Here is a 55004-nt window from a genome sequence, read left to right as displayed (position 1 = left end):
CAAGTTTGGCGTGCCGTTCTCGGAAACCGATACCGTCTTCTTCGGCATTGGCTACGAGCGCACGACTATCGACGTGACAACCAACACGCCGCTGGCCTACCAGAACTACGTCGCGAAGAACGGCCGTATCACCAACAACTTCCCGATCACTATTGGCTGGTCGAAGGATCAGCGTGACAGTGCGCTGGTGCCGACGCGTGGCCGCTATCAGCAGGCCAACCTGGAGTTCGGTATTCCGGGCGGCGATCTGCAGTACTTCCGCGCGTACTATCAGCACCAGTATTTCTACCCGCTGTCGAAGTCGTTCACGATGGCGTTCAACAACGAAATCGGGTACGGCCACGGTTACGGCGGCAAGGACTTCCCGGTGTTCAAGAACTACTACGCCGGCGGTATTGGCTCGGTGCGCGGTTACGAAACCAGCACGCTGGGCCCGCGCGACGCCAACGGCGTGGCCATCGGTGGCGCCAGCAAGTTCGTCGGCAACGTGGAATTCATTTTCCCGCTGCCGGGTTCGGGCGTGGACCGCACCGTCCGCCTGTTCACGTTCTTTGACTACGGTAACGTGTTCGCCGAAGGTCAGCCATACAAGCTCGGCGACATGCGCTACTCGACTGGTTTCGGTCTGTCGTGGCTGTCGCCGATCGGTCCGCTCAAGATCAGCATGGGCTTCCCGATCAAGCGCAAGACCGAAGATCAAACGCAACGCTTCCAGTTCCAGATCGGGACTGCATTCTAATGACTGCATTCATCATGAAATCCACGCGCATCACGTTGTCCCGCATGGGCGCGTCCGCTGCTTTCGCCGCACTTGCCGCCGCCAGCTTTGCGCTGCCGGCGATGGCGCAGGAAGCGCGCATCGCCGCTGTCAATTCCGAGCGCATCCTGCGCGACTCGCAGCCTGCCAAGGCCGCCCAGGCCAAGCTGGAAACCGAGTTCGCCAAGCGCGACCGCGAGCTGCAGGACATGGCCGCCAAGCTCAAGGGCATGTCGGACAAGCTGGACAAGGATTCGGCCGTGCTGGCCGATTCCGATCGCACCCGCCGTCAGCGTGAACTGTCGGACCTGGATCGCGACTTCCAGCGCAAGCAGCGTGAATTCCGTGAAGACCTGAACCAACGCCGCAACGAAGAGCTGGCCCAGGTGCTCGAGCGCGCCAACCGTGTGATCCGTTCGATTGCAGAGCAGCGCAAGTACGACCTGATCGTGCAGGAAGCCGTGTACGTGAACCCGCGCATCGACATCACAGACGAAGTGCTCAAGTCGCTGAATTCACAATCGGCCAAATGAGGTTGTTCGCATGTCGTTTTCGCTTGGTGAACTTGCTGCGTCGCTCGGCGCGACCGTCCAGGGTGACGCAGGCCTGATCGTCAAGTCGATCGCGCCGCTGGATCAAGCGGGCGCCGATCAGCTCGCTTTTCTCTCCAATCCGCTGTACCTCAATCAGGCAGTGAGTTCCGGTGCGGGGGCGATCATCGTGTCGCCCCGTGATCTGGAAACACTTGAAAGCCAAGGCCACGCTGCTGGCCGGAACTGGCTCATCGCTGCCAACCCGTATGCTGCGTTTGCTCGTGTCGCCCAGCGCTTTGTTGCGCTGGCGGCGCGCCCCGTTGTGCCTGGCATTCACCGGACTGCCAGCGTGGAAGAGGGCGCCACGGTGCCAGCGTCGTGCTCCATTGGCCCGAACGTAACCATCGAAGCTGGCGCGGTGCTCGGCGAGCGTGTGCGCATCGTGGGCAACAGTTTCGTTGGCGCCGGTGCCCGCATTGGCGATGACACGCTGCTCTACGCGAACGTTTCGATTTACCACGGCTGCGTGGTCGGTGCGCGCTGCATTGTGCATAGCGGCGTCGTGATCGGCGCGGATGGCTTCGGCTTTGCACCCGACTTCGGTCCGCAGGGCGGCGAATGGGTGAAGATTCCGCAGGTCGGCCGGGCCGTGATTGGCGACGACGTAGAGATCGGCGCGAACACTGCCATCGACCGAGGTGCGATGGCCGATACGGTGGTCGAGCAGGGCTGCAAGATCGACAACCAGGTGCAGATCGCCCACAACGTGCATGTGGGCGCCTATACCGTTATCGCCGGCTGCGCTGCCATTTCGGGCAGCACAAAGATCGGGCGCTACTGCATCATCGGCGGGGCCGCCAATTTTGCCGGCCATCTGACGATCGCGGACCGCGTGACCGTCTCGGGCGGCACCTCCATTACCAAATCCATCACCAAGCCCGGTGGCCATTTCACCAGCGTTTTCCCATTCATGCCGCACGGCGACTGGGAGCGTAACGCAGCCATCGTCCGAGGCCTGACGCGCATGCGCGAACGGTTGCAACAACTGGAACAGCGGGTCAAAGACCTGCAGCAACAATCATGACCGAAGCAACGAATGCGACGAGCGCGACCCCCAGCGTCGTCTGCGATTTCAACATCAAGAAGATTCTCGACCTGCTGCCGCATCGCTACCCGATGCTGCTGGTTGACCGCGTGATTTCGCTGGAGCCGCGCAAGTCGATTACGGCCATCAAGAACGTGACGTTCAACGAGCCGTTCTTCAACGGGCACTTCCCTGGCCATCCGGTGATGCCGGGCGTGTTGATGCTCGAGGCGCTCGCGCAAACCGCAGCGCTGCTGACTTTCGGCGAGGCGGACCACGAGCGCAAGGAAAACCAGCTCTACCTGTTCGTGAGCATCGATGGTGCACGCTTCAAGCGGCAGGTGATCCCGGGCGACCAGCTTGTGATGACGGCTGAGCTGCTGCGCTCGAAGAGCGGTATGTGGAAGTTCAAGGTGTACGGCAAGGTTGACGGCGAAGTCGCCGTGGAAGCCGAAATCATGTGTGCCGTGCGCGAAGACAAGTCCAAGGGCGAGGCATGACGCAAGCACAGAAGATCCACCCGACCGCGCAGATTGATCCGAAGGCCGAACTCGATTCGAGCGTCGAGATCGGCGCGTTTACGGTCGTGGGCCCGAACGTGCGCATGGGTGCGGGCACGCGCGTCGGCCACCACACGGTGGTCGAGGGCTACACGACGCTGGGTCGCGACAACAGCATCGGCCACTTTGCATCGGTGGGCGGCCGCCCGCAGGATATGAAGTATCGCGACGAGCCGACGCAGCTGATCGTCGGCGATCGCAATACCATCCGCGAATTCACCACGATCCATACCGGCACTGCCCAGGATGCCGGTATCACGTCCATCGGCGACGATAACTGGATCATGGCCTACGTGCATATCGCGCACGATTGCCGCGTGGGCAACCACACGGTGTTCTCGAGCAACGCGCAGATCGCGGGTCACGTGGAAGTCGGTGACTGGGCGATCCTCGGCGGCATGTCGGGCGTGCACCAGTTCGTGCGTATCGGCGCGCATGCCATGCTCGGTGGCGCATCGGCGCTAGTGCAGGATGTGCCGCCGTTCGTGATTGCTGCAAGCGACAAGGGCGGCAACAAGGCCGCACCGCACGGCATCAACGTGGAAGGCTTGCGCCGCCGTGGCTTTACCGCCGAGCAGATCACTGGTCTGCGCCAAGCGTACAAGCTGCTTTACAAGAGCGATCTGAGTTTTGATCAGGCCAAGGCGGAAATCGCCGCCCAGATCGCTCAGACGGATGACGCCCCCACGCGCGAGGTGTTGACCGCGTTTGCTGATTTCATCGCCGCTACCAAGCGCGGCATCGTGCGTTGAGCGAGTCGCTTCAGAACACCGCGCCGGTGCGCCGCATCGGCATGGTGGCCGGCGAGGCTTCCGGCGATTTGTTGGCCTCGCTGCTGCTCAAGGGGTTGCACGCACAACTGCCCGCCGATATCGCCTACAACGGAATCGGCGGGACCCGCATGACGGAGCAGGGTTTCCAGTCGAACTGGCCGATGCACAAGCTGTCGGTCAACGGCTACGTGGAAGTGCTCGGCCAGCTGCGCGAGATTCTTACGATCCGCAAGGAACTCAAGCAAGACCTGCTGGAGAGGCCGCCGCTAGCCTTCATCGGCGTCGATGCGCCGGACTTCAATTTCAACGTCGAGATCGCCATGCGGCAGGCGGGTGTGCCGGTGGTGCATTTCGTGAGCCCGTCGATCTGGGCGTGGCGTGCCGGCCGTATCAAGACGATCGCCCGCGCCGTCGACCATATCCTCTGCTTGTTCCCGTTCGAGCCCGAGATTTACGCCAAGGCCGGCATTCCGGCCACTTACGTCGGGCATCCGCTGGCGGACGAGATTCCGCTGATGCCGGACGTGGAGGGCGCTCGCACGCGCCTGGGGCTGCCGTTGGGCCGCAAGGTGGTTGCGGTGCTGCCGGGTAGCCGGAATTCCGAAGTGAAGCATCTCGGGCCGACGCTGTTTGCGGCGATGTCGCGCATGCAGGCGGTCGAGCCGGATCTGGCGTTTGTGCTGCCCGCGGCCAATGCGACGCTGCGCGAGCGTATCGATGCGATGTGCGCCGAGCACCCAGGACTGCATCTGTGGGTCGTTGATGGCCAGTCGCACGCAGCCATGGAAGCGGCTGACGTCATCCTGCTGGCCAGCGGTACGGCCACGCTGGAAGCGGCGTTGTACAAGAAGCCGATGGTCATCACGTACAAGGTGCCCTGGCTGACGGCGCAGATCATGAAGCGCAAGGGTTATCTGCCGTACGTGGGGCTGCCGAACATCCTGTCCGGCCGCTTTGTCGTACCGGAATTGCTGCAGGATGACGCAACGCCCGAGGCACTCGCGCGTGAAACGTTGCTGCAGTTGAGCGACCATGGCAACGCGACGTTCCTGCGGGAACACTTCACGCAGATGCACCTCACGCTCAAGCAGAACATGGCGGAGATCGGCGCGAAAGTCGTGGTCGATCTGCTGCGCAGTCGCGGTAAGCTTTGAGCCCATGGCGTCCCGCAAACCCAATCCCGACCAGCTTGGCCTGCTGCTCTCGCAAGAGCCGGCGGCCAAGCGTGCGCGTCGCATCCTTTGTGGTGTGGACGAGGCTGGACGCGGGCCATTGGCAGGACCGGTGACGGCTGCGGCGGTCGTTCTCAATCCGCGCAAGCCGATCAAGGGCTTGGCCGACTCCAAAGTCCTGACCGCCAAGAAGCGCGAGGCGCTGTACGACGAGATCGTCGAAAAGGCGCTCGCCTGGCACGTGGCCGAAGCCACCGTCGAGGAAATCGATCGCATCAACATCCTGCACGCGACCATGCTGGCCATGCAGCGTGCGGTGCAGGGCGTGGCCGCGTTGGGCACGCTGCCCGACCTCGTGCAGGTGGATGGCAATCGCTGCCCACAGATCGCGTTTGCGGTGGAGGCCATCGTCAAGGGCGATGCGCTGGTGCCGGCCATTTCAGCGGCATCCATCCTGGCGAAGGTGACGCGCGATCGCCAACTGGCGGCGCTGCATATCGAGTTTCCGCTCTACGGTTTTGACGTCCATGCCGGCTATGGCACGCCGCAGCATCTGGCGGCGATCGACCTGCATGGTGTGACACCCCATCATCGCCGCTCGTTCGCGCCCGTGCGTCGTGCGCTGGAAGGGATGAGCGCTATCAGTATCGAAACCACCGCTGCGGGCAGCGCTTGGGACGACTGACCTTTTTCTGCTGGGCCCATTCGTGAAGCACATCACTTCCCGCGACAACGCGGTGTTCAAGCATCTCAAGGCGCTTTCGGGCTCGACGCAGCATCGTCGGCGCGCGGGGCAATCCATGCTCGATGGCGTGCATCTGGTCACGGCGTATCTGGATGCGGGCCACATGCCGGCACAATGCCTAGTTTCCGAGCGCCACATCCGGCACCCGGAAGTGGCCGCGGTGCTCGAGCGCGTTGATCCGGATACCGTCATTCTGCTGGCGGACAACCTGTTTGCTCAGCTCACCACCGTCGTCAACGGCGTCGATCTGATGGCCCTGGTCGAGACGCCGGAAGGCAAGTTGCCGCAAACCATTGATGTGGATTGCGTGATTCTTGATGGCATTCAGGATGCCGGCAACGTCGGTTCAATCTTGCGCTGTGCGGCTGCTGCCGGTGTGCGTGATGTGTTCATGACGCAGGGCTGCGCGTTCGCGTGGTCGGCCAAGACATTGCGCGCCGCCATGGGCGCGCATTTCCACCTGAACATCGTTGAACACTGCACGTTCGAGAGCGTGCATTCGCGGCTTCAAGTGCCGCTGTTGGCGACGTCGTCGCACGCCAAGCAGGCTGTATTTGATGTGCCGCTCAAGGCGCCCGTCGGCTGGGTGTTCGGAAACGAGGGCGCGGGCGTGTCAGAAGAATGGCTTTCTGCCGTGACGACGCCTGTGACGATTCCGCAACCGGGCGGCATGGAATCGCTCAATGTGGCTGCCGCAGCAGCCATCTGTCTGTTTGAGGCCGTGCGACAACGCCGCGCGGGCTAATCCCTCTTTTTCTCTGTCGATTACCGGTCACACGGCGTTTTCAAACGCCAGAAAAGTCCCGCATTGACTTTGCCATTGAGTAATGGAACATTGGGCGCGGCGCCAATGAGCGCCCCCGATAACCACACTCAAGGAGGCCGGCATGCCGAACCCCACCCTGGCGCGCGTCCCTGTCGACGAACTCGCCCAGTTCCGCGAAATCCAGCAACTCGCCTACGCGTGCGTCGAGGCCGTCGGCGGGATGCTGCGCCCCGGCATGACCGAGAAGGACGCGGCCAAGCTGCTCACTGAGTGGCTCTGCGATCGTGGCGTCCAGGACTGGCTGCACAAGCCGTTCGCCTGGTTTGGCGATCGCACGGCGTTCCAGGGCTTTTCGGGCTTGACGCACATGGCCGGCTTTAACCTGGCGTTCTTTCCGTCGTCGCGGCGGCTGGAGGAGAACATGCCGGTCATCCTGGACGTGGCGCCCGTGCGCAATGGCGTGATCGCCGATGTGGGCTATGCCATGTGCCTTGGCGAGAACGCCATCCTCGAACAACTGCAGGACGATCTGATGGCGCATCGCGAACTGATCGTGTGCCTGATTCGCGAGCGTCGGTCGATGGCCGACGTGGCACGTGCGGTGGACCAGCTCTGCATGAAGCAGGGCGTGGAGCCGCGTCACAAGGCGTATCCGTTCAAAGTGCTGGCGCATCGCGTGGCCAAGCTGGACAGCCCATCCAAGCCGCGTTTCGTTGCGCGGTTCGGGTTGAATGCCACGCGCAATCTGATCCTCGACCAGGTACGCAGTGGCAAGCAGGAAGGGTGGTCGCCGCTGTGGTCGATTGACCGTCGATCCGAACACGCGCCGGTGCCGGGCCTGTGGGCTGTCGAACCGCACCTGGGCTTCCACGGCGTCGGGGCCAAGTTCGAAGAGCTGCTCGTCGTCACCGAAGACGACGCCTACTGGCTCGACGACGATCTGCCGCACGTGCGCCGCTGGCAGCAACGCCAGCTTGCGCAGCAGCGTGCCGCTTGACGTGCGAGGAGGCTCACATGAAAACGCTGCTTGAAGAGGCTCCGCTGGCGTTGTTCGAATCGACCGCAGCGGTTTCAACCAAAGACTATTCGGCGCGGACGGTGCAGTCCGGCAGCGTCGCGCTCGCCGTCAAGACCTGGGGCGACCCGGCGCATCCGACCGTCGTACTCGTGCACGGCTACCCTGACAACAGCGAGGTCTGGCACGAGATGGCACCGCTGCTCGCGCGCGACTACTACGTCATTGCCTACGACGTGCGTGGTGCCGGCAAGTCAAGTTCGCCCAAAGGGATGCGCAATTACACCTTCGCGCGATTGACCGACGACTTCATCGCCGTGATCGATACGCTGAGCCCAGGCAAGCCCGTGCACCTGATCGCGCACGACTGGGGTTCGATCCAGTCATGGGAATTCCTGACGGAGGAGCGCCTGCGCGGGCGCATTGCGTCATACACATCGTGCTCAGGGCCTTGCCTGGACCACGTGGGCTACTGGATGCGCGCGCGGCTGCTGCGGCCGACGCCGTCGTCGCTGGGCAAGATGTTGGGGCAGCTCGTGCGCTCGTGGTACGTGTTGCTGTTTCATTTGCCGATCGTGCCGGAACTGAGCTGGCGCCTGTGGCTCGGGCGCGCGTGGCCGCATGTGCTGCGTCGCGTGGAGAAGACCGCCATCGTGCCGCGCGCCACGCAGACGGCCGATGGCGTGCGCGGTGTGTCGCTGTATCGCGCCAACTTCATCCGCAGCTTGTTCACGCCGCGCAAGCGTGTCGCCCACGCGCCGGTGCAGGTGATCGTGCCTACGCTGGACAAGTACGTCAGCCCCGCGTTGTCCGAAGACCTCTCGCGCTGGGTGCCGCAGTATTGGCGCCGTGAAGTGGTAGCGCGGCATTGGCTGCCCGTCACGCATGCCGCACGCATGGCGGAAATGGCGCGCGAGCTGATCGAGCATGCCGAGGGCAAGCCGGAATCCGAAGCACTGCAACGCGCGCGTCAGCATGGCGAGCGCAAACCGCTCTCCGGCAAGCTCGCCGTCATCACGGGGGCCGGTAGCGGCATTGGCCGTTGCGCGGCGCTGGAATTCGCGGAGCAAGGCGCAGCCATTGTCGCCGTCGACATACGAGCCGAAGACGCAGAGCGCACCGCCAAGCTCATTCGCCTCACCGGCGGCAAGGCGTGGGCGCGTACCGCCGACGTCGGGAATGCCGAGCAGATGGAAGCGTTGGTCGATTGGGTCGGCAAGGACCTCGGCGGCGCCGACATCGTCGTCAACAACGCGGGCATCGGCATGGCGGGCGGCATTGTCGACACGTCCGAGCGCGATTGGCAACGCATATTGCACGTGAACGTGTGGGGCGTGATCCATGGCGCCCGGCTGTTCGCCAAACAGATGGTCGCGCGCGGGCAGGGCGGGCACATCCTGAACACCGCATCGGCGGCCGCCTTTGCGCCATCGCGCGATCTTGCCGCCTATGCGACGACGAAGGCCGCGGTGCTGATGCTGTCCGAATGCATGCGCGGCGAGCTGGCCGGGCAGGGCATCGGCGTGTCGGCCATCTGCCCCGGTTTTGCCGAGACCGGAATCATGGCCTCTACCGTCTACGCCGGCACGACCGAGGCGCAACAGGCCCAGCTGCGCGCCCGCGCAACCAAGCTCTACCAGCTGCGCGGCCTCAAGCCCGAGACCGTGGCGAAAGCCATGTTCAGGGCGGTTCAGCGCAACAAGCCCGTTGTCACGATTGGCATCGAGGCGCACTCGTCGCGCTTCATCTCGCGCTATGCACAGTGGCTCAGCCGGCTGATCGCGCGCGTAAGCATGGCGGGGCATTGAGCCCGCGCAGGCAAGAACATCAGGAGACCACCATGACCGCGCCCGATTACTTCATCAAGGCCCGCCACGTTCGTTTCGACTGGAAGGACACGCCCATCCAATGGATTCCGGGCGACCCGTCCAGCACACACATCATCAACATCCTGAACCTGCTGTTTCCCGCCGGTGAGCTGTGGTTTTGCCGCGTCTACAACAAGGCGCTGCCGCTGATTACCGACACCAAGCTGCGCGCCGACGCCGAGGGATTCCTGCGCCAGGAGGCCGTCCACTCGCGCTCGCATGGCGGCGTGCTGACGCACTACTACAAAGACCACGGCATCGATACCCAGCCTTTCACCAAGCGCCTCGACTGGCTGTTCTCCCAGGTGCTTGGCGAACAGCCGCTGGGTCTGAGGATCGGCCACACGCGCTTCTGGCTGCGGCAGCAGCTCGGCATCATCGCTGCGCTTGAGCACTTTTTCGGCTATCTGGGCAACTGGGTGCTCAATGCAAAGGGGCTGGATGCCGCCCACGCCGATCCTGTCATGCTGGACTTGCTGCGCTGGCACGGTGCAGAAGAGGTTGAGCACCGCACCGTCGCGTTCGACATCTTTCGGCACATGGGCGGCTCGTATCTTGAGCGCTGCTTCCACATGCTGACCACGATCCTGTTGCTGCTGTACTTCCTGGTGACGGGCTTCCGCTTCATGTTCAAGCGCGATCCGGGGGCGGGCAAGTTCCCTGGCTTTATCCGCGGCTGGTGGCATGGCTCGCGGCGTCACTGCCTGCCATCGTTCTGGAAAATGCTCGGGGCCGCGCTGCGCTACTTCCGGCCCAGTTATACGCCGCATCACGAAGGCTCGACCGAGCAGGCGCTGGCCTATCTGGAAACGTCGCCAGCAGCGCAAGCCGCGGCGCATGGCGGCAACTGGGTGCGCGATCGCGCCTGACTGGGCAGCAGAAAAGCAAAACGGCCGGTGCAATGCCGGCCGTTGCGTTTGAGGCTTGGGAGTACCGCGCGCTCAGTAGTTGTTGTGGTCCATCTTGACGTCCTGCAGGATCGTCGTGGCAATCTCTTCGATCGACTTGTGCGTTGACGACAGCCACTTGATGCCCTCGCGCCGCATCATCGATTCGGCTTCATTGATCTCGTAGCGGCAATTTTCCAGGGCGGCATATTTGCTGCCTGGGCGACGTTCATTGCGGATTTCCGACAGGCGCTGAGGATCGATCGACAGCCCGAAAATCTTGCTCTTGTAGTCGTACAGCACCGTGGGCAGCTTGCCGCGCTCGAAATCGTCTGGAATGAGCGGGTAATTGGCCGATTTCACGCCATATTGCATCGCAAGGTACAGGCTGGTCGGCGTCTTGCCGCTGCGCGATACCCCCACCAGGATCACATCCGCCTCGGCCAAGTTCTTGTGTGACTGCCCGTCATCGTGCGCAAGTGAAAAGTTGATCGCTTCGATGCGGTTTTTGTACGCCTCGGTGTCGGCGTTCTGGTGAAAGCGGCCGATGGCGTGGGTCGACTTGAGGTTCAGCTCCTTCTCGAGCGGCTCGATGAAGGTCTGGAACATGTCCAGGATGGTGGCCTTGGCCCGATGGACGATCTCGTTTGCCTCGGCATCCACCAATGTGGTGAAGACGATCGGCCTGACCCCTTCGGCGTGAAACGCTTCGTTGATCTTTGCGACGGCAACATGCGCCTTGTCGATCGTGTCGACAAAGGGAATCCGCACCTGGCGGAATTTCATCTCAAACTGCGCCAGGATCGAGTGGCTGAACGTTTCTGCGGTGATCCCGGTGCCATCCGACACAATGAAAACGGTGCGGAACGGTGTGCGGTTGGGAGATGCGGTGGCGAAGTCGGTCATCGAAAACGAGGGGTTTTTACAGCACGCCAGCAGGAAATCGTGCTGCGGCACGGTAGAATAGCGGCGATCGTTTAGCTAAGCAATTCGGGCCTATCGCCTGCTGGGCAACGCCACGGCGGCAATCCTGGCAGGGCATCCGGATGGTTTAGCCAAGCGATTCGCGCGGCCAGACGACAAGAAGAAAGCCCCGTGCGCATCCGACCGGTTTTTCACTTAGTTTAGGGGCTTGTATGACTAACCTGTCGCAAGACGGCGCCTATGTGCTGCCGTTCGAGCAATTGCGGATGACCGATGTTGAGGTCGTCGGCGGTAAAAACGCTTCGCTGGGCGAGATGATTTCCCAGCTGGATGGCGCCGGCGTGCGCGTTCCGGGCGGTTTTGCCACCACGGCACTGGCGTTCCGCGATTTCCTTGCACATAACAACCTGACCGAGCGCATCTCGCAGCGCCTGGCCAGCCTGGATGTCGACGACGTCAAGGCGCTGGCTGCCGCCGGCAAGGAGATCCGCGAGTGGGTCGCCACCGCACCGTTCCAGCCTCGACTGGAGCAAGAGATTCGCGAGTCGTACGCTCGCGTGTCGGCCCGCGAAGGCGCCGAGGCATCGTTCGCGGTGCGCTCGTCGGCCACCGCCGAAGACCTGCCTGACGCTTCGTTCGCCGGCCAGCAAGAGAGCTATCTCAACGTTCTCGGCATCGATGACGTGCTCGACAAGATCAAGCACGTGTTTGCTTCGCTGTACAACGACCGTGCGATTTCCTACCGCGTGCACAAGGGCTTCGCCCATGACGTGGTGGCCCTGTCGGCCGGCATCCAGCGCATGGTGCGCTCGGACTGCGGCGCCTCGGGCGTGATGTTCACGATCGACACCGAATCGGGCTTCCAGGAGGTCGTCTTCATCACCTCCAGCTACGGCCTGGGCGAAACGGTGGTGCAGGGTGCCGTGAACCCGGACGAGTTCTACGTCTTCAAGCCGACGCTGGCCGCGGGCAAATACCCGATCATCCGCCGCTCGATCGGCTCCAAGCTGATCAAGATGGAATTCACCGCGCCGGGCGAAGAAGGCCGCGTGAAGACCGTCGACGTGCCGGGCGAACTCCGCAACCGTTACTCCATCAGCGATGCGGATGTGACGGAGCTGGCCAAGTACGCCGTCATCATCGAGAAGCATTACGGTCGCCCGATGGATATCGAGTGGGGCCGCGACGGCAAGGACGGCAAGATCTACATCCTTCAGGCACGCCCGGAGACGGTGAAGAGCCAGTCGCACGGCAAGGTTGAGCAGCGCTTCCGCCTGAAGGGCTCGGCACCGGTGCTGACCACCGGCCGCGCCATCGGCCAGAAGATCGGCACGGGTCCGGTGCGCGTGATCAACGATCCGGCTGAAATGGAGCGTGTGCAGCCCGGCGACGTGCTGGTTGCCGACATGACCGACCCGAACTGGGAGCCGGTGATGAAGCGCGCCTCGGCCATCGTCACCAACCGTGGCGGCCGTACCTGCCACGCGGCCATCATCGCGCGTGAGCTGGGTGTGCCGGCGGTGGTCGGCTGCGGCGATGCAACCGATCTGCTGAAGGACGGCACGCTCGTGACGGTCTCGTGCGCCGAAGGCGACGAAGGCAAGATCTACGACGGCTTGCTGGAAACCGAAATCACGGAAGTCCAGCGCGGCGAAATGCCGACGATCAGCACCAAGATCATGATGAACGTCGGCAACCCGCAACTGGCGTTCGACTTCTGCCAAATCCCGAACGGCGGCGTGGGCCTGGCCCGTCTGGAATTCATCATCAATAACAACATCGGCGTTCACCCGAAGGCGATCCTCGACTACCCGCAGGTTGACAGCGACCTGAAGAAGGCCGTGGAAAGCGTGGCTCGCGGCCATGCCAGCCCGCGTGCGTTCTACGTTGACAAGCTGGCCGAGGGCATTGCCACGATCGCCGCGGCGTTTTATCCGAAGCCCGTGATCGTGCGTCTGTCCGACTTCAAGTCCAACGAGTACAAGAAGCTGATCGGTGGTTCGCGCTACGAGCCGGACGAAGAAAATCCGATGCTGGGCTTCCGTGGCGCCTCGCGCTACATCGCCGAAGACTTCGCTGAAGCCTTCGAGATGGAGTGCCGTGCCATGAAGCGCGTGCGCGACGAGATGGGCCTGACCAACGTCGAAGTGATGGTGCCGTTCGTGCGCACGCTCGGCCAGGCTGAGAAGGTTGTCGAGCTGCTGGCCAAGTACGGTCTGAAGCGTGGCGAGAACGGCCTGCGCCTGATCATGATGTGCGAAGTGCCGTCCAACGCGATCCTGGCTGAGCAATTCCTGCAGCATTTCGACGGCTTCTCGATCGGCTCGAACGACTTGACGCAGCTTACGCTGGGTCTGGATCGCGATTCCGGCATGGAGCTGCTGGCCAAGGACTTCGACGAGCGCGATCCGGCGGTCAAGTTCATGCTGCAGCGTGCCATTTCCACGGCGCTGTCGATGGACAAGTACGTCGGCATCTGCGGCCAGGGCCCGTCTGACCATCCGGACTTTGCCGAGTGGCTGGCCAAGGAAGGTATCTCGTCGATCTCGCTGAACCCGGATTCGGTGATCGACACGTGGCAGAAGCTGGGTTCGGCTTAATTCCGACCTAGAGCGTCGTAAGACAAGGCGCGTATCCTGACGGGTACGCGCCAACAAGAACGCGAAGTGCCCGAGAGCGTCCAACGCTGACGGGGGCCGAGCGACATGCCCCCGCAGACGTGCAGCGTCGCGGGGGTTTTTTCATGGGATTCCGGGAGAGGGAGTATGTCGGCTCAGACCGTCTGGTTTTCTCTGGCCGTGCTTCTCGTCATCGGCGAGCTGATGACGGGGACGTTCTATCTGCTGATGGTGGCAATCGGGCTGGTTGCTGGCGGTCTCGCCGCGCTGATCGGCCTTGCGTTTCCTGCTCAGACCATCGTGGCCGCCATCGTGGCGGTGTTCGGCATCGTCGGGCTGCGGCGCACGCGCTACGGACGGACCACACGTGAGAGTGCCGCGCGCAATCGCAACGTCAATCTGGACATCGGCGAGACGTTGCGTGTCGATGCCTGGTCGCCAGAGCGCCGCGCGCGCGTGCAATATCGCGGCGCCGCATGGGATGTCGAACTTGCACCGCACGCATCGGCCGCCGCTGGCGAATTCCGGATCGTCGAAGTGCGTGGCAACGTGCTTGTCGTCGCGCCCAGGTAGCCGCCAACAACAACCAACAAGCCCAACCACGGAGGTTCTATGTTCGAGCTGGGGACTCTCGCGATCATCGTCCTGTTTGCCGCCATCGTGCTCATCGCGCAAGGCATCAAGATCGTGCCGCAACAGCACGCCTGGATTCTGGAGCGACTGGGCAAGTATCACGCGACGCTCTCGCCGGGGCTCAACATCGTGCTGCCCTTTGTTGATCGTGTGGCCTACAAGCACGTGCTCAAGGAAATCCCGCTCGACGTGCCGAGCCAGATCTGTATCACCAAGGACAACACGCAACTGCAGGTGGACGGCATCCTGTATTTCCAGGTGACCGACCCGATGCGGGCCTCATATGGCTCGAGCAATTTCGTGATCGCCATCACCCAGCTGGCGCAGACGACGCTGCGTTCGGTCGTCGGCAAGCTGGAACTGGACAAGACGTTTGAGGAGCGCGACTTCATTAACCACAGCGTGGTCAATGCGCTGGATGAGGCCGCATCGAATTGGGGCGTGAAGGTGCTGCGCTACGAAATCAAGGATCTGACGCCGCCGAAGGAAATCCTGCACGCCATGCAGGCGCAGATCACGGCCGAGCGTGAAAAGCGTGCGCTGATCGCCGCATCCGAAGGCAAACGCCAGGAGCAGATCAACCTGGCATCTGGTGCGCGCGAGGCCGCCATCCAAAAATCAGAAGGGGAACGGCAGGCCGCGATCAACAAGGCGCAGGGCGAAGCGGCGGCGATTCTGGCGGTGGCTGAAGCCAACGCGCAGGCAATCCAGAAGATCGGTCAGGCCATTCGTACCGAGGGCGGCGTCGATGCCGTCAACCTGAAGGTGGCGGAAGAGTATGTCAGCGCGTTCGGCAACCTGGCCAAGCAGGGCAACACGCTCATCGTGCCGGGCAACATGGGCGACCTGAGCACGATGATTGCGTCAGCGTTGACGATTGTGAAGCAGCAACGGCCGAGCGCGTAAAAGTCGGGAAGCGAGAGGGCTCAGGCCTTCTCGCGCATGAGGCGCGCCTTTTCGCGCTGCCAGTCGCGGTCCTTCTCGGTTTCGCGCTTGTCGAACTGTTTCTTGCCTTTAGCGAGGCCGATTTCGCACTTTACGCGGCCGCGCGTGTAGTGCAGGTTGAGCGGCACGAGCGTGTAGCCGCGCTGCTCCACCTTGCCGATGAGCTTCTTGATCTCTTCGGCGTGCAGCAGCAGCTTGCGGGTGCGCACGGGGTCTGGATTGACATGCGTGGAGGCCGATTGCAGCGGGCTGATATGGGCCCCGATCAGAAACAGTTCGGCGTTGCGGATGACAACGTAGCCTTCCTTGATCTGCGCACGGTTGGCCCGGATGGCTTTCACCTCCCAGCCCTCAAGAGCCATGCCTGCTTCGTAGCGCTCTTCGATGAAGTAATCGAAAAAGGCCTTTTTGTTGTCGGCGATGGTCATATTTTTGAATATGCGGTGCGCGCTTGGGGTGACGATCCCTGCATGCGCTGCGATAAAATGGCGAGTTTAACAAATCCGCCGCAATCCCAGCCGGGACGCGGCACGCAAAGCTTTCGGATCACGCATGGCAGACGTTGAAAAAACCGTGTTGATAGGCTACTCGGCCGAACAGATGTTCGACCTGGTCACCGACGTCAAGGACTATCCGAACTTCCTGCCATGGTGCGGCGGCGTTGAAATCTACGAACAGACGGAAACGTCACTCGACGCGCGTGTGGACATCGCCTTCAAGGGCATTCATCAGTTCTTTCGCACGCGTAACGTGCAAATACGGCCCACTCGCATTGATATGACGTTCGCAGATGGGCCTTTCAAGTCGTTCACCGGTTTCTGGATCTTCACGCCGCTGCGCGCGGATGCCTGCAAGATCAACTTCCACCTGCATTACGAGTTTTCGAGCGTGATTCTGGAAAAGCTGATCGGTCCGGTGTTCAGCATGATTGCCAACACCTTTGTCGATTCGTTCGTCAAACGCGCTGAGACGGTGTATGGCGAATCCTGATTCCAACGTCGTGATCGACGTGATGGTCTGCCTGGCGACGGTCACGCCGCCGCGGCTCGTCAGTGTGCAAGTGCCGGCGCAGGCGACGGTGGCTGACGCCGTGCATGCGACCGGCTTGCTCAACGGCCTGGATCTGACCATCGATACCTGCCGGCTGGGCGTCTACGGCAAGCGCAAGACGCCGGATGCCGCATTGCATGCGCGCGATCGGGTGGAAATCCTGGGTCCGCTGATCGCCGATCCGAAAACGGCTCGCCGGCGGCGTGTGCAGAAGGTGCGGGCCACCGGCACGCGCGAAGGGCTGAAGTGGCTGCGCAACGAGGCGCCCCCCAAAGACGACGTCCTCGAGTAAGTCTTAGCCGCAGTTCTGGTCCAGCACAGCTTGGTTACGCTGAATGGCTTGGGCGCGCTGGTTGTCATCCATATACGAAAGCGACCCATCCGGCTGCGGCGTGGCATAGCGGCGACCGCCTTGCAGGTAGGCGGTGTCGGCGCGAAGGCGCTGGCATTCTGCCTGCTTGCGCTGGGCCTGCTCCGCCTGCTTGGCTTCGTCCTGTTCCTTCTTGGCGCGGTCGGCCATGCGCTTGCGCAGCTCTTCGTCCGGGTTGGACGCGGCGACGCCGGAGGCCGCCTGGCCGGGTTTCGCGGCGGCGTTCGGGTCTGTTGCCTTGACGCCCGAGGCCGGCGCGGAAAGCGCCTCGTAGGCCGTGGCCGTGCGGCTGTTCGGGTTGCGGATGATGCGGCTGGGTGGCACCGACGGCGGCGGTGCGGCGTCGCTGTAGACCATGTGGCCCTTGTCATCGCGCCATTGCCAAGCCCATTGCGCCTGGGCAACCGGGCAAGCAACGGCGATCAGGGTGGCGGTGGCAGGCAACAGGACGTGCAGTCGTTTCATGAAGTTCTCGTTCGTGGACTGCCGACGGCGCGCTGGCCGACCCGACGACGGCCCCTCGACGCGCACGGGAGCCCGGTGGCGTGATCGCCACTCGCCAATTTAGGCCGACGGCCTAGCTTGGCCTGTCGACTCGCCCCCCGGCAAGGCGCCCAGTTTATGCAGACTTGTCGTTGGCGTGCAAGCGCACCGACCAGCCGACACCCGCAATCAGCAAGGCGATTGCGGCCATCTCAAGCAGACGCGGCCAGCGGCCGTCATACACGAAGCCATATGCCAGCGCGAACAGCGTCTCGAACACGATCATCTGGCCCGACAGCGTAAGCGGCAGCCGTCGGGAGGCGATGTTCCACAAGTTGTTGCCGATCAGCGACGCGCCGAGTGCTACGGCGGCATTGACCGCCCAGAACGTGCTCCAGTCACGTCCGCCGGTATTCATCCAGCTTGTACCAACCGGGAGCAGGGCCATCAAGGTCAAAGCGGCCGACAGAATGCCGCTCGAAATGCCGTACAACGCAGACCATTCGTTGCTGGAGAAATGCGGATTGCGCTGCAGGTAGCGGGCATTGTCTACGGCATACCAGGTCCAGCTGCAAAGCGCGCCCACTGCGCAAGCGATGCCGGCAATGCGTTGCCAGACCGGCCGGACGTTCGTGGCTGCCGTTTCTGCTTGATGGCCAAATAGATCGACGTTGATGCAGACGATGCCAGCAGCGACAACCAATAGCGGCCAGATCAGCCGGCAGAGCGGCACGGCGCCGTAATCGCGCCGGCCAAGCATGGTCACCGTGATGGGCAGGATGCCAACGATGAGTGAGGTGGGTGCAACGCCAGCCAGTTGCACGCCAAACGCCACGAGAACGAAGTAAACAAGATTGCCGCTGCAGGATTGCATCACCAGCGCCAGGCAATCGGCGCGGGTAATCTTACGGGCAATGCGGGGAAGGATTGGAGCAGCGGCAATGACTGCGATGGCGCCGTAGGCGAGGTAGCGGCCGAGGGTCAGTTCCCACGGTGAAAACGCAGGTAGCGCGCGGGGTGCAATAAAGACCATGCCCCACATCGCCCCAGCCAGCAGGGCGCACAATACGCCAATTCCCATTCGAACACTCGCGAGGCTGATTCGGCGCGGCCGCTGGTGGCGCAGGGCGCTGGAGGTGCGTGCGCGAAGAAAAATTTATCGAGCATAGCACGGGTCTCTACAACCGTGGGGCGAATTCCCGTATAATCCGATTTTGCGCCTAGAGGAAATTGCTATGCGTCTTGTCCAGAAAGCACTCACGTTCGATGATGTGCTGCTCGTCCCGGCCTATTCGGCCGTCCTGCCCCGCGATACGTCCCTTCGCACCAAGCTCAGCCGTTCGATCGAACTTGCCATTCCGCTCGTCTCCGCCGCCATGGATACGGTTACGGAAGCGCGGCTCGCCATCGCCATGGCGCAGCAAGGTGGCATCGGTATCGTCCACAAGAATCTGAAGCCCGAAGAACAGGCGCGCGAAGTCGCCAAGGTCAAGCGCTTTGAATCGGGCGTGCTGCGCGACCCGATCACCATCGGTCCGGACATGAAGGTCCGCGACGTGATGGCGCTGTCGGCACAGCATGGCATTTCGGGTTTCCCGGTGCTGGAAGGCAAGAAGGTGGTGGGCATCATCACCAACCGCGATCTGCGTTTCGAAGAGGAGCTGGACGCCCCGGTGCGCGCCAAGATGACGCCGAGCGAGAAGCTCGTCACCGTCAAGGAAGGCGCTTCGCTGGAAGAGGCCAAGCGCCTGATGAACAAGCACCGCCTGGAGCGTGTGCTGGTGGTGGGCGAGGCTTTCGAGCTGCGTGGCCTGATCACCGTCAAGGACATCCAGAAGGCCACCGAATATCCGCTGGCGTCGAAGGACGAACGCGGTTCGCTGCGCGTGGGTGCGGCGGTGGGCGTGGGCCCGGATAACGATCTGCGTATCGATTTGCTGGTCAAGGCCGGTGTGGACGTGATCGTGGTGGACACTGCGCACGGCCACAGCCAGGGCGTACTGAGCCGCGTGCGCTGGATCAAGGACAACTATCCGCAAGTGCAGGTGATTGGCGGCAACATTGCCACGGGCGACGCAGCCAAGGCGCTGGTCGACCATGGCGCGGATGGCGTGAAGGTTGGCATTGGCCCGGGCTCGATCTGCACGACGCGGATTGTCGCTGGCGTGGGCGTGCCGCAAATCTTTGCCGTGTCCAATGTGGCCGAGGCACTGAAGGGCACCGGCGTTCCGCTCATCGCTGACGGCGGTATCCGTTACTCGGGCGACGTCGCCAAGGCCCTGGCTGCCGGCGCGCACACCGTGATGATGGGCGGCATGTTTGCCGGTACGGACGAATCCCCAGGTGAGGTGTTCCTGTTCCAAGGTCGCTCGTACAAGAGCTACCGCGGCATGGGCTCGGTGGGCGCGATGAAGGACGGCGCTGCCGACCGTTACTTCCAGGAAGACAACACCGCCAACGTCGACAAGCTGGTGCCCGAAGGCATCGAGGGCCGCGTGCCGTACAAGGGCTCCGCGTTGCCGATCGTGCATCAACTCACGGGCGGCGTTCGCTCGTCGATGGGCTACTGCGGTTGCGCGTCGATTGCCGAATGGCACGAGAAGGCCCAGTTTGTCGAGATCACCGCTGCCGGCATGAACGAATCGCATGTGCACGACGTGCAGATCACGAAGGAAGCGCCGAACTATCACCGCGACTGATCGGTTGCCGATCACCGCATACAAGATAGAAGGCACGCAGTACTGCCGCCGGGGCGCGCGGGCGCTCCGGCCGAATCAACCGGTGGCCGAAGCACGGGCGGCCGCCCGCAACTGGAGACGATGATGAAAGCGCTTTTGCGACTCGTTCTGTTTCTGGATGCGGCTGTCGCACTGTGCGTCGGTCTCGTCCTGCTGGCTTCACCAATGACGTCCATCTTCGGCGCGCTGCAATTGCCGCAGCCGGAGCCGGCGATGTACGGCCAGCTGCTCGGTGTCACGCTGATTGGCGTGGCCTGGCTGCTGTGGCACGCCACCGTCAACGGGCAACTGACGACCGCCGTGGCGCAGGTGGTCGGTCATGTGAACCTGGCGGTCGCCGTGCTGGTGATCGCCTGGCTGCTGTTCTTCCACTTGCCGGTGGACGGCGCCGGCCGCATCTGGCTGCCGACGTTTGCTGCGGTGCTGGCGGCGTTTTCTGCTGTGCAGATTCCCGCCTCGCGCCGTGTGCGCACCCATGAGCGCGTGCGCGCGCAAAAGGCCCGGGAAGACGCCGCGGCCGCGCGCGAACGCGAACGCGCAGAAAAGGCGCAACGCAAAGAACCTGGCTACATGCCGCCTCCGGGCTACGGCCCCGGCACTGAAGTCGACACGATTGCCGATTCCATCCCTCCACAACATGCACGACAAAGTCCTCATCCTTGATTTCGGCTCGCAGGTCACGCAACTGATTGCGCGGCGCGTGCGTGAAGCACACGTCTACTGCGAGATCCACCCGAACGACGTGTCCGACGCCTTCGTGCGCGAGTTCGCGCCCAAGGCGATCATCCTGTCCGGCAGCCATGCCAGCACGTACGAAGACCATCAGCTGCGCGCCCCGCAGGCCGTGTGGGACCTGGGCGTGCCGGTGCTCGGCATCTGCTACGGCATGCAGACCATGGCCGTGCAGCTGGGCGGCAAGGTGGAGTGGAGTGACCACCGCGAATTCGGTTACGCCGAAGTGCGTGCACATGGCCACACGCGTCTGCTCAAGGACATCCAGGACTTCGCCACGCCGGAAGGCCACGGCATGCTCAAGGTCTGGATGAGCCACGGCGACAAGGTTACGGAACTGCCGCCCGGCTTTAAGCTGCTGGCCTCGACGCCGAGCTGCCCGGTCGCCGGTATGGCCGATGAGGCACGTGGCTATTACGCCGTGCAGTTTCACCCGGAAGTTACGCATACCGTGCAAGGCCGCGCGATGCTCGAGCGCTTTGTTCTGGAAATTGCCGGTGCCAAGCCCGACTGGGTCATGCGCGACCACATCGACGAAGCCGTCAAGGCCATCCGCGAGCAGGTCGGTGATGAGGAGGTGATCCTCGGCCTGTCGGGCGGTGTGGATTCATCGGTGGCAGCGGCGCTCATTCACCGTGCGATTGGCGACCAACTCACCTGCGTGTTTGTCGACCACGGCCTGCTACGTCTTGACGAAGGCAAGATGGTGATGGACATGTTCGCCGGCCGCCTGCACGCCAAGGTCGTGCACGTGGACGCCTCCGAGCAGTTCCTCGGTCACCTGGCCGGTGTGACGGATCCGGAAGCCAAGCGCAAGATCATCGGCCGCGAGTTCGTTGAAGTGTTCCAGGCCGAAGCCAAGAAGCTCAGCAACGCCAAGTGGCTGGCGCAGGGCACGATCTACCCGGACGTGGTGGAATCGGGCGGCACCAAGACCAAGAAGGCGACGACGATCAAGAGCCACCACAACGTGGGCGGCCTGCCGGAAACGCTGGGGCTGAAGCTGCTCGAACCGCTGCGCGATCTGTTCAAGGACGAAGTGCGTGAGCTTGGCGTGGCGCTGGGCCTGCCGCACGAGATGGTCTATCGCCATCCGTTCCCGGGGCCGGGTCTGGGCGTGCGCATTCTGGGCGAGGTCAAGCGTGAATACGCAGACCTGCTGCGCCGTGCCGACGCCATCTTCATCGAAGAACTGCGTGGCACCAAGGCTACGGCGCAAGACGCGGCCGCCGGCCTGTGCGGTGAAGGCGATGTCGGCAAGAGCTGGTACGACCTGACCAGCCAGGCGTTTGCCGTGTTCTTGCCGATCAAGTCCGTCGGCGTGATGGGCGATGGCCGTACGTACGACTACGTCACTGCGCTGCGTGCTGTGCAGACCACCGATTTCATGACCGCACATTGGGCGCATCTGCCGTACACGCTGCTGGGCCGTGTGTCGAACCGCATCATCAATGAAGTGCGCGGGTTGAGCCGGGTCGTGTATGACGTGTCGGGCAAGCCGCCTGCGACGATCGAATGGGAGTGAGATTCACCTCCCACGTCGGAAGAAGCCCGCGTTATGCGGGCTTTTTTTTTTCCTTACAGTTGGCTGTCCAGCGCCTGCCGAGAAGCTACCGGAATGGCGTCTACACCTCCAGCGACCAGCCTTGGTTGTCCACGTTCTTTTCGTCACGGTAGACCCACCGTGCGCCGCATGTGGGGCACGAGAACGTGCTGATCGTGACCGGACGCGCGGAGGGGGACTTGATGCGCTGCGTGTCGGTGATTCTCAGCAAAGCATGGCCTGGCGCGCCGCGCTTATGGAGTTCGATTGCGGCGCAAGCCGAGCAGAGTGTCATGCTGATGGGTCTCTCAAGGGGCATGCCAACTGGGGCGTGCTGGCTCAACGGTGGGGAGCAGGGGAAGGTCAAAGGTGCAGCTTATCCAATTATTTGTTGACGCGGGTCTGAAATATCTGTAGAAACCATCCTCGCAGGATCTTCAAGCAGTTACTCCGATGTTCTGGGTTGTCACACCAAGCGGTGCTTCCTTTGCTCCATGTTTCTTCCTTGATTGTCGTGCCTGATGAGCACAGGCTCATGCAGAACTTTTTAGGATATCCAACATGGAAACCGGCACAGTAAAGTGGTTCAACGACTCCAAGGGCTTCGGCTTCATCACCCCGGACGCAGGCGGCAACGATCTCTTCGCTCACTTCTCTGAAGTTCAGGGTAGCGGGTTCAAGTCCCTCCAAGAGGGCCAGAAGGTTCGCTACGTTGCAGGCGTTGGCCAGAAGGGCCCGGCTGCCACGAAGATCGAAGCGATCTGATCGGTCGTTCATCTGCCAAGAAAAAACCCCGCATCGCGGGGTTTTTTTTCGACACAACGTCGATCTGCTCAAGACGCGCTTTGCCCCAGCGTCGGAGGCTCTTGCCGCGGTAGGTGAATCTGCCGTCGCATCACATAGACGGCAACCGCTGCCGCAAGCAGGCCCGAGAGCGCTCCCACACCAAGTGACCAGCGCGGGCCGAGATGGTCTGCCACCCAGCCCACGATCGGCGCGCCGATCGGGGTGCCGCCCAACGCGATGGCCACGCGCAACGCCATCACCCGACCACGCATGGCAGGTTCGGTCGAGAGTTGCATCAGGCTGTTGCTCGTGTTGGTAAACGTCAGCGCCGCCATGCCGGTGATGACGAGCGCGGCAGCAAACAGCCAATAGCCCGGTGCGATGGCCGCCAACGTGCACCCCAGCCCGAACATCGCAGCGCCGATCAGCAGCGACTTGAACTCCAGCCGCTTGCGCCCCGCGGCGAAAAGCGCGCCGGATATCGTGCCGATCGCCATCATCGACGACAACACGCCGTAGCCGCGCGCATCCGAGTGGAAGACGCTCGCGGCCATTGTCGAGATGAAGATTGGGAAGTTCAACCCGAATGTGCCAATCAGGAACAGCATGACCAGCATGGCCTTGAGATCGGGGCGAGCCCACACGTAACGGATGGCCTCGGCAAAGCCGCCTTGCGAGCGCCGTGCACGCGCATTCGGGCGCAGTTCGGATTTGCGCAGGAAAAAGAGCGAAGTCAGCACGGCGATGAACGAAAGCCCATTGGCCAGGAATGCCCAGCCTGTACCGATGGTGGCGATGGCCATGCCCGCCGCTGCTGGCCCGACCATGCGACCCGCGTTGAACGAGGTCGAGTTGAGCGCAACCGCATTGGGCAGATCGCCGTCGCCCACCAGTTCTGCCACGAACGTCTGGCGGACCGGTGCATCGAACGCCGACGCGCAGCCGGATAGAAACGCCAGCAGGTAGGACGTGCCAGAGCTGAATAATGCCCGTCACGGTCAGCAGCCCGAGAATCAGCGCCAGTACGCCCGATGTCGCCTGGGTGGCCATCAGCAGCTTGCGTTGGTTGTAGCGATCTGCGGCAACGCCCGTCCACGGCAACAGCAGAAGCTGCGGGCCGAACTGCAGCGCCATCACCGTGCCCACCGCAGAAGCGTTGTGGTGCGTGAGCTGCGTCAGCACCAGCCAGTCCTGTGCGGTGCGCTGCATCCACGTGCCCACGTTGGACACAAGCGACCCCACGGCCCACAAGCGGTAGTTGAAAACCCGCAGTGAGCGGAAGACGCCTGTTGCTGGCGTACTTGCCGATGTGTTCATTGGTGTTCCGGCAGGCCGCTGCCGAGATTGCCTCCGTTGAACCGGCCAAAGCGCCGTGCCAGCGGCACGCCGAGCGCCAGGATGCCCAACCCGATCGCAACGGCATCGGTTGTGTTTCGCAGGTGGAAATCACCAACCCGCAGGACGAGGACGTAACCGACGGCCAGATTGAACGCCCCCCACAGCACATTCACCGTAGAAGACGAAAGACCTTCGCCGGGCGGCGTTGCGAATGGGCTCTGAAATGGTTTGCCTGCGATACCGAAGACGAAGTGCGGCACAGCGTTGGCGAGGAATGCGCCGCCGAAAAACCAAGAGATGAGATGCGACCATGCCATGCCGACACTCCGGATCAGGAACAGTAAAAGAGGCTCAAAACTCTGCCAGCCGTTGCAGCAACGTCACGGCCTTCGTCAGCTCAGCTTGCTCGGCGGCGGACAGTTGCGCCTGCAGTGCGCGGAACAGCCAATCGTCCTTCGCGGCGCGGCTTTCCCTGAGTGCTTTCCGAAAGCCCGGCGTCAATTCGATGAGCGTTTGCCGGCCATCCGTCGGATCGGGCTTGCCGACAACTGCGCCCATTGCTTCCAGTGCTGCAACGGTGACCCGCATCGACTGCGGCTTCACACTGCCGGCCCGCGCAAGCGCAGACACGGTGGCCGGGCCATCACGGTCCAGGCGCAGCAGAACCGACTTTTGCGCGTGGGTGAGATCGTTTGGGTGGACTTGTTCGCGCAGGCGCCGGGACAGCTTGCCGAGCGCAATGCGCAGATCGCCGGCCAGCGCGGCGGGCGGCGCGGGCTCGGTGGAGGAGGGTGATTTAGCCATGCCGCGAGCATAGCATCAATACAGTTTAACTGTGCAGTTAAGCTGTAATGTTATGCGCGGGCCACGCAAACAAGAAGGCCCGCATTTGAGCGGGCCTCGTTCCTTCCGTGTGCGGTATCGCTACTATGCCGCCTGCTTGCGGGGCCGCCGTACCGCGCGAATCTTTCCGGTGGTGCCGCCACCGCAGAAAAACTGATCGGCGCCATCCGACTCGAGTCCTGACACAGTGATGCCGGCTGGCATGTCAAGCTGCTCCAGCACTTCGCCGGTTTGCGGATCGATATGCCGCAGCTCGCTCGTATCGCCTTCCCATGTGGCGTGCCAGAGTTCGCCGTCGACCCACGTGACGCCAGTTACGAAGCGGTTGGATTCTATGGTGCGCAACACCTTGCCGGTTTCCGGATCGATCTGGCGGATCTTGCGCTCGCGGTAGTGACCGACCCACAGCGTGCCTTCGGCCCAAGCGAGGCCTGAATCGCCGCCCGCTCCCGGAGCGGGAATCGTGGCCAGCACGTTGCCGGTTTGCGGGTCGATCTTCTGGATGCGGTCTTCGGCGATCTGGAACAGGTGCCGTCCGTCGAACGCGGTACCGGCATGGGCCGGCACGTCGATGGAGCGCTGCGTCTTGCCGCTGTCGGGGTCAAGTTCCTTCAACTGACCGCCGGCAGCAAACCAGACGTGTTGACCATCGTAGGTCACGCCGCCGACGTTCTCTGCGCCAAGGAATGGGCCGTATTCGCGCACGACTTCGGCGGTGGATCGTTTCATGTTGGACTCGCTGGGGTCGGTTGTGGAGCCTTCATCCTAGTCACTTGGCAGCGGTGCGGGGAGTAACAAGGTGGTCGCGAATCCGGGTACCGGCGGCGTCACCCAGCGGCGCGCGCGCCCGCGTCCGAAGAACTGCACCTTGCCGGCGGCGGCCAATGCGTCGAGCGCGCGCTGTACGGTGCGCTGGCTGGCCCCGAGGGCCAATGCCAATGCAGAGCTGGACCACGATTCCCCATCGGCCAGGCACGCCAGCACGGCGGCGTATTGCTCGTCGAGGGGTTGCGCGAGCACCACCACCTTTTGCGCCGCGTGGGGTTGCAGCGCGAATCCTTGCTTGGTCGCCTTGACCGTGCCCAACGCACCAAGTGCCGTGCGCAAACGCCCCATCTCCACGCGCAGTCGCACGCGGTGCGATTCGTCGGGATGCCGGGTGCGGAACGCCCGGGCGATGAGGGCGTCTCGGGGGACATCTTCGGGCCACGCTTCGGCAAGTGCTCGCGCTAGCGTGAACAGCACGGGCCGCGTGGCAAGTGGGACGACCGCATCGATGTGTCGGATGGCGAGTCGGCATGCATCCACCACCAGCGCGTCCGACGCAAAGAGGGCTTCGACATCATCAAGGCGCAGGACGCGTTCTTCGCCGCGCGAGATGAGGCGCGCAGCCGGTGCGCTCAAGGCGAGGGCGGCACGTTCGACTTCGGCGGTGAGCGTCGGGATGCCGGCCTGACGCGCCGCGATATCTGCGTCGCTCAAGGCAGCGCGTGCGGCAGCGGTCTGCAAACGTCGGATGGCAATGCCGGCGACGACAAGCGCATGCGCCGCCCGCAAGACCGGAGGAAGATGCGCCGGGGTTAGCGCCGCGAGCGCAGCTTCTGCATCGTCCAGGCGGCCGATCAGCAGCAGGCGGCGGATGCTGAGATACCGCGCGTGTGCGGCGTTGACGTGATCGCCATGCGCCTCCAGCGTGGCGCATGCCGCGTCGAGGGTTTTGGCGGGCCAGCCCAGATCGCGCGAAGCAAGGGCGACTTCGGCTTCCGCGACGATGCAGCGTGCGCGTGCCAAGGCTTCCCGCGAGCCGAATGCGCGGGCGGCGCGACGCAACAGGAGTTTGGCGCGTGCCAAGTCACCGAGCTGTGCCATGGCGATGCCGCGCAGCGCGAGTGCTGGCGCGTCGTCACGCAAGGCGACGCGGTTCAGCGCTCCGAATGGGTCACCGGCAGCGAGTGCGCGGGCTGCAGCCGTGATCAATGAATCCATTCGAATCCCGCCACACTTGTCACTCCCGCCGTTTGAGGTCGGCGCCTAATCTAGCACACGACCACTCACTCAAAACGGAGGCAAGCATGAGTGCAACACACCCGACCGCAACCCGCGCAACCTGGCTGGCAGAGCGCATTGAACTGCTCAAGGCCGAGAAGGAACTCACGCGCCGCAGCGACGAACTCGCGCGCCGCCGGCAGGCGCTGCCGTGGGTCCGCATCGACAAAACCTACCGCTTTGAAACCGAGAATGGCAGTGCGTCGCTGGCCGATCTGTTCGCCGGGCGCTCGCAACTGCTCGTCTATCACTTCATGTTCGGGCCGGACTATAAGGCGGGCTGCCCATCGTGCTCGATGATTGCCGATGGCTTTGACGGTTTCGTCACGCATCTGGCGAACCACGACGTGACGCTGATGGCGGTGTCGCGCGGGCCACTGACCAAGCTGCTGGAGTACCGGGAGCGGATGGGCTGGCGTTTTCCGTGGGCGTCGTCGGTGGGCAGCAATTTCAACTACGACTTCAACGTCTCCATCACAGAAGACCAGCAGCGCGCAGGCAGCGTCGATTACAACTACGTGCGCGGCAGCCACGTGATGGATGCATCCGACTTGCCCGAACCTGTGCAGCAGTTCGCCAGCATGTGCGGCACCGACGCGCCCACCTATGTGCGCGACCGGCCTGGCATGAGCGCGTTCGTGCTGGAAGACGGTGTCGTGTACCACACGTATTCCACCTACGCGCGCGGCCTCGACGGCTTGTGGGGCGCATACCAGTGGCTCGATCGCGCGCCGCTCGGCCGCAACGAAACCGGTGTCTGGTGGCGTCGCCATGACGAGTACGCTCAGCAGCGTTGAGCTGCCACGCGAGCATGCAGTGTCCGAGCGCGGCTTCCTGGCCGTCTCGGCATTGCTGTTCATCGCCAGCACGGCAGCGACGGTGGCGTGGTGCGACGCCATGCCAGCCGTGGCCGCGATGCCGATGGCGTGGATGCCGATGTGCGGTCAGACGTGGTGGAGTTTTGCCGCGTCCTTCATTGGTATGTGGACGGTGATGATGGTGGCGATGATGCTGCCGTCTTTACTGCCGATGCTGCGGCGGTATCGCGTTGCGCTTCACATGACGGGCAAGCCGGATGTTGATGCGCACACCGCGTTGGCAGGCACGGCGTACTTTGCCGTGTGGGGGCTGATCGGCGCGATGGTCTTTGCGCTGGGCGCCGCGGTGGCCCAGCTTGAAATGACGTGGCCCGTGCTGGCGCGCGCGTTGCCGGCTACCAGCGGTGCAGTCGTTCTTGCGGCCGGTGCACTGCAGCTCAGCGCATGGAAGGCGCGGCAGCTTGCAGGGTGCCGAACGGCGCCTGCACTGGGCAGTACAGCGTGGCGATATGGCTTGCGCCTCGGCATGCGCTGCGCCTGCTCTTGCGCGGGCCTCACGGCAATCCTCCTTGTGATCGGCGTCATGGATCTGCGCGCAATGACGGCGGTGTCAGCGGCGATCACGCTGGAGCGCCTGGCGCCCGCCGGTGACCGCGTAGCCCGCTGCATTGGTGCTGTGGCGATCGTGGCGGGGTTGCTACAGTTGGCTTCCGCCGCGTTGCCATGACTTGCCTTACATCACCGCACCAAGCTGCCAGGGTACGAACTCGTTGTCGCCCAGGCCGTTGAGTTCGCTCTTGGTGTGGTCGCCCGACGCTGTGGCCAGCATCAGTTGAAACAGCGCCTGGCCGGCCTGTGCAATGCTGAGGCGGCCATCGACGATGCCGCCGCAGTCGTAATCCATATCCAGCTCCATGTGCCGGAAAAGCGTGCTGTTGGTGGCCAGCTTCAAGGAGGGCACCGGCTTGCAGCCATAGGTGGACCCGCGGCCCGTTGTGAAGCAGATCAGGTTGGCGCCACCTGCAACTTGGCCCGTGGCTGAGACAGGGTCGTAGCCGGGTGTGTCCATGAAGACGAGGCCGTGCGCCTGCACAGGCTGGGCGTATTCATACACGGCCATCAGCCCGCTGCTGCCGCCCTTGGCGACCGCGCCGAGCGATTTTTCCAGAATGGTCGTGACGCCGCCGGCCTTGTTGCCGGGCGAAGGGTTGTTGTTCATGTCGGCACCCAGCGTGCTGGTGTAGTGCTCCCACCAGGCCAACCGTTTCATCAACGCATCGGCCACGGCAGGCGTTGCGGCGCGTGCAGTCAACAGATGTTCTGCGCCGTAGATCTCGGGCGTTTCAGATAGCACTGCGGTGCCTCCGTGTCGCACAAGCAAATCCACCGCGGCGCCCAGCGCAGGGTTGGCGCTGATGCCGGAATAGCCGTCCGACCCGCCGCATTGCAGGCCTACCGTCAAGTGGCTTGCCGGGACGGTGCTGCGTTGCACCTGGTTCGCGATCGGCAGCATGTCGCGCAGCATGGCCAAGCCGGCAGCAATCGCCTCACGCGTGCCGCCTTCTTCCTGGATCGTCAGCGAGGCAAACAAGACTGGCGTCCGTGCCCCCAGCATCTGCACGAGCGGTGCCACCTGATTGACCTCGCAACCCAGGCCAACGATCAGCACGCCGGCAAAGTTGGGGTGGTCGGCGTAGCCGCGCAGCGTGCGCTGCAGCAGTTCCAGCCCCTCGCCGTTACCGGCCATGCCGCAGCCGCTGCCGTGCGTGATGGCGACAACGCCATCCACGTTGGGGAACGCGGCCACCTCTGCTTGCGCCGCCTGCACGATATGCCGGCACACGGTGGCAGAGCAGTTGACGCTGGCGATGACGCCGATGAAGTTGCGCGTGCCGACGCGGCCATCTGCCCGCACGTACCCTTCGAACGTGGCGGGCGTGTCGACCGGCACGGTGGCGCGATACGCGTGGCCCACAGTGTGCTCGGCGGCGGAGTTTGCCATGCCGACGTTGTGTACGTGCACGTGCTCACCCACGCGGATGGGCGCTGTGGCCACGCCGATGACCTGCCCATACTTGTGCACCGGCTGCCCCACTGCGATGTCGCGCAACGCGACCTTGTGGCCGGCGGGAATGGCATCGCGCGTGGTCACCGCAGCGTCAAGTGCCGCGCCGGGCGCCAGCGCAACACGCGCGACGGCTACGTCGTCGTCGGGGGCAAGAAGAATGATGGATGAGTCGGACATGGTGCTTCGCAGGTTCAATTCGGATTGGCCAGCGCGGCGTTCAGGCGCGGCTGGGCGAGGTGCAAGCCCAATTGCCGCGTCAGCGCGACGATGGGCGCCAGGCGCCGCTGCTTCTTCTGCGCGTGGTTCTGCGCGATGTCGGCGAGGCGGTGGGCAAGGTAAGGGTTCAACAGCCGTTCTCGCAGCAAGACGAGATAGGCCTCGGCGGCCTCGCGCTTGTGCAGGGCGGCGAATACAGGAACGATCTCGTCGCGCCACAGGGCTTCCAGCTCCGGCCGCAGGCGCGGGTCTTCCATGGCCTGCACGACGGTCAGATCGGCGGGATGCGCATCTTCGCGCCAACGCTCGGCCAGAAAGGTGTGGCCCGCGTTGAGCAGAAAGAGCTTGAGCCGCTCGTGATGATCCAGCTCATCCGTCAGCACGATGGCCGGATGCGTGCATGGCAGCACCAGCCCGGGCCGGCGCTCGATGGCCCACAGCGCGTACGGTTCTGCCACGGCGCCCACGGGGTGCAATGCCTCGGAGACGATGCGGTCTACGAGCGAATTCGCCCAGATGCAATGCGTGCGCAGCCAATCGACGAACGCGGCGGGCAGTGCCCATTGCTGTGCCAGCGTGCAGACCGTCTCGCAGAGCGTGTCGCCGTTGCGCTCGATCAGTTCGCACGGAAACAGCGACAGCGGTGCCTGCGGCTGCCGCAGCCAGCGGCCGAGCAGCAGCGCCACCAGTTTGGCGGGGAAGCTGTGTGGCACGCGCGATGGCTGCTTGATCAAGCTGGCATCATCGCGCGGGTCGAGCTGGTAGCCCTGGTCGGCCGTGTTGGAAATCACCACCTGCACGTCTCTTGCCATGAGCTCGCGCAGCTGTTCCCAGTCGGCCTCGGCCTGAAGGGCGCGTTGCACAGCGCAGCACGTGACGGTCTGATCAATGGGTGCGCCGTCTTGCAAACCGCGAATGCGCACCGGATAACCCTCACCGCCTGCCAGCGCCGCCACACGCGCTGCGCTGGCGGGGTTGGATGTGGTCTGAACGACGGTTATCCCACCCAGCGCTTGCCCCGCATCGAGCGCTTCCGACACGAACAAGTCGACGTGCGCCTGCAGGAAGCGGCTTGTGCCGAACTGGAGGATCGGCTCGGTCATGCGCTCAGCACTCCACGATGGCTTTCACCACGCCAGCGGCGGGGTCGAGCAGTGTCTTGAAGTGCTCGGGCACGTCTGCCAGCGCCATGCGGTGGGTGTTCAGCGCGGCCGGAATCTTGCCCGCGCGCATGGCGTCGAGCACAGTCTCAAAATCTTCCGTGGTGGCGTTGCGGCTGGCGAGCAGCGTGGTCTCGCGTTTGTGGAATTCCGGATCGGAGAACGAGATGTTCGCCGCTACCACAGAGATCAGCACATAGGTGCCGGCATGCGCCACGAAACGCAAGCCGCGCTCCATGGCTTTCGGATTGCCCGTGGCATCGAAGACGACGTCGTAAAACTCGTTGCCTGTAAGCGCGGCGAGTTGTACTTCGTCGGTATCGCCCAGTGCAACGCTGGCATCCACACCAAGTTGCTCCACTGCAAAGGCGAGGCGATCTGCACGGGAGTCCAGCGCCGTGACCACCGCGCCGCGCAGTTTGGCAAAGATCATGGCGGCCATGCCGATAGGGCCAGCGCCTACCACCAGCACGCGCTGCCCGGCTCGCACCTGTGCACGACGCACCGCGTGGGCGCCAATGGCCAGAAATTCCACCATCGCAGCTTGATCCAAACTCACGCCGTCCGCCCTGTGCACGAAGGCTTGCGGCACGCTCAGGTATTCAGTGAACGCCCCGTCGCGATGCACCCCCAGCACCTGGATATTGACGCAGCAGTTTGTCCGGCCCTGGCGGCACGCGACGCAGTGTCCGCATGACAGGTAGGGCATCACGTAGACCACGTCGCCCTTGGCCAGCGTGCTGCCGGCCGGCGCCTGTTCGACGATGCCCGACAGCTCATGCCCCATCACGCGCGGGTAATTGAGGTAAGGCTGATTGCCCGTGAAGATGTGCAGATCGGTCCCGCACACACCAACGCGTTTGACGCGCAGCAGCACCTCGCCCTCTGCAGGGGTGGGGACCGGGCGGTCGAGCGCGAGCAGGGTGCCTGGTGTTTCGCAAACGACCGTCAGCATGATGCGGCTCCGGCAGAAGCGGCGTCGCCAGTCTCCGCGTGACGGAGCCGTTGGAGAAGTTGTGTATGGGCGCGTGGCGATGGCAAACAGTGGGTCACCTTCCGGTCTCCTTGAGTGGATGCGGTGAGGTTTGATTGCGCGCGTGTACTGCACCAAGTTGAAGGAGACAGCCTTCGTCTACAGCAACTGGTCATGCCAAACAGGCCTCACCTATTGGTCAGACCAATTTAACATCTTGCGGGAAATTCCTTGATGGGGGAAACCCTGAGGGCAGGAAATCCCTTGTTTTCAAGGGGTCAAGGCGAGACGGCCCGAAATTTGGTCAGGCCGCATTGGGGCGGGAGCGGCGTGGGTGCCGGGGAAGGACCGCGCGGCCGCGGGGAGCCGCGCATGCGGTGAGGGCCGTTACTGCGCGCTGTCTTGCTGAATGGCGCCCGCAATCCAGCGCTCTTCGGACGCTTTCAAGTGCGCCCGCATGGCGGTTTGCGCCGCGATGGGGTCGCCCGCCTGCAGCGCCTTGAGAATCTCTTCGTGCTCATGCACGGCCGCATGCCAGCTTGATTCGCCCTCCGCATGGTCGCGGATGGCCATGGCCAGCGGGTCATGGCGACTATCGAACAGCTCGGCCACGAATCGGCTGAGGACCGAATTGCCGGCGGTCTCTGCAATCAGCATGTGGAACTGGCGGTCGGCGTCGGTGGGTGACTTCCCCCCCGATGCGAGTTTCTTCATGCGGTCGATGGTGCGCTGGAGCTTGTCGAGCGTGGCTGCCGTCAGGCGCCCCGTGGCGAGCGTGATCACGTCGCCTTCAAGAACGGCCCGGGCCTGCATCAGTTCGGAGGGGCTTTCGCCCAGCGACGGAATGGCCGCACTCTCGCTCGCCGCGCTTGCGTCTTGCACGTACACCCCAGAACCCATGCGGATCTCAACCTGGCCGCCAATCTCCAGGGCGATCAACGCCTCGCGCAACGACGGGCGCGATACGCCCAGCGTCTGCGCCAGTTCGCGCTCGGGAGGCAAGCGTGTGCCCGGTCCGAGCTTTTCCTGTTGGATCAGCGCGAGAATCTGCGCGGCTACAGATTGGTAAAGCCGCTTTGGCTCTGTCTGCTTCATCGTGTGTGTTTTTTGGCGCGCGTGTTGTCGCGCATAGGTGTGTTTCGAGTCTAGCATGGGCACCGCCAGCCGTTGTCTAGACTGGTGTCAGCAACAGTTCAGGGTTTGCACTAGTGGTCAGGCAGGTGTGTTGTAAGTGATATTGGCTTGACCAAAAAATGCTTGGCTTATTCGAATCGATCCGAACTGGACTTACCAGTGCGCCGAGCGGAAGATCAGAGCCTCGCAACACAACGGAGACCACGATGAGCAGTGCTGATGCCGTGCCTACGCACGTAAGCAGCTCCAGATCGTCGATGCCGCAAGAGATTCTCTGCTTGCAGCGCATCGGCAAGCGCTTTCCCGGCGTTGTTGCGCTGGATGGCGTGGATCTGGATCTGCGCGTGGGCGAGGTCCATGCCGTCTGCGGCGAAAACGGTGCCGGCAAATCCACCCTGATGAAGATTATCAGCGGCCAGTACACCGCAGACGATGGCGTCATCTCGTACCGGGGTGAGGCGGTGCGGTTTGCGTCGACATCCGAGGCCCAGGCGGCCGGCATTGCGATCATCCATCAGGAGCTGAATCTCGTGCCGCATCTGTCGGTGGCAGAGAACATCTTCCTGGCACGCGAGCCCAAGCGCGGCCCGTTCATCGATTACCGCAAGCTCAACACCAACGCACGGAGCTATCTGCAGCGGATCGGTCTGGCCGTCGAGCCGACCACGCTGGTCAGCGCGCTATCGATCGCGCAGCAGCAGATGGTGGAGATTGCCAAGGCGCTCTCGCTCAATGCGCGTGTGCTGATCATGGACGAGCCCACATCTTCGCTCACGGAATCCGAAACCGTTCAGCTGTTCCGCATCATCAAGGAGTTGCGCGCCGATGGCGTGGCGATTCTCTACATCTCGCATCGTCTTGACGAGATGGCCGAGATCGTCGATCGCGTGACGGTGCTCCGTGACGGCCGCCATATCGCCACGAGCGATTTCGCTTCCACCAGTGTCAACGAGATCGTCGCGCGAATGGTCGGCCGCTCGCTGGACGATGTGTTCCCCGCACGCAAATCGGTGCCCACCGACGAAGTCTTGTTGCGCGTGAACGCACTGAGCCGCGCGGGTGTCTTCGGGCCGGTGTCGTTCGAGCTGCGCAAGGGCGAGATTCTCGGGTTTGCAGGCTTGATGGGCGCGGGCCGCACGGAGGTGGCGCGCGCCATTTTCGGTGCGGAGCGGCTCGATTCCGGGTCGATCGTGCTGGGCGATACGCCGGTCACGATCCGTTCACCGCGCGAGGCTATCCGCCAAGGCATTGCCTACCTGTCGGAAGACAGAAAAAAGGACGGTCTGGCGCTCTCGATGCCGGTGGCCGTCAACATCACCCTGCCCAACGTGCGCGCGATTTCATCGCATGGCTTCCTGCGCTTTTCCGAAGAGACCGCCGTGGCGCAGCGCTACGTGCGCGAGCTGAACATCCGCACGCCGTCCGTCGGGCAGACCGTGCGCAATCTCTCGGGTGGCAATCAACAGAAGATCGTGATCGGCAAATGGCTGTATCGCGGTTCGCGCATCCTGTTTTTCGATGAACCGACGCGGGGCATCGACGTCGGCGCCAAGTACGCGATTTATGGGCTGATGGACGAACTCGCCGCGGACGGTGTCGGAGTCGTGCTGATCAGCTCGGAGCTGCCGGAACTGCTGGGCATGACAGATCGAATTGCCGTCTTTCACGAAGGCCGCATTACCGCAGTCCTGGAAACACGGAAGACAAACCAGGAAGAAATTCTGCATTACGCATCAGGACGAACACATGCTTGAAATGACATCAGATCAGCCGCAGGCCGTGAAAACGCAGCGCAAGCAACACCATCGGGATTTGATCCAGAAGTTTGCGGCGCTCGGTAGCCTCGTGGCGCTTGTGATTGCGTTTTCCACCACCAGCGCAGCGTTCTTTTCGGTCGGCAACTTCATGACCGTCGCGCTGCAAGTCACGTCGATTGCCTACCTGGGCGTGGCCGCCACGTGCGTGATCATCACCGGCGGCATCGATCTGTCGGTGGGCTCAGTGCTGGCGCTTTCCGGCGTCGTGGCCGCGTTGCTTGTGAAGATGGGTGTACCGGTGCCGATTGGCATGCTGGCCGGCGTGGCCGTCGGTGCCATGTGCGGATGGGTCAACGGTATCTGCATCACGCGGATGGGCCTGCCGCCGTTCATTGCCACGCTGGGCATGATGCTGGTCGCGCGCGGTCTGGCCCTGCAGATCACGGGCGCCCGCCCTGTCTCGGGCCTGGGGGACGCGTTTGGCGAACTCGGCAACGGCGCACTGTTCCGCATCTCGCACATCGGGGCAGACGGCTTTCCGGACACGGTTTTCCCCGGTATTCCTTACCCGGTGGTGATCATGCTTGTGCTGTTCATCGCAGTCTCGGTGCTGCTCTCGCGCACGTCCTTGGGTCGCCACATCTATGCAGTCGGCTCGAACGCCGAGGCGGCGCGCCTGTCCGGCGTGAACGTGCAGGGCGTGAAGCTGTTCACGTATGTGCTGTCGGGCTTGCTGGCCGGCATGACCGGGTGCGTGCTGATGTCTCGCCTGGTGACGGCGCAGCCGAACGAAGGCGTGATGTACGAGCTTGATGCGATTGCCAGTGCCGTGATCGGCGGGACGTCGCTGATGGGCGGTGTCGGAACGGTCTCGGGCACGGCCATTGGCGCGTTCGTGATCGGGGTGTTGCGCAACGGGCTCAACATGAACGGCGTATCGAGTTTTATCCAGCAGATCATCATCGGCGTGGTCATCCTTGGCACCGTCTGGATCGATCAGCTCAGAAACCGCAAGTTGTGAGTCGAGCAGTTCAAACCAAAACCAAGGAGTGAGACATGAAGAAGTTTTCCGTACTGGCGGTGGTTGCAGCAACGTGTGCACTGTTCTCTGCTTATGCGCAGGCGGCAGGCGGTGAAATTGCCGTGATCGTGAAATCGGCAAATTCCAACTACTGGCAGAACGTTCAGAAAGGCGCGACAGCCGCCATGGGCAACGCGAAGGGCTACACGATGACCTTCCAGGGGCCCGCAGCAGAATCGGCCATTGCCGACGAAGTGAACATGGTCGAGAACGCCGTGAACCGGCATGTCGCAGGCATTGTCCTCGCACCGTCGGACCCGGATGCGCTGGTACCGGCGATGAAGAAGGCTTGGGAAGCCCACATTCCGGTGGTGCTGATCGACTCGATGGTGTCCGACTCCGGCAAGCAGTATTACCAGTCGTTCCTGTCGACGGATAACGCGAAGGCGGGGGAGTTGTGCGCGAAGGCGATGATCGAGGCCGTGGGCCAGACTGGCAAGATCGCGATCATGTCTTATGTGCCGGGCGCGGGGTCTGAAATCGGCCGAGTGGGCGGCTTCAAGAAATACATCGAGGCGCACTCGAAGCTGCAGATCGTTGGGCCGTTCTACTCGCAATCGCAAATGGCTACGGCGCTGAACCAGACGACGGATGTGCTGGCCGCCAATCCTGATCTGAAGGGCATTTTCGGTGCGAACGAACCGACGGCGGTCGGGATGGGGCGCGCGCTGCAGCAGTCGGGAAAGAGCGGCAAGGTGGCGGCCATCGGCTTTGACGGCAACCAGGATCTGCAGGGCTTCGTGCGCGACGGCACGATTCGCGCAATTGCCGTCCAAAGCTCGTACCAGATGGGCTACAAGGGCATCGAGACGGTCGTCAGCGTGATCGAGAAGAAGCCCGTGCAGAAGCAGGTCGATACGGGCGTGATGATGGTCAACAAGCAGAACCTGGATTCGCCCGAGGCCAAGAACGTTCTGTACTGACGAATCATCGCAACAAGGGGCGTGGCGGAGCGTCGTTCGCCGCCATGCCGGCTGAATCCCTTTCCTGAACGGCGCAGTGTTTTAACTCCATTGCCGGAATGGGCCACCGCCAACGTGGTCCGCCCCGGAACGCAGACGCAATGAGACTCCAAGGAAAACGCATCCTCGTGACGGCGGCCGGGCAGGGTATTGGCCGGGCCAGCGCGATGATGTTTGCAAGAGAGGGCGCGCAGGTGCTCGCCACCGATATCAACGCAGAGGCGTTGGCCACGCTGGCAGAGACCGCCGGTGTCCGCACCTTGCGCCTGGACGTGACGGACGCCAATGCCGTTGCCGTCCTTGCGCGCGAAGAAGCCGCGTTCGATGCGCTGTTCAACTGCGCGGGCTTCGTGCACCCCGGCAGCATCCTCGAATGTTCGGAAGACGACTGGGCGTTCTCGTGGCAGCTCAACGTGACGTCGATGTACCGCCTGACGCGTGCGCTGTTGCCGAAGATGCTGGACAACGGCGGCGCATCGATCATCAACATGGCCTCCGCCGCATCAAGCGTGAAGGGCGTGCCGAACCGCTTCGTGTATGGCACGACCAAGGCTGCCGTCATTGGCATGACCAAGGCCATTGCCGCCGACTTTGTGGCGCGCGGCATCCGCTGCAACGCCATCTGCCCGGGCACGGTGGAGTCTCCATCGCTCGAGCAGCGCATTGCCGCGCAGGCGCAGGAACAGAGCGTGTCGATTGACACCATCCGTGCGGCCTTCGTTGCGCGCCAGCCGATGGGTCGCGTCGGCACGGCAGACGAGATTGCCGCGCTGGCGACCTACCTGGCTTCGGATGAGTCCCGCTTCACGACCGGTACCTGCTGCGTGATCGACGGCGGCTGGTCCAACTGATTGGTTTGATTGATTGCAGTCCACAAAGACAACACGATGAAACTCCTCCGCTACGGCCCCAAGGGCCAGGAAAAGCCCGGCCTGCTCGATGCGCAAGGGCAAGTGCGCGACCTGTCAGCCGTGATTGACGACATTGGCGGCGCGGCGCTGCTGCCCGAGAGCCTCGCTCACCTGCGCACGCTGGACATCAGCCGACTGCCCATCGTCGATGGCACGCCGCAAGCGGGCCTGCGCTTGGGTGCCTGCGTGGGCAACGTCGGCAAGTTCATCTGCATCGGGCTGAACTATTCCGACCACGCCGCTGAGACGGGTGCCGAAGTGCCGGCCGAGCCGGTCGTCTTCGGCAAATGGACCAGCGCCATCTGCGGCCCCAATGATGATGTGGAAATTCCGCGCGGCTCGGTCAAGACCGATTGGGAGGTCGAGCTTGGTGTGGTGATCGGCAAGGGCGGCCGATACATCAGCGAGGCGGATGCGCTCGCGCACGTGGCGGGCTACTGCGTCATCAACGATGTGTCGGAGCGCGAATACCAGCTCGAGCGCGGCGGCACGTGGGACAAGGGCAAGGGCTGCGACACCTTTGGCCCCATCGGCCCGTGGCTTGTCACCGCAGACGAAGTGCCCAACCCGCAGGCGCTGCATCTGTGGCTGGAGGTGGATGGACATCGCTACCAGAACGGATCGACGTCGACCATGGTGTTTGGCGTGGCGCATCTGGTGAGCTATCTGAGCCGCTTCATGAGCCTGCAACCTGGCGATGTGATTTCCACCGGCACGCCGCCGGGCGTGGGGCTGGGGCAGAAGCCGCCGGTCTATCTGCGCGCCGGCCAGACGATGCGCCTGGGCATCGAGGGTCTGGGCGAGCAGCGCCAGCGCACGGTGAACGCGCAAGGCTGAAGGCACGCATTCCGCAATCCCGAACACGATACTCATGACCATCATCCGATCCCTGCGCGTGCTGGACGTGCGCTTTCCGACTTCCCAGCATCTCGACGGCTCCGACGCGATGAATCCGGACCCGGATTACTCCGCGGCCTACGTGATCCTCGAGACTGACCAGCCGGGCCTGGAAGGCCATGGCCTGACCTTCACCATCGGGCGCGGCAACGAGGTGTGCTGCGCCGCCATCGAGGCGATGTGTCATCTGGTGGAAGGGCTCGACCTCGACTGGATTCGTGAAGACATGGGCCGCTTCTGGCGCCATGTCACGTCGGACAGCCAGTTGCGCTGGATCGGCCCGGACAAGGGCGCCATTCATCTGGCGACGGGCGCCGTCGTGAATGCTGCCTGGGATCTGTGGGCCAAGGCCGAAGGCAAGCCGCTCTGGCGCCTGGTGGCCGATCTCACGCCCGAAGAGTTCGTGCGCTGCATCGACTTCCGCTACATCACGGACGGCATCACGCCCGAAGAAGCGCTTGAACTGCTGCGCAAGCAAGCGCCGGGCAAGGCCGAGCGCATCCGCACGCTGGAGCAGGAAGGCTACCCGTGCTACACCACGTCCGCCGGCTGGCTCGGCTACGACGATGACAAGCTGCGCCGCCTCTGCCGCGAGGCCGTCGACAGCGGTTTCCGCCATATCAAGCTCAAGGTGGGGCGTGATCTGAAGGACGATATTCGCCGGGTCTCGATCGCACGCGAAGTGCTTGGGCCGGACCGCGAGTTGATGATCGATGCCAACCAGGTCTGGGAGGTCAAGGAGGCCATTGACTGGGTGCGCGAACTCGGTTTCGCCAAGCCGTGGTTCATTGAAGAGCCGACCAGCCCGGACGACGTGGAAGGGCACCGCGCGGTGCGCGAAGCGGTTGCCCCCGTCAAGGTGGCGACCGGCGAGATGTGCCAGAACCGCATTCTCTTCAAGCAGTTCATCATGCGCGGCGCCATCGATGTCGTGCAGATCGACGCGTGCCGGCTGGGCGGTGTGAACGAGATCCTGGCCGTGTTGCTGCTGGCCGCCAAGTACGGCTTGCCGGTGTGCCCGCATGCCGGCGGTGTGGGCCTGTGCGAGTACGTGCAGCATCTGTCGATGATCGACTACATCTGCGTGTCAGGGACGCGCGAAGGGCGTGTTGTCGAGTATGTCGACCACCTGCACGAGCACTTTGTCGATCCGTGCGTGGTGCGCAATGCGGCCTATCTTCCGCCGCAGGCACCGGGTTTCTCCATCACGATGAAGCCGGCATCGCTTGAGCAATACCGCTTCCGGGGCTGATGCGATGACGGACCCTGCGCTGCCCGTGCCACGAATAGACGCGCACCAGCATTTCTGGCGCTATCAACCCGGGGCGTATTCATGGATCGGCCCCGGCATGGAAGCCCTGGCCGAAGACCGTCTGCCTGCCGACCTGCTGCCAGAGCTGCGCGCACAACGCCTGGACGCTGCGATTGCCGTGCAGGCGCGCGGTGTGCGGGAGGAGACGGATTTTCTGCTCGGCCTCGCTGCCGAGCACGACTGGATTGTCGGCGTGGTCGGCTGGGAAGACCTGCATGCCGCCGATCTTGAGGCCCGCCTTGAAGCCCGGAGCGGCGAGCACAAGCTGGTTGGCTTCCGGCACACCGTGCAGGACGAGCCGGACGTTGCCGCATTTTTGTCGAACCCGGCATTCGAGCAGGGCGTCGCGTTGCTGCAACTCTGGGGCTACACGTACGACGTGCTGGTGTTCGGTCACCAACTGGAGCCCGCTGTGGATTTCTGCGGCCGGCACGATCGTCACTTGTTGGTGCTGGACCACCTCGGCAAGCCACCGCTTGAAGCGTTCGAGCGTGACGCGCAAGCCCTTGCACGCTGGCGGGCCACACTTGCGCCGCTCAAGGACATGCCGCACGTCTCCTGCAAGCTCTCCGGCCTGCTGACCGAAGCCGACTGGCGAAAGGGCGTGACCGTGCGCGACGTTCAGCACGCGCGCCAATGCCTTGACGTTGCACTCGATGTCTTCGGTCCCAACCGCGTGATGTTTGGGTCGGATTGGCCGGTGTGCCAATTGGCGGCGTCGTACGGCACGGTGTACGACGTGCTGCATGTCTGGGCCGAAGAGCGACTGAGCACCACCGAACGCGCCAATCTCTGGGGTGGTACCGCCGCCCGCTGCTACAACCTGCAACTCAAGGCTTGAACCATGGATTTGCATCTGCAAGACAAAGTCGTAATCGTCACGGGCGGCGCAGCCGGCATTGGCGCAGCCATCTCGCTGCAACTGGCGGCCGAAGGGGCCATTCCCGTCATCTGTGGCAAGAGCCCGATGGCGCCTGCGTTCGAGGCCGAGCTAATGCGTCGCCAGCCGAAGGCACGTTTCTTCCAGTTCGACCTGGAAGATGAGGTCGATTGCCGCGGCATGGTGGACGAAACCGTGCGCGAGTTCGGACATATCGATGGCCTCGTCAACAACGCCGGCATCAACGACAGCGTGGGGTTGGATGCGGGCCGCGACGCCTTCGTGCGCTCGCTTGAGAAGAACCTGATCCATTACTACGTCATGGCACATCTGTGCCTGCCGCACCTGAAAGCGAGCCGAGGGGCCATCGTCAATATCTCGTCGAAAACGGCGTTGACGGGGCAAGGCAATACGAGCGGGTACACCGCCGCGAAGGGTGCACAGCTGTCGCTCACTCGGGAATGGGCGGCATCGCTGGCGCCGGATGGCGTGCGTGTCAATGCGGTCATTCCGGCCGAGGTGCTGACGCCGCTGTATGAACGCTGGATCGCCACGTTCGACAACCCCGACGCCAAGCTCGCCGCGATTACATCGAAGATTCCGCTCGGCCAGCGCATGACCACCGCCGACGAGATTGCCAGTACCACGGTCTTCCTGCTCTCTGCACAGGCCTCGCACACGACGGGCCAGTGGGTGTTTGTCGACGGTGGCTACACGCACCTCGACCGTGCTCTGACCTGAGGTTGCCATGCGCTACTGCCTCGCTCTGGATCTGAAAGACGACGCGGCGCTCATCGCCACGTACGAAGCCCACCATCAACGCATCTGGCCAGAAGTCGCGCGGCACCTGCGCGAGCACGGCGTGACGGGCATGGAGATCTATCGACTGGGCACCCGCATGGTGATGCTCATGGAGACCGACGACGCCATCTACGACGCCGAGCGCATGGCGCTTGCCACCGACACGGACCCGAAGATCCGCGAATGGGAAGCGCTGATGTGGCAGTTTCAGGCGCCCACCCCCTGGACGCCCGCGGGGCAGAAGTGGATGCCGATGAGCCGCATTTTCGATTTGCAGCAGCAACCGCAGTAGAAGCAATTCCGGCCGTGGCCGGCATGACACCAGAGAGAGGAGAAGACAATGAAGAAACGAGTAACTTGGCCGCTGTGCGCGGCAATCGTGTGCGCGGCCGCTGGCGCCGCACATGCACAAACCAACGTCACGCTGTACGGCCGCGTCGCCAGCGGCATCGACTACCAGAACAACGTCGCCCCCACCGCGACCTCGCCGGGTGGCAGCCTCTGGCGCGCCGCCGACAACCAGTGGGGCACGAGCATGTTCGGGTTCATGGGCAAGGAGGATCTGGGCGGTGGCCTGCAGGCGGTCTTCCGGCTCGAATCCGGCTTCGGCGCAGCCCAGGGCAAAACCAACGGCGATGCGCTCTTCAACCGTCGTTCGTACGTCGGCCTGTCCAGCCCGACCTGGGGCACGTTGACGGCCGGCAAGAACCTCTTCATCAGCAACGACGTCTGGTTCCTGGACCCGACGGGCCAACAGTTCATCGGCTCGGCCACGCTGGTGCGCGGGCGCAACTGGCCGGGCGCGAACAACATCGTCGAATATCAAAGCCCCACCTGGGGCGGCTTCCAGATCGGCCTGCAGACCGGCCTGGGCGAACAACCGGGTTCGTTCACGAACAGCCGTCGCGATGGCGTATCCGCTGTCTACACGGCCGGCCCGCTGGAAGTGCGCGCGATCTACGACGTGATCCGCGACGGCAACGGCAAGTTCAGCGACATCTTCAACTTCTCGAAGGAAGCGACGATCGGCGGTACGTACACCATCGGCAAGGCGAAGCTGTTTGCCGCGTATGAAAACCTGTCGGCTCCGGATGCGGCAGCGGGCGCCCCGACCAAGGCCAATCATTACTGGCTGGGCATCAACTACGAAGTCACGCCGGCGCTGACGCTGATCGGCGCGGCCTACCGCGTCAACGTGAACCATGGTGGCGGCAACGCGAACTTGTTCATGGCCGGCGCGAATTACAACCTGTCCAAGCGCACGATGCTGTACGCGAGCGTGGGTACGGTGCAGAACAGCGCCACCGCCAATTTCTCGGTGGAGGCGACCAACAACAATCCGGCGCCGGGTAAGAACCAACTGGGTGCCTACACCGGTATCGTTCACTCGTTCTAACTTCTGACTGAGCGTGACCTCCTGATCGCTCGGCTCCTTGTCAGCCCGCACTTGTGCGGGTTTTTTTTCTTCTCGGAAAGCCACTTTCGCGCCGGGAAATGCTGTGCGGCGAGCACTGATACAGGCGCGTTCTTCGTCACGGCGCACGAACACGATCTGGCAACAGAGCCACGCCGTTGCTAGCTTGGCGGCAGATTGGCCGGCATTTGTGACGCGGTCCGTGCTCGGGCAACCTTTGTGCAACCGGCGTAAGATGCCGACTCGATTTCGACCGCAGCTTGCGACACAAACGCCATGAATCTCCCGCTCTTATTGAATATCGCGACTTTCGTCGTCCTCCTGTTCGCTCTGGGTCGCGTGAACGCGAGCTGGAGCCTGGCCAAGCGTGTGCTGCTGGGCATGGTGCTGGGCATCGTGTTCGGGCTGGCGCTGCACCTGATCTATGGGGAGGACAACGCGACGCTCAAGCAGTCGATCTCCTGGTTCAGCATCGTTGGCGGCGGCTATATCCAGCTGCTGCAAATGATCGTCATGCCGCTCGTGCTGGTCTCGGTGTTGAACTCGGTGGCCAAGCTCAACAGCACGGCGTCGCTGGGCAAGATCAGCGTGCTGACGATCGGCACGCTGCTGCTTACGACGCTGATCTCCGCGCTGGTCGGGGTGTTCGTCACCCACCTGTTTGGGCTGACAGCCGAGGGACTGGTGCAAGGCGCCCAGGAAACCGCGCGGCTGACTGCCATCCAGGACAACTACGTCGGCAAGGTGGCCGACCTGTCGGTGCCGCAGCTGGTGCAGTCCTTCATTCCGAAGAACCCGTTTGCCGAGCTGACCGGTGCCAAGCCGACGTCCATCATCGGCGTGGTGATCTTTGCGGCGTTCCTGGGCGTGGCCGCGTTGAATCTGCTCAAGGATGATGCGGTGAAGGGCGAGCGCGTGCTGACCGCCATTGACACCGCGCAGGCCTGGGTGATGAAGCTCGTGCGGCTCGTCATTCGCCTGACCCCTTACGGCGTGCTGGCGCTGATGACGAACGTAGTGGCCGTGTCCAACGTGCAGGACATCGTCAAGCTAGGCGGTTTCGTGGTCGCGTCTTACCTTGGTCTGGCGATCATGTTCGGCGTGCATGCCGTGCTGCTCACGCTCAACGGCATCAATCCGCTTCGCTTCTTCCGTAAGGTCTGGCCGGCGCTGTCGTTCGCGTTCACGAGCCGGTCGAGTGCGGCCACCATTCCGTTGAGCATCGAGGCGCAGACGCGGCGCATCGGCGTGCCGGAGTCGATCGCCAGCTTCGCCGCATCGTTTGGCACGACCATTGGCCAGAACGGCTGCGCGGGCTTGTATCCCGCCATGCTGGCAGTGATGGTGGCGCCCACCGTGGGCATCAACCCGTTCGATCCTGTGTGGATTGCAACGCTCGTGGCGGTCGTCACCCTCAGTTCGGTGGGCGTGGCGGGTGTGGGCGGCGGCGCCACGTTTGCAGCGTTGATCGTGCTGCCGGCGATGGGCTTGCCGGTGACGCTCGTGGCACTGCTGATCTCCATCGAACCGCTGATCGACATGGGCCGTACCGCGCTCAACGTCAACGGCTCGATGACCGCCGGGACGATCACCAGCCAGTTGCTGGGGCAGACCGATCGCAGTGTCTTCGACGCTGCCGATGACGTGGAGATGGCACACCGCTGATCTGCGCACCGAAATAAAAAATGCCGGCCATGGGGTCGGCATTTTTTTTTGGGGCGAGGCGGCTCAGTCAGGCGTCTGTGCCAGCTCCGTCAGCAGTTCCATGAACGCGCTGGCCAGTTCGCTGGGCGTGGCGGCGCTTCTGCGCAGCAGGCCGACGGGCTCCTTGGTGCCCGACGTGACGATGTCCAGCCGGGCGAGTTGACCATGCATCAGGTCGTCGCCCGCCGCGCGCTCGGGGGTGATCCACACAGCATCGGATCGGCACGCCAGCAACCGTGCGACGGACACCGAGAGCGTTTCCGTCACGCCCGCCGGCAAGCGCAGCCCGTGCGTCTGGAACAGCGCTTCGGTGTGATGGCGCGGCACCGTGCCCGGCGTGGCGATCACCAACGGGTAATCCAGCACCGCCTGCAGCGAGGCGGATGCACCCGGCTGCGTCAGCAGCGGATGCCCAGGGCGCACGACCAGCGCCAGCGGCTCGGCATACAGCAACTCGAACGACAGCCCCTGCATGCGATCCGGCTCGGCCATGCGCCCGACGATGAAATCGAGTTCGCCGGCCTTGAGCGCGGTCAGCAGCTCGACATTGGTGCCGGTACGCAACCGCACGCCGGCATGCGGGCGCTGCGCGTGCAAATGGGCAATTGCCTGGGGCAGCAGGCTGCTGGCCACCGTCGGCAGGGCGCCCACATGTACGACCGGCGCGGAAGCGTCCGTCGATCCCATCAGCGCCGCTGTGGCCGATTCCAGCGCCTGCGTCACGCCGACTGCATGCCGCAGGAATTGCTCGCCGGCAGCGGTGAGCCGTGCGCCTTGGCGGCCACGCTCCACGAGTTGCACGCCGGCCAGCGCTTCCAGTTCGCCCAGCGTTTTCGATACCGCCGGCTGGCTCAAATGCAGCCGCTCGGCGGCACGCCGCAGGTTGCGCTCCTGCGCGATGGCGACAAAGCAGCTCAGATGGCGAAACCGGATGCGGGATGGCAGGTCGGCCGAGAAGACTCTTTCCATAACTTGGGGTTATCGATTTTCCGACGAGAAGTCAATTTACTTCACTTTTTGGCGGCGATACAGTCTTCCCACGATTTCATAAGTTTCATAAGGAGACGCCCCATGACCCTGCCGCTTTCCGGCACCGGCGAATTCGCCCAGCGTGACAACGCGCAGCATCCGCCCGCACTGACCCCCGGCTACAAGACCAGCGTGCTGCGCTCGCCGCGCAACGCGCTCATCTCCACGCTCAACACGCTGTCGGAAACGACCGCACCGGTGTTCCATGCCGACGATCTCGGCGCACTCGACAACGACCTCATCCTCAACTACGCCAAGGAAGGCTTGCCGATCGGCGAGCGCATCATCGTCCACGGCTACGTGCGCGACGAGTTCGGCCGCCCCGTGCCGAACGCGCTGGTGGAGGTGTGGCAGGCCAACGCCGGCGGCCGCTATCGCCACAAGAAAGACCAGTACATCGCGCCGATCGACCCGAACTTTGGCGGCTGCGGCCGCATGCTGACGGACGCCAACGGCTACTACGTCTATCGCACCATCAAGCCGGGCCCGTATCCGTGGCGCAATCGCATCAACGATTGGCGCCCGTCGCACATCCATTACTCGCTCTCCGGCGATGGCTGGGCCCAGCGCCTGATCACGCAGATGTACTTCGAGGGCGACCCGATGATCGCGCAGTGTCCCATCATCAAGACCATCCCGAGCGAAGAGCAGGTGCGAGGCCTGATCGCGCTGCACGACACGGCAAACCACGTGCCGCTCGATAGCCGTTGCTATCGCTTCGACATTACGCTGCGTGGCCGCCGTGCCACGCATTTCGAGAACGCCGTGCCCGCCCTGCAAGGAGCCAAGTGATGACCACGACCACATTGCGTGAATCGCTCGAACGTGCCCAGGCAACGGCCATGACGACAACGCCGCCATTCGCACATTTCAACGAAACCGCTTCGCAGACGGGCGGCCCGTACGTGCACATCGGCCTTGCACCGCGCCAAGCCGGTTTCGACATCTACGACAAGGAATTCGGCAGCGTACTGACCACGCCCGCCACGCGCGGCGAACGCATCGCGCTGGAAGGCCGTGTCTACGATGGCTCGGGCTCGCTCGTGCGCGATGTGCTGATCGAGATCTGGCAAGCCAACGCCGACGGCAAATATGCGCATCCCGCTGACCGGCAGGACAAAGCCGTCGACCCGGCATTCCGTGGCTGGGGCCGCGCCGGCGCGGATTTCGATACGGGCGTCTATCGTTTCGACACCATCAAGCCGGGCGCGGTGGCCGGCCGCAGCGGGTCGACGCAGGCACCGCACATCTGCATGATCCTGTTTGCACGCGGCATCAACCTCGGCCTGCATACCCGCGTCTACTTCAGCGATGAGGCCGCGGCCAACGGTGCGGACCCTGTGCTGAACGGCATCGAGTGGGAAGTGCGCCGCAAGACGCTGATTGCCCAGCGCAGCGAGCGTAACGGCGAGGTGGTCTACACCTTCGACGTGCGCCTGCAAGACACGCCCGATGGCGGCGCCGAGACCGTGTTCTTCGATATCTGATCGCTGCATCACATCTGCAAAAACAACGCCCGGCAGGTTGTCACCGCCGGGCGTTGTTTTTGATGCAGTCAGCAGGACTTTCAGCGAGACGTCATGCGGGCGTCGATAATGGGTAAATCGCCAACCGGCGTTTGACGACCCTGCCGTGACCCAGCTGACCCTTCCCGGATTCGAAGCCACCCCGCAATTGCCCGCGCATCGCCTGTTTCTGGCGGTCAAGCCTGACGTCGAAACTGCAGGGCGCATTGCGCGCCTGATCGAACAATTGCGGCCGGTGGTGGGTTTCAAAGGCAAGGCGCTGCGTACGGAGCGTCTGCATGTCACGCTGCATCATCTGGGCGATTTCGTTCATCTGCCGCCTGAGGATGTCGTAGTGCGTGTGCGCGCAGCGGCGGACAGTCTGGCCTTGCCGGCATTCGATGCCATCTTCAACCAGGTGGTGAGCTTTCATGGCCGGCGCGATCATCGGCCGTTCGTTCTCTTGGGCGATGAAGGTGTAGCCGGTTTGATGGCGTTTCAGGCGGCGCTAGGCGAAGCGCTCCAGCATGCCGCCGTGCCGGTGCCGCGCGGGACATTCAAGCCGCACATCACGCTGCTGTATGACCGCGGAGGCTTTGCGCCGAAGGCGGTCGAGCCCATTACCTGGACGGTGCGCGAGTTCGTTCTCATCCATAGCTGGCTGGGCAAGACGCGCTACGACGAACTTGCCCGCTGGCAGCTCAAGGGCTGAGCACCGTCTTCACGCGCAGCCGTCCGGCCCGCAGACGGGGCCATCAGCTTCGATCTTCGGGGCCTGGGCAGGCGCGCCGATGTGTTGGGTTAGCGCTTGTGCCCAGTGTTCCGGGTTACCAAGCCACGGGCCGATATCGATGATGCCGAGCTGGCCTTCCGCATCTTCCAGCGCAAACGTCGGAAAACCCTGACCGCCAACACGATCGAGCCACTGCCGGCTTTGTGCGATGTGCTTCTGCGTCGGGCCGCCGGTTTGCTGCGCGAATTCCGCATCGAATGCTTCGGGCGATAAGCCGATCTCCGCAGCCAACTCGCGTAATACAGGCACGTCGGCAATGCGTCGGCCTTCTTCGTAATGCGCACGTTGGACGCGGTGGAGCATGTCCAGCCCGCGGCCGCCCAGCGCTTGCGCGGCGAGCACGGCAGTAATGGGCGGCTCCGAATCCATCACCGCCGTGGTGTCGCGCAGCAGGCCTTCAAAGTAGGGCTCGCCAAAGGGCTGGCCAGTCAACTCTGCAATGCGGTGGTCGTGCGGCATCACGTAGTCGCGCCACTGAGGCGTTACCGCGCGGCGGTTCGGGCCGGCGAGCATGCCGCCGCCGTGGCAGGTGATCGACAAGCCCGGCACGTTTCGCGCGGCTTGCACGAGCGGCGCGGCGCCGTAGCACCAGCCGCACAGCGGGTCGTAGATGTAATGCAGCGTCGTCATGTTGTTTTCCAGGTGACCGGCCGATTTACTGCGGCCACTTCATTTCGCCCTTGATGACCTTGGCGCTCAAGTCCAGCGATGCATCGCCGGCCAGCGTCGGATACGCGATCTTCATCGCCTTGACCAGCTCTGCCGAATTGTCGGCCTTGGCGGCCTGTACCTCGAAGGTCTTCAGGTAATCCGCCGTAAAGCGCACCGCCTCCAGCCCTTTGGGCATCGCCCCGGTGAAGTGGCCCGGCACCACCGTCGTCGGCCGGAGCGCCGCGATGCTGTCGAGCGTCTGCAGCCAGCCCAGGCGCGATTCGCGCGTCTGCGTGTCGGCCACCCATACATGATCGCCATTGAAGACCACCACGCCGCCGGCAACGGTTTTGATGGAGGGAATCCACAGATACGTGCGTGCCGGGTTCGGGCCGTTCAGGCCTTTGATCTCGATGGCGCGGCCCTCCAGCGTCAGGCGGTCGGCGTGCAGCGCCACGGGCAGCACGAGCGTCTTGGGCGCATTGTCTTTCAGGATCGGGCCCCAGTAGGCCAGCTTGCCGTTCATCGATGCCTTGATGGCAGCCACCGTCTGCGGCGTGGCCACGATTTTCGCTTTCGGGAATGCCGCGCGGATGACATCCAGTCCGAAGTAATAATCCGGATCGCTATGGCTGATGTAGACGGTGGTGAGCGTCTTGCCGCTGGCCTTGAGTTTCTGCACGAGCGCTTGCGCGTCGCTGCGCTGGAATTGCGCGTCGATCAGGATGGCGTCGTGTGCACCGGTGATGATTTCCGACGACACGGGGAAGATGCCCTTGTCGCCAGGGTTGTAGACCTCAACGTGCAGCGGCGTCGGTGCGGCAGCGTGGGCAATCAGGCTGGTGGTGGCGAGGGCGGCGGCAAGCAGGGTGCGGAGCAGGGGCATCGAGTTCCTCCAGTTGGATGTGGTGAGTGCGATGCCGCTACTGTAGGTTGCTTGATTCGATCAAAAAACCACCTAAGATGCGCATATTTGTTTCTCCAATCGATCAAATATGGATCGCATCACGTCGGCCGAAGTGTTTGTGGCGATCGTCGATCGCGGCAGCCTGAGCGCCGCCGCAGAAGGGCTCGACATGTCGCGGGCGATGGTCACGCGTTATCTGGCGCAGATGGAGGCGTGGTCCGGCGCCCGGCTGCTGCATCGAACCACGCGCCGCATCGGCCTGACGCCGGCCGGTGAAGCGACGCTCGCGCGCTGCCGCCAGATGCTGGAAATCGCTTCACAGATGGCCGTGGCGGATGGCCCCGAAGCCGATATGCCGCGCGGGCTCCTGCGCATTGCCTGCGCGCAATCCCTGGCGCAGCAGACCTTGAGCGCGGCGGTGACTGCCTACCTGCGGCGCTATCCGCAAACGGCGGTCGATCTGGTGGTCGACAACCGCACCATCAACCTTGTGGAAGAGCGCATCGACCTGGCCGTGCGTATTACCAACGACCTCGACCCGAACCTGATTGCGCGGCCGCTGGGCGTGTGCGAATCCGTCGTGGTGGCGGCACCGTCGTACCTGGCCGCGCACGGCACACCGCGGCGCGTGGAAGACCTGGCCGTTCACAACTGCCTGACATATTCGTACTTCGGCAAAAGCCTGTGGAAGTTCACGGACGCGAAGACAGGCGCCCCGTCCGACGTGCCCGTGGGCGGCAATCTGAGTGCGAATGAATCGATGGTGTTGCTGACAGCGGCACGAGAGGGCGCGGGCATTGCGTTGCAGCCCGTGTTTGCTGCCGCGCCGCTGATCGCCAGCGGGCAACTCGTGCGCCTGCTGCCTGAGCACGCGCCCCAGGCGCTGGGTATTCATGGCGTGTACAGCTCGCGCAGGCAGATGCCGGTAGCGCTGCGGGCGATGCTCGATTTTCTGGTGGACTGGTTCAAGGTGCAGCCGAACGTCACGTGAGTCACGTGATCGGCCCGGAAGACTTCCTTCGTATCGCCAGCAGCCCCAACGCCAGCACGCAGAACACCGCTCCCGCGTGGAACGTTGCGGCTGCGCCGAGCTTGTCCCACAACAAGCCCGCCAGAACGCTGGCAGCCAACATCGCCAGCCCGCTCACCAGGTTGAACATGCCGTAAGCGGTGCCGCGCAAATCGGCCGGTGCAGTATCGGCGACCATGGTTGCCAGCAAACCTTGCGTGATGCCCATATGCACGCCCCACAACGCCACGCCCACGATGACCACGCTCCAATGGGCAGACACGCCCAGCACCACATCGGCGGCAATCAATACCACCAGCCCGAGCGCCAGGAGCTTCGTATGGCTCATGCGGTCTGAGAGCTTGCCGAACGGATACGCCGCCAGCGCATAGACCACGTTCATCGCCACCATGACCAACGGCACCAACGCGAGAGGAATGCCGCCTTGCTGTGCACGCAGGACCAGGAAGGCTTCGGAGAAGCGTGCGAGTGTGAAGACCGCGCCGATCATCACCACCCACCAGTACGCGCTATCTAATCGCTGGAGGTTGTCGCGGCGGATCGGGTTGTTGCGGCGGGCGCCGTTGCGGGTCTCGGGCTCGCGCAGGCCAAACATCAGCAGCGCTACGGATAACAGCCCAGGCACCACGGCCACCCAGAACACAGCGCGAAAATCATCGGCCCACAGCAGCATCAGCCCGACGGCCAGAAGCGGCCCCAGAAACGCGCCCACGGTATCGAGCGCCTGCCGCAGCCCGAAGGCCGCGCCGCGCAGCGCAGGTGGGGCAATGTCGGCGACCAGCGCATCGCGCGGCGCACCGCGGATGCCCTTGCCGACGCGGTCCAGCAGGCGCGCCGTCAGCACAATGCCCGCCGTGGGGGCCACGGCGAACAACGGTTTGGACAGCGCGCCCAGCGCATAGCCGAAGACCGCCAGGCCCTTGCGCCTGCCGAGGTAGTCGCTCAGCGTGCCAGAGAAGATCTTGACGATGAGCGCGGTCGACTCACCCAGGCCCTCGATCAGGCCGACCGACAAGGCGCTTGCCCCCAGCACCGACACCATGAACAGCGGCAGCAGGCTGTGGATCATCTCGGAAGCGATGTCCATCAGCAGGCTGACGCAGCCGAGCACCCAGATGCCGGCGGGAATCTGGCGCAGGCCGCCGGGCGGTTGGGCGTCGGTTGGGGAGGGTGCCATGGTTCGTTGCTTTCGCTTTGCGGCGGGCGTCAGGCGAACGGCGCAAAGAGGCTGTTGAGCTTGGCCCCGCTGGCGGCATCGCGCGCAAAGTTGAACGTGCCGGTGGTGCGCAGTTCTTCCGCGGCCCGCTGGAACGCGCCCATGGCCACGCGTGCAAGCGTGGCACCCACGCTGATGCGCTTGACGCCCAATTCCGTCAGTTCCGCCACGCTCAGGTTGCCGTCGGCAAAACCCATCAGCACATTGAGCGGACGATCGATCTCGCGCAGCACGGTGGCGATCTCGTCGCGCGTTTTCAGGCCCGGGGCGTAGAGCACGTCGGCGCCGGCGTCCTGGAAGGCCTGCAGGCGGCGGATCGTGTCGGCCAGGTCGTTGCGGCCGTGCAGGTGGTTTTCGGCGCGCGCGGTGAGCGTGAACGGAAACGGCAACGCGCGCGCAGCCTCCACCGCGGCACGCACGCGTTCCACCGATGCCTCCAGCGAATAGATCGGCGCATCTGCGCGGCCCGTGGCGTCTTCAATCGATCCGCCGACGATGCCGGTGGCGCCCGCCAGGCGGATGGTCTCGGCGACGGCTTCCGGCGCATCGCCAAAGCCGTTTTCCAGGTCGGCAGCCATGGGCACCTCCGTGGCGGCTGCCAGATCGGCCGCGTGGGCGAGGATGGTGTCACGGCCGACGCCATAGTCAGGCAGCCCGCGCGAGAACGCGAAGCCTGCGCTGGTGCTGGTCAATGCTTCAAAGCCAAGCGATGCCAGCAGCCGGGCCGAGCCCGGGTCCCACGGGTTGGGGATCACGAAGGTGCCGCTGCGCTCGTGCAGCGCGCGGAAGGCGTGAGCTTTTTCGATCTGGGTCGGCATGGGCTATCCGGTGTGAAGTGAATGGGGGTTGGACTGCACTGCTGCGGCACAGGCGAGCGCATCGTCCAGGCGGTCATTGCCCCAGAACATCGCGTCGCCGACAAAGAACATGGGAGCGCCAAAGATGCCACGAATCTGCGCGGCGTGCGTTTGCTCGCGCAGGCGGGGCTTGCTGGTGCCGGACTGTGTCTGCGTCAGGATGGCGTCGGCAGGCAAGCCGAGCGCCGTCAGTTCCTCGGCCACGGTCTCGGGCGTGTAAATGTCGCGGTCCTGGGCGAAATTGCGCGGCGTGTCACGCAAGTTCGGATGCGCCCGGCGCCTGTGTGGCCTGGGTTGCAGCTTCCGAGCAGATCCATGCGGCCACATCGCGCACATCGCGGCGCGGGTTCGGCTCGGACTGGATCAGCCAGTACGCATGCGTGTTGTGCACCCCAGGCGCGATGGTCGGTACGGTGACCAAGCGGCCGTCGGCCAGCAGCGGGGCGATCAGTTCCAGGCGCCCGAGCGCGATCCCCTGGCCGGCCACCGCCGCATGGATGATCTGGTCGTGCTGGTTGAAGCGCAGCACGGTGCGCGGTTTGGCGTGGCTCCAGCCCGCTGCAGCCAGCCAGTCGGTCCACTGGAGCCAGGGGCGGCGTAGGTCACGGTCGTCAAAATCGAGCAGCGTCAAGCCGGCAAACGCCTCGGCGGAATCCAGCGAGCGCAGCCCCAGCGACGGATGCGCGACCGGGGCAACGGTCTCCCCAAACAGCCGGATTGCGCCGGGCGGTGCATCGCCCGGTGGGCAATACCGGATGGCAAGCTCGATGCCTTCGTTCTTCAGGTCGACGAGGCGGTTGTTGGTGGCCACGCGCACGTCGATGTCGGGGTATTGCAATTGGAAGCGCGCCAGGCGCGGTAGCAGCCACAAGCCTGTGACGCCGATGCTGGCCGTGATCGTCACCGGCCGGCGTTCGGCCGCCACGCGGATGGCGCCAATGGCGTCCTGCAACTGCTGCACGGCACTGTCGGCGCTGCGGAACAGGCGTTCACCCTCAGGCGTGAACGCGATCGAGCGGTGGCCGCGCACCAGCAGCTTCACACCCAGCGCTTCTTCCAGCGCCGACACCTGCCGGCTTACAGCGGATTGCGTCAGGCACAGATCATCGGCCGCGAGCGTGATGCTCATGCGCCTGCCTACTGCCACGAAACCGCGCAGCAAGTCCAGGGAGGCCAACCTAACCAGGGGAGTCGACATGCGTTTTCCTCATGCAAGGCGTTCTCAAAGGTCAGTTGAGAACCCGGATATGGCGAAGTTTAATAAGCCATCAAGCGACATTCCAGCCAAACGCACATTCGGCACGCTTGCGAAGCGGGAATGTCAGTCATATCGGAGAAAAACGCATGACATCGAAATCTCTTACGCAATCGCCATGGTTGCCGGTGCTGGCCGGCGGGGCGGTGATCGGCCTTGCGCTGGGCATCCGCCACGTGCAAGGCCTCTTCCTCGTGCCGATCACAATGGATCACGGCTGGACGCGCGAAACCTTCGGCCTGGCGATCGCGTTGCAAAACCTCATCTGGGGCGTGGCACAGCCATTTGCGGGCATGCTGGCAGACCGCTACGGCGCGGCCAAGGTGGTCGTGGCAGGCGTCTTGGTTTATGCGCTTGGTTTGCTGCTGATGGCACATGCGGGTACGCCGCTGGGCTTCACGCTGTCGGCGGGCGGCCTGATCGGGCTCGGGTTGTCAGGCACGTCGTTCGGCGTGGTGTATGGC

The 55004-nt window shown here is 63.6% G+C and carries 57 protein-coding genes and 2 pseudogenes (2 of these 59 only partly in view); 38 read left to right on the top strand and 21 right to left on the bottom strand.

Features of this window, described 5'->3' with window-relative positions:
- The 11 genes from bamA to ACEN9T_RS17845 form a co-directional block, all read left to right on the top strand.
- Positions 1 to 739 carry the end of an outer membrane protein assembly factor BamA gene (bamA, locus tag ACEN9T_RS17895; protein WP_024975789.1) on the top strand. Its footprint begins 1559 nt before the window's first position, so 739 of the gene's 2298 nt are visible here — the last part of the coding sequence; its start codon lies off the left edge, out of view; it ends in the stop codon at positions 737 to 739.
- On the top strand, positions 739 to 1290 hold the full coding sequence (locus tag ACEN9T_RS17890) for an OmpH family outer membrane protein (RefSeq protein WP_413706661.1): 552 nt from the start codon (positions 739 to 741) through the stop codon (positions 1288 to 1290). Before bamA ends, ACEN9T_RS17890 begins: the two co-directional genes overlap by 1 nt.
- Before the next feature lie 10 nt (positions 1291 to 1300).
- Positions 1301 to 2374, top strand: a complete 1074-nt coding sequence (gene lpxD / locus ACEN9T_RS17885; protein WP_413706660.1) for a UDP-3-O-(3-hydroxymyristoyl)glucosamine N-acyltransferase — start codon at positions 1301 to 1303, stop codon at positions 2372 to 2374.
- Positions 2371 to 2874: a 3-hydroxyacyl-ACP dehydratase FabZ gene (fabZ, locus tag ACEN9T_RS17880; RefSeq protein WP_092970542.1), complete on the top strand. Its 504-nt coding sequence runs from the start codon at positions 2371 to 2373 to the stop codon at positions 2872 to 2874. Before lpxD ends, fabZ begins: the two co-directional genes overlap by 4 nt.
- Positions 2871 to 3686: an acyl-ACP--UDP-N-acetylglucosamine O-acyltransferase gene (gene lpxA / locus ACEN9T_RS17875; protein ID WP_012761904.1), complete on the top strand. Its 816-nt coding sequence runs from the start codon at positions 2871 to 2873 to the stop codon at positions 3684 to 3686. The genes fabZ and lpxA overlap by 4 nt, the downstream gene beginning before the upstream one ends.
- A gap of 41 nt (positions 3687 to 3727) precedes the next feature.
- Positions 3728 to 4861 (top strand): lipid-A-disaccharide synthase, encoded by a 1134-nt coding sequence (gene lpxB / locus ACEN9T_RS17870; RefSeq protein ID WP_413708472.1) that lies wholly within the window; start codon positions 3728 to 3730, stop codon positions 4859 to 4861.
- Between the two features lie 4 nt (positions 4862 to 4865).
- On the top strand, positions 4866 to 5564 hold the full coding sequence (gene rnhB / locus ACEN9T_RS17865) for a ribonuclease HII (RefSeq protein ID WP_092970540.1): 699 nt from the start codon (positions 4866 to 4868) through the stop codon (positions 5562 to 5564).
- A gap of 22 nt (positions 5565 to 5586) precedes the next feature.
- On the top strand, positions 5587 to 6369 hold the full coding sequence (locus ACEN9T_RS17860; protein WP_413706659.1) for a TrmH family RNA methyltransferase: 783 nt from the start codon (positions 5587 to 5589) through the stop codon (positions 6367 to 6369).
- A gap of 142 nt (positions 6370 to 6511) precedes the next feature.
- Complete coding sequence (locus tag ACEN9T_RS17855; protein WP_413706658.1) at positions 6512 to 7387, top strand: M24 family metallopeptidase; 876 nt, start codon at positions 6512 to 6514, stop codon at positions 7385 to 7387.
- 17 nt (positions 7388 to 7404) lie between these two features.
- The gene (locus ACEN9T_RS17850) at positions 7405 to 9213 is read left to right on the top strand and encodes an SDR family oxidoreductase (RefSeq protein WP_413706657.1); all 1809 of its coding nucleotides are present in this window, start codon (positions 7405 to 7407) and stop codon (positions 9211 to 9213) included.
- 32 nt (positions 9214 to 9245) lie between these two features.
- A complete protein-coding gene (locus tag ACEN9T_RS17845; RefSeq protein ID WP_092970532.1) occupies positions 9246 to 10142 on the top strand; it encodes a metal-dependent hydrolase in 897 nt (298 codons plus the stop codon).
- A 72-nt stretch (positions 10143 to 10214) separates the two neighbouring features.
- Here the strand turns inward: ACEN9T_RS17845 and ACEN9T_RS17840 are convergent, their stop codons facing one another.
- Entirely contained in the window at positions 10215 to 11066 is an 852-nt protein-coding gene (locus tag ACEN9T_RS17840; RefSeq protein ID WP_092970530.1) for a pyruvate, water dikinase regulatory protein, read from the bottom strand.
- Between the two features lie 230 nt (positions 11067 to 11296).
- On the opposite strand from ACEN9T_RS17840, the gene ppsA reads away from it, so the two are divergent.
- The 3 genes from ppsA to ACEN9T_RS17825 all read left to right on the top strand — a co-directional run bounded on the left by ppsA (position 11297) and on the right by ACEN9T_RS17825 (position 15241).
- Positions 11297 to 13684 carry a phosphoenolpyruvate synthase gene (gene ppsA / locus ACEN9T_RS17835; protein ID WP_092970528.1) on the top strand — a complete coding sequence of 796 codons (2388 nt, stop codon included), beginning with the start codon at positions 11297 to 11299 and terminating at the stop codon, positions 13682 to 13684.
- 165 nt (positions 13685 to 13849) lie between these two features.
- Entirely contained in the window at positions 13850 to 14275 is a 426-nt protein-coding gene (locus tag ACEN9T_RS17830) for an NfeD family protein (RefSeq protein WP_092970526.1), read from the top strand.
- 39 nt (positions 14276 to 14314) lie between these two features.
- Positions 14315 to 15241 (top strand): SPFH domain-containing protein, encoded by a 927-nt coding sequence (locus tag ACEN9T_RS17825; protein WP_004626708.1) that lies wholly within the window; start codon positions 14315 to 14317, stop codon positions 15239 to 15241.
- A 20-nt stretch (positions 15242 to 15261) separates the two neighbouring features.
- Here ACEN9T_RS17825 and smpB read toward each other — a convergent pair whose 3' ends face one another.
- Positions 15262 to 15708 carry an SsrA-binding protein SmpB gene (gene smpB / locus ACEN9T_RS17820; RefSeq protein WP_004626709.1) on the bottom strand — a complete coding sequence of 149 codons (447 nt, stop codon included), beginning with the start codon at positions 15706 to 15708 and terminating at the stop codon, positions 15262 to 15264.
- A 124-nt stretch (positions 15709 to 15832) separates the two neighbouring features.
- Between smpB and ACEN9T_RS17815 the strand changes: the two genes are divergently transcribed.
- Both ACEN9T_RS17815 and ACEN9T_RS17810 read left to right on the top strand, forming a co-directional pair.
- Positions 15833 to 16270, top strand: a complete 438-nt coding sequence (locus ACEN9T_RS17815; protein WP_092970522.1) for a type II toxin-antitoxin system RatA family toxin — start codon at positions 15833 to 15835, stop codon at positions 16268 to 16270.
- The gene (locus tag ACEN9T_RS17810) at positions 16257 to 16622 is read left to right on the top strand and encodes an RnfH family protein (protein ID WP_092970520.1); all 366 of its coding nucleotides are present in this window, start codon (positions 16257 to 16259) and stop codon (positions 16620 to 16622) included. The genes ACEN9T_RS17815 and ACEN9T_RS17810 overlap by 14 nt, the downstream gene beginning before the upstream one ends.
- Before the next feature lie 3 nt (positions 16623 to 16625).
- Here ACEN9T_RS17810 and ACEN9T_RS17805 read toward each other — a convergent pair whose 3' ends face one another.
- Together ACEN9T_RS17805 and ACEN9T_RS17800 are read right to left on the bottom strand one after the other, a co-directional pair.
- Positions 16626 to 17165: a DUF4124 domain-containing protein gene (locus ACEN9T_RS17805; protein WP_092970518.1), complete on the bottom strand. Its 540-nt coding sequence runs from the start codon at positions 17163 to 17165 to the stop codon at positions 16626 to 16628.
- A 154-nt stretch (positions 17166 to 17319) separates the two neighbouring features.
- Positions 17320 to 18264, bottom strand: a complete 945-nt coding sequence (locus ACEN9T_RS17800; protein WP_413706656.1) for a DMT family transporter — start codon at positions 18262 to 18264, stop codon at positions 17320 to 17322.
- A 154-nt stretch (positions 18265 to 18418) separates the two neighbouring features.
- Between ACEN9T_RS17800 and guaB the strand changes: the two genes are divergently transcribed.
- The 3 genes from guaB to guaA all read left to right on the top strand — a co-directional run bounded on the left by guaB (position 18419) and on the right by guaA (position 22178).
- Entirely contained in the window at positions 18419 to 19882 is a 1464-nt protein-coding gene (guaB, locus tag ACEN9T_RS17795; RefSeq protein WP_413706655.1) for an IMP dehydrogenase, read from the top strand.
- Positions 19883 to 20005: 123 nt separating this feature from the next.
- Positions 20006 to 20584: a hypothetical protein gene (locus ACEN9T_RS17790; RefSeq protein WP_012761917.1), complete on the top strand. Its 579-nt coding sequence runs from the start codon at positions 20006 to 20008 to the stop codon at positions 20582 to 20584.
- Positions 20559 to 22178 (top strand): glutamine-hydrolyzing GMP synthase, encoded by a 1620-nt coding sequence (guaA, locus tag ACEN9T_RS17785; protein ID WP_413706654.1) that lies wholly within the window; start codon positions 20559 to 20561, stop codon positions 22176 to 22178. Before ACEN9T_RS17790 ends, guaA begins: the two co-directional genes overlap by 26 nt.
- Positions 22179 to 22278: 100 nt before the next feature.
- Here the strand turns inward: guaA and ACEN9T_RS17780 are convergent, their stop codons facing one another.
- Complete coding sequence (locus tag ACEN9T_RS17780; protein WP_092970510.1) at positions 22279 to 22491, bottom strand: hypothetical protein; 213 nt, start codon at positions 22489 to 22491, stop codon at positions 22279 to 22281.
- A 266-nt stretch (positions 22492 to 22757) separates the two neighbouring features.
- Between ACEN9T_RS17780 and ACEN9T_RS17775 the strand changes: the two genes are divergently transcribed.
- The gene (locus ACEN9T_RS17775; protein ID WP_027677448.1) at positions 22758 to 22961 is read left to right on the top strand and encodes a cold-shock protein; all 204 of its coding nucleotides are present in this window, start codon (positions 22758 to 22760) and stop codon (positions 22959 to 22961) included.
- A 68-nt stretch (positions 22962 to 23029) separates the two neighbouring features.
- On the opposite strand, the pseudogene ACEN9T_RS17770 reads toward ACEN9T_RS17775, so the two are convergent.
- The 5 genes and pseudogenes from ACEN9T_RS17770 to ACEN9T_RS17750 all read right to left on the bottom strand — a co-directional run bounded on the left by ACEN9T_RS17770 (position 23030) and on the right by ACEN9T_RS17750 (position 27149).
- Positions 23030 to 24299 (bottom strand): annotated as a pseudogene (locus ACEN9T_RS17770) (MFS transporter).
- On the bottom strand, positions 24296 to 24637 hold the full coding sequence (locus tag ACEN9T_RS17765) for a hypothetical protein (protein WP_413706653.1): 342 nt from the start codon (positions 24635 to 24637) through the stop codon (positions 24296 to 24298). The pseudogene ACEN9T_RS17770 and the gene ACEN9T_RS17765 overlap by 4 nt, the downstream one beginning before the upstream one ends.
- A 34-nt stretch (positions 24638 to 24671) precedes the next feature.
- Positions 24672 to 25124 (bottom strand): MarR family winged helix-turn-helix transcriptional regulator, encoded by a 453-nt coding sequence (locus tag ACEN9T_RS17760; protein WP_413706652.1) that lies wholly within the window; start codon positions 25122 to 25124, stop codon positions 24672 to 24674.
- Between the two features lie 123 nt (positions 25125 to 25247).
- A complete protein-coding gene (locus tag ACEN9T_RS17755) occupies positions 25248 to 25892 on the bottom strand; it encodes a DUF5074 domain-containing protein (RefSeq protein ID WP_413706651.1) in 645 nt (214 codons plus the stop codon).
- 36 nt (positions 25893 to 25928) lie between these two features.
- Complete coding sequence (locus ACEN9T_RS17750; RefSeq protein ID WP_413706650.1) at positions 25929 to 27149, bottom strand: helix-turn-helix domain-containing protein; 1221 nt, start codon at positions 27147 to 27149, stop codon at positions 25929 to 25931.
- Between the two features lie 86 nt (positions 27150 to 27235).
- Between ACEN9T_RS17750 and ACEN9T_RS17745 the strand changes: the two genes are divergently transcribed.
- Both ACEN9T_RS17745 and ACEN9T_RS17740 read left to right on the top strand, forming a co-directional pair.
- A complete protein-coding gene (locus ACEN9T_RS17745) occupies positions 27236 to 28006 on the top strand; it encodes a DUF899 domain-containing protein (protein ID WP_413706649.1) in 771 nt (256 codons plus the stop codon).
- Positions 27981 to 28754, top strand: coding sequence for a DUF2182 domain-containing protein (locus ACEN9T_RS17740; RefSeq protein ID WP_413706648.1), 774 nt, complete (start codon positions 27981 to 27983; stop codon positions 28752 to 28754). Before ACEN9T_RS17745 ends, ACEN9T_RS17740 begins: the two co-directional genes overlap by 26 nt.
- 6 nt (positions 28755 to 28760) lie before the next feature.
- On the opposite strand, the gene ACEN9T_RS17735 is transcribed toward ACEN9T_RS17740, so the two are convergent.
- The 4 genes from ACEN9T_RS17735 to ACEN9T_RS17720 all read right to left on the bottom strand — a co-directional run bounded on the left by ACEN9T_RS17735 (position 28761) and on the right by ACEN9T_RS17720 (position 33539).
- A complete protein-coding gene (locus tag ACEN9T_RS17735) occupies positions 28761 to 30272 on the bottom strand; it encodes a UxaA family hydrolase (protein WP_413706647.1) in 1512 nt (503 codons plus the stop codon).
- Positions 30273 to 30286: 14 nt separating this feature from the next.
- Positions 30287 to 31414, bottom strand: coding sequence for a mannitol dehydrogenase family protein (locus ACEN9T_RS17730; protein ID WP_413706646.1), 1128 nt, complete (start codon positions 31412 to 31414; stop codon positions 30287 to 30289).
- A gap of 4 nt (positions 31415 to 31418) precedes the next feature.
- Positions 31419 to 32426 carry a zinc-binding alcohol dehydrogenase family protein gene (locus ACEN9T_RS17725; protein WP_092970492.1) on the bottom strand — a complete coding sequence of 336 codons (1008 nt, stop codon included), beginning with the start codon at positions 32424 to 32426 and terminating at the stop codon, positions 31419 to 31421.
- 405 nt (positions 32427 to 32831) lie between these two features.
- Positions 32832 to 33539, bottom strand: coding sequence for a FadR/GntR family transcriptional regulator (locus tag ACEN9T_RS17720; RefSeq protein ID WP_092970749.1), 708 nt, complete (start codon positions 33537 to 33539; stop codon positions 32832 to 32834).
- A 296-nt stretch (positions 33540 to 33835) separates the two neighbouring features.
- Between ACEN9T_RS17720 and ACEN9T_RS17715 the strand changes: the two genes are divergently transcribed.
- The 11 genes from ACEN9T_RS17715 (at position 33836) to ACEN9T_RS17665 (ending at position 45258) form a co-directional block, all read left to right on the top strand.
- Positions 33836 to 35332 carry a sugar ABC transporter ATP-binding protein gene (locus tag ACEN9T_RS17715; protein WP_413708471.1) on the top strand — a complete coding sequence of 499 codons (1497 nt, stop codon included), beginning with the start codon at positions 33836 to 33838 and terminating at the stop codon, positions 35330 to 35332.
- Positions 35325 to 36356, top strand: a complete 1032-nt coding sequence (locus ACEN9T_RS17710) for an ABC transporter permease (RefSeq protein WP_413706645.1) — start codon at positions 35325 to 35327, stop codon at positions 36354 to 36356. The genes ACEN9T_RS17715 and ACEN9T_RS17710 overlap by 8 nt, the downstream gene beginning before the upstream one ends.
- A 35-nt stretch (positions 36357 to 36391) precedes the next feature.
- On the top strand, positions 36392 to 37339 hold the full coding sequence (locus ACEN9T_RS17705; RefSeq protein WP_092970486.1) for an ABC transporter substrate-binding protein: 948 nt from the start codon (positions 36392 to 36394) through the stop codon (positions 37337 to 37339).
- Between the two features lie 140 nt (positions 37340 to 37479).
- On the top strand, positions 37480 to 38229 hold the full coding sequence (locus ACEN9T_RS17700; RefSeq protein WP_092970484.1) for an SDR family oxidoreductase: 750 nt from the start codon (positions 37480 to 37482) through the stop codon (positions 38227 to 38229).
- A 36-nt stretch (positions 38230 to 38265) separates the two neighbouring features.
- Entirely contained in the window at positions 38266 to 39126 is an 861-nt protein-coding gene (locus ACEN9T_RS17695; RefSeq protein ID WP_413706644.1) for an ureidoglycolate lyase, read from the top strand.
- A 34-nt stretch (positions 39127 to 39160) separates the two neighbouring features.
- Positions 39161 to 40438, top strand: a complete 1278-nt coding sequence (locus ACEN9T_RS17690; RefSeq protein WP_413706643.1) for an L-fuconate dehydratase — start codon at positions 39161 to 39163, stop codon at positions 40436 to 40438.
- Positions 40439 to 40457: 19 nt separating this feature from the next.
- A complete protein-coding gene (locus ACEN9T_RS17685; RefSeq protein WP_413708470.1) occupies positions 40458 to 41339 on the top strand; it encodes an amidohydrolase family protein in 882 nt (293 codons plus the stop codon).
- Positions 41340 to 41342: 3 nt separating this feature from the next.
- Complete coding sequence (locus tag ACEN9T_RS17680; RefSeq protein WP_253537466.1) at positions 41343 to 42119, top strand: SDR family oxidoreductase; 777 nt, start codon at positions 41343 to 41345, stop codon at positions 42117 to 42119.
- A gap of 7 nt (positions 42120 to 42126) precedes the next feature.
- Positions 42127 to 42471 (top strand): L-rhamnose mutarotase, encoded by a 345-nt coding sequence (locus ACEN9T_RS17675; protein WP_413706642.1) that lies wholly within the window; start codon positions 42127 to 42129, stop codon positions 42469 to 42471.
- A gap of 48 nt (positions 42472 to 42519) precedes the next feature.
- Positions 42520 to 43575 (top strand): porin, encoded by a 1056-nt coding sequence (locus tag ACEN9T_RS17670; RefSeq protein WP_092970478.1) that lies wholly within the window; start codon positions 42520 to 42522, stop codon positions 43573 to 43575.
- A 294-nt stretch (positions 43576 to 43869) separates the two neighbouring features.
- Entirely contained in the window at positions 43870 to 45258 is a 1389-nt protein-coding gene (locus tag ACEN9T_RS17665; protein ID WP_413706641.1) for an L-cystine transporter, read from the top strand.
- A gap of 63 nt (positions 45259 to 45321) precedes the next feature.
- On the opposite strand, the gene pcaQ is transcribed toward ACEN9T_RS17665, so the two are convergent.
- Positions 45322 to 46266, bottom strand: a complete 945-nt coding sequence (pcaQ, locus tag ACEN9T_RS17660) for a pca operon transcription factor PcaQ (protein WP_413706640.1) — start codon at positions 46264 to 46266, stop codon at positions 45322 to 45324.
- 102 nt (positions 46267 to 46368) lie between these two features.
- Here pcaQ and pcaH point away from each other — a divergent pair, with 102 nt between their 5' ends.
- From pcaH to thpR, 3 genes are all read left to right on the top strand, one after another.
- Entirely contained in the window at positions 46369 to 47118 is a 750-nt protein-coding gene (gene pcaH, locus ACEN9T_RS17655; RefSeq protein ID WP_413706639.1) for a protocatechuate 3,4-dioxygenase subunit beta, read from the top strand.
- Positions 47118 to 47813, top strand: coding sequence for a protocatechuate 3,4-dioxygenase subunit alpha (gene pcaG / locus ACEN9T_RS17650; RefSeq protein WP_413706638.1), 696 nt, complete (start codon positions 47118 to 47120; stop codon positions 47811 to 47813). Before pcaH ends, pcaG begins: the two co-directional genes overlap by 1 nt.
- Positions 47814 to 47958: 145 nt before the next feature.
- Positions 47959 to 48543 carry an RNA 2',3'-cyclic phosphodiesterase gene (gene thpR, locus ACEN9T_RS17645; protein WP_413706637.1) on the top strand — a complete coding sequence of 195 codons (585 nt, stop codon included), beginning with the start codon at positions 47959 to 47961 and terminating at the stop codon, positions 48541 to 48543.
- Between the two features lie 9 nt (positions 48544 to 48552).
- Here the strand turns inward: thpR and ACEN9T_RS17640 are convergent, their stop codons facing one another.
- Positions 48553 to 49254: a DsbA family protein gene (locus tag ACEN9T_RS17640; RefSeq protein ID WP_092970467.1), complete on the bottom strand. Its 702-nt coding sequence runs from the start codon at positions 49252 to 49254 to the stop codon at positions 48553 to 48555.
- Positions 49255 to 49279: 25 nt separating this feature from the next.
- Complete coding sequence (locus tag ACEN9T_RS17635; RefSeq protein ID WP_413706636.1) at positions 49280 to 50161, bottom strand: MBL fold metallo-hydrolase; 882 nt, start codon at positions 50159 to 50161, stop codon at positions 49280 to 49282.
- A 109-nt stretch (positions 50162 to 50270) separates the two neighbouring features.
- Here ACEN9T_RS17635 and ACEN9T_RS17630 point away from each other — a divergent pair, with 109 nt between their 5' ends.
- A complete protein-coding gene (locus ACEN9T_RS17630; protein WP_413706635.1) occupies positions 50271 to 51173 on the top strand; it encodes a LysR family transcriptional regulator in 903 nt (300 codons plus the stop codon).
- A 1-nt stretch (position 51174) separates the two neighbouring features.
- On the opposite strand, the gene ACEN9T_RS17625 is transcribed toward ACEN9T_RS17630, so the two are convergent.
- The 4 genes and pseudogenes from ACEN9T_RS17625 to ACEN9T_RS17610 form a co-directional block, all read right to left on the bottom strand.
- Positions 51175 to 52389 carry an MFS transporter gene (locus tag ACEN9T_RS17625; RefSeq protein WP_413706634.1) on the bottom strand — a complete coding sequence of 405 codons (1215 nt, stop codon included), beginning with the start codon at positions 52387 to 52389 and terminating at the stop codon, positions 51175 to 51177.
- 29 nt (positions 52390 to 52418) lie between these two features.
- Complete coding sequence (locus ACEN9T_RS17620; RefSeq protein ID WP_413706633.1) at positions 52419 to 53246, bottom strand: isocitrate lyase/PEP mutase family protein; 828 nt, start codon at positions 53244 to 53246, stop codon at positions 52419 to 52421.
- Between the two features lie 3 nt (positions 53247 to 53249).
- A pseudogene (locus tag ACEN9T_RS17615) lies at positions 53250 to 53531 on the bottom strand (DsbA family protein); the annotation flags it as partial.
- Positions 53532 to 53538: 7 nt separating this feature from the next.
- Positions 53539 to 54483, bottom strand: a complete 945-nt coding sequence (locus ACEN9T_RS17610) for a LysR substrate-binding domain-containing protein (RefSeq protein ID WP_413706632.1) — start codon at positions 54481 to 54483, stop codon at positions 53539 to 53541.
- A 146-nt stretch (positions 54484 to 54629) separates the two neighbouring features.
- Between ACEN9T_RS17610 and ACEN9T_RS17605 the strand changes: the two genes are divergently transcribed.
- Positions 54630 to 55004 carry the beginning of an MFS transporter gene (locus ACEN9T_RS17605; protein WP_413706631.1) on the top strand. The gene runs 843 nt beyond the window's last position, so 375 of the gene's 1218 nt are visible here — the first part of the coding sequence; it begins with the start codon at positions 54630 to 54632; its stop codon lies beyond the right edge, outside the window.

It is taken from the genome of Ralstonia sp. Ralssp110 (assembly GCF_047325135.1).
Lineage (GTDB): Bacteria > Pseudomonadota > Gammaproteobacteria > Burkholderiales > Burkholderiaceae > Ralstonia > Ralstonia mojiangensis.
Note: the sequence above shows the minus strand (reverse complement) of the source record. Positions and strands in the feature narration are given on the sequence as shown.

Excerpts from the sequence above, each read along its gene's own strand:
- ACEN9T_RS17780 (WP_092970510.1), bottom strand. The coding sequence starts at position 22,491 with ATGACACTCTGCTCGGCTTGCGCCGCAATCGAACTCCATAAGCGCGGC.
- ACEN9T_RS17720 (WP_092970749.1), bottom strand. The coding sequence starts at position 33,539 with ATGAAGCAGACAGAGCCAAAGCGGCTTTACCAATCTGTAGCCGCGCAG.
- pcaG (WP_413706638.1), top strand. The coding sequence starts at position 47,118 with ATGACCACGACCACATTGCGTGAATCGCTCGAACGTGCCCAGGCAACG.
- guaB (WP_413706655.1), top strand. The coding sequence starts at position 18,419 with ATGCGTCTTGTCCAGAAAGCACTCACGTTCGATGATGTGCTGCTCGTC.
- lpxA (WP_012761904.1), top strand. The coding sequence starts at position 2,871 with ATGACGCAAGCACAGAAGATCCACCCGACCGCGCAGATTGATCCGAAG.
- fabZ (WP_092970542.1), top strand. The coding sequence starts at position 2,371 with ATGACCGAAGCAACGAATGCGACGAGCGCGACCCCCAGCGTCGTCTGC.
- ACEN9T_RS17695 (WP_413706644.1), top strand. The coding sequence starts at position 38,266 with ATGAAACTCCTCCGCTACGGCCCCAAGGGCCAGGAAAAGCCCGGCCTG.
- pcaQ (WP_413706640.1), bottom strand. The coding sequence starts at position 46,266 with ATGGAAAGAGTCTTCTCGGCCGACCTGCCATCCCGCATCCGGTTTCGC.
- ACEN9T_RS17705 (WP_092970486.1), top strand. The coding sequence starts at position 36,392 with ATGAAGAAGTTTTCCGTACTGGCGGTGGTTGCAGCAACGTGTGCACTG.
- guaA (WP_413706654.1), top strand. The coding sequence starts at position 20,559 with ATGCACGACAAAGTCCTCATCCTTGATTTCGGCTCGCAGGTCACGCAA.
- ACEN9T_RS17850 (WP_413706657.1), top strand. The coding sequence starts at position 7,405 with ATGAAAACGCTGCTTGAAGAGGCTCCGCTGGCGTTGTTCGAATCGACC.
- ACEN9T_RS17790 (WP_012761917.1), top strand. The coding sequence starts at position 20,006 with ATGAAAGCGCTTTTGCGACTCGTTCTGTTTCTGGATGCGGCTGTCGCA.
- ACEN9T_RS17745 (WP_413706649.1), top strand. The coding sequence starts at position 27,236 with ATGAGTGCAACACACCCGACCGCAACCCGCGCAACCTGGCTGGCAGAG.
- ppsA (WP_092970528.1), top strand. The coding sequence starts at position 11,297 with ATGACTAACCTGTCGCAAGACGGCGCCTATGTGCTGCCGTTCGAGCAA.
- ACEN9T_RS17640 (WP_092970467.1), bottom strand. The coding sequence starts at position 49,254 with ATGACGACGCTGCATTACATCTACGACCCGCTGTGCGGCTGGTGCTAC.
- ACEN9T_RS17775 (WP_027677448.1), top strand. The coding sequence starts at position 22,758 with ATGGAAACCGGCACAGTAAAGTGGTTCAACGACTCCAAGGGCTTCGGC.
- ACEN9T_RS17620 (WP_413706633.1), bottom strand. The coding sequence starts at position 53,246 with ATGCCGACCCAGATCGAAAAAGCTCACGCCTTCCGCGCGCTGCACGAG.
- ACEN9T_RS17760 (WP_413706652.1), bottom strand. The coding sequence starts at position 25,124 with ATGGCTAAATCACCCTCCTCCACCGAGCCCGCGCCGCCCGCCGCGCTG.
- ACEN9T_RS17825 (WP_004626708.1), top strand. The coding sequence starts at position 14,315 with ATGTTCGAGCTGGGGACTCTCGCGATCATCGTCCTGTTTGCCGCCATC.
- ACEN9T_RS17855 (WP_413706658.1), top strand. The coding sequence starts at position 6,512 with ATGCCGAACCCCACCCTGGCGCGCGTCCCTGTCGACGAACTCGCCCAG.
- ACEN9T_RS17700 (WP_092970484.1), top strand. The coding sequence starts at position 37,480 with ATGAGACTCCAAGGAAAACGCATCCTCGTGACGGCGGCCGGGCAGGGT.
- ACEN9T_RS17840 (WP_092970530.1), bottom strand. The coding sequence starts at position 11,066 with ATGACCGACTTCGCCACCGCATCTCCCAACCGCACACCGTTCCGCACC.
- smpB (WP_004626709.1), bottom strand. The coding sequence starts at position 15,708 with ATGACCATCGCCGACAACAAAAAGGCCTTTTTCGATTACTTCATCGAA.
- ACEN9T_RS17800 (WP_413706656.1), bottom strand. The coding sequence starts at position 18,264 with ATGGGAATTGGCGTATTGTGCGCCCTGCTGGCTGGGGCGATGTGGGGC.
- ACEN9T_RS17890 (WP_413706661.1), top strand. The coding sequence starts at position 739 with ATGACTGCATTCATCATGAAATCCACGCGCATCACGTTGTCCCGCATG.
- ACEN9T_RS17670 (WP_092970478.1), top strand. The coding sequence starts at position 42,520 with ATGAAGAAACGAGTAACTTGGCCGCTGTGCGCGGCAATCGTGTGCGCG.
- ACEN9T_RS17710 (WP_413706645.1), top strand. The coding sequence starts at position 35,325 with ATGCTTGAAATGACATCAGATCAGCCGCAGGCCGTGAAAACGCAGCGC.
- lpxB (WP_413708472.1), top strand. The coding sequence starts at position 3,728 with ATGGTGGCCGGCGAGGCTTCCGGCGATTTGTTGGCCTCGCTGCTGCTC.
- ACEN9T_RS17690 (WP_413706643.1), top strand. The coding sequence starts at position 39,161 with ATGACCATCATCCGATCCCTGCGCGTGCTGGACGTGCGCTTTCCGACT.
- ACEN9T_RS17730 (WP_413706646.1), bottom strand. The coding sequence starts at position 31,414 with ATGACCGAGCCGATCCTCCAGTTCGGCACAAGCCGCTTCCTGCAGGCG.
- ACEN9T_RS17750 (WP_413706650.1), bottom strand. The coding sequence starts at position 27,149 with ATGGATTCATTGATCACGGCTGCAGCCCGCGCACTCGCTGCCGGTGAC.
- ACEN9T_RS17765 (WP_413706653.1), bottom strand. The coding sequence starts at position 24,637 with ATGGCATGGTCGCATCTCATCTCTTGGTTTTTCGGCGGCGCATTCCTC.
- ACEN9T_RS17805 (WP_092970518.1), bottom strand. The coding sequence starts at position 17,165 with ATGAAACGACTGCACGTCCTGTTGCCTGCCACCGCCACCCTGATCGCC.
- ACEN9T_RS17675 (WP_413706642.1), top strand. The coding sequence starts at position 42,127 with ATGCGCTACTGCCTCGCTCTGGATCTGAAAGACGACGCGGCGCTCATC.
- ACEN9T_RS17715 (WP_413708471.1), top strand. The coding sequence starts at position 33,836 with ATGCCGCAAGAGATTCTCTGCTTGCAGCGCATCGGCAAGCGCTTTCCC.
- ACEN9T_RS17630 (WP_413706635.1), top strand. The coding sequence starts at position 50,271 with ATGGATCGCATCACGTCGGCCGAAGTGTTTGTGGCGATCGTCGATCGC.
- ACEN9T_RS17735 (WP_413706647.1), bottom strand. The coding sequence starts at position 30,272 with ATGTCCGACTCATCCATCATTCTTCTTGCCCCCGACGACGACGTAGCC.
- ACEN9T_RS17610 (WP_413706632.1), bottom strand. The coding sequence starts at position 54,483 with ATGTCGACTCCCCTGGTTAGGTTGGCCTCCCTGGACTTGCTGCGCGGT.
- lpxD (WP_413706660.1), top strand. The coding sequence starts at position 1,301 with ATGTCGTTTTCGCTTGGTGAACTTGCTGCGTCGCTCGGCGCGACCGTC.
- ACEN9T_RS17725 (WP_092970492.1), bottom strand. The coding sequence starts at position 32,426 with ATGCTGACGGTCGTTTGCGAAACACCAGGCACCCTGCTCGCGCTCGAC.
- ACEN9T_RS17680 (WP_253537466.1), top strand. The coding sequence starts at position 41,343 with ATGGATTTGCATCTGCAAGACAAAGTCGTAATCGTCACGGGCGGCGCA.
- ACEN9T_RS17830 (WP_092970526.1), top strand. The coding sequence starts at position 13,850 with ATGTCGGCTCAGACCGTCTGGTTTTCTCTGGCCGTGCTTCTCGTCATC.
- ACEN9T_RS17665 (WP_413706641.1), top strand. The coding sequence starts at position 43,870 with ATGAATCTCCCGCTCTTATTGAATATCGCGACTTTCGTCGTCCTCCTG.
- ACEN9T_RS17815 (WP_092970522.1), top strand. The coding sequence starts at position 15,833 with ATGGCAGACGTTGAAAAAACCGTGTTGATAGGCTACTCGGCCGAACAG.
- rnhB (WP_092970540.1), top strand. The coding sequence starts at position 4,866 with ATGGCGTCCCGCAAACCCAATCCCGACCAGCTTGGCCTGCTGCTCTCG.
- ACEN9T_RS17625 (WP_413706634.1), bottom strand. The coding sequence starts at position 52,389 with ATGGCACCCTCCCCAACCGACGCCCAACCGCCCGGCGGCCTGCGCCAG.
- ACEN9T_RS17635 (WP_413706636.1), bottom strand. The coding sequence starts at position 50,161 with ATGCCCCTGCTCCGCACCCTGCTTGCCGCCGCCCTCGCCACCACCAGC.
- ACEN9T_RS17845 (WP_092970532.1), top strand. The coding sequence starts at position 9,246 with ATGACCGCGCCCGATTACTTCATCAAGGCCCGCCACGTTCGTTTCGAC.
- ACEN9T_RS17810 (WP_092970520.1), top strand. The coding sequence starts at position 16,257 with ATGGCGAATCCTGATTCCAACGTCGTGATCGACGTGATGGTCTGCCTG.
- ACEN9T_RS17740 (WP_413706648.1), top strand. The coding sequence starts at position 27,981 with ATGACGAGTACGCTCAGCAGCGTTGAGCTGCCACGCGAGCATGCAGTG.
- ACEN9T_RS17755 (WP_413706651.1), bottom strand. The coding sequence starts at position 25,892 with ATGAAACGATCCACCGCCGAAGTCGTGCGCGAATACGGCCCATTCCTT.
- pcaH (WP_413706639.1), top strand. The coding sequence starts at position 46,369 with ATGACCCTGCCGCTTTCCGGCACCGGCGAATTCGCCCAGCGTGACAAC.